At 46.1% G+C, this 43,096-nt stretch carries 32 protein-coding genes and 1 tRNA gene; 21 read left to right on the plus strand and 12 right to left on the minus strand.

Annotated elements, in window-relative coordinates:
- The 8 genes from IE163_RS17175 to IE163_RS17210 all read left to right on the plus strand — a co-directional run.
- On the plus strand, positions 1 to 162 hold a 162-nt coding region (locus tag IE163_RS17175), incomplete at its 5' end, for a transposase (RefSeq protein ID WP_189434265.1).
- Positions 163 to 367: 205 nt separating this feature from the next.
- Positions 368 to 547, plus strand: a complete 180-nt coding sequence (locus tag IE163_RS17180; RefSeq protein WP_189434267.1) for a hypothetical protein — start codon at positions 368 to 370, stop codon at positions 545 to 547.
- Between the two features lie 100 nt (positions 548 to 647).
- Complete coding sequence (locus IE163_RS17185) at positions 648 to 1,079, plus strand: acetyltransferase (protein WP_189434269.1); 432 nt, start codon at positions 648 to 650, stop codon at positions 1,077 to 1,079.
- Between the two features lie 91 nt (positions 1,080 to 1,170).
- On the plus strand, positions 1,171 to 1,701 hold the full coding sequence (locus tag IE163_RS17190) for a hypothetical protein (RefSeq protein ID WP_189434271.1): 531 nt from the start codon (positions 1,171 to 1,173) through the stop codon (positions 1,699 to 1,701).
- Between the two features lie 989 nt (positions 1,702 to 2,690).
- Positions 2,691 to 3,230, plus strand: a complete 540-nt coding sequence (locus IE163_RS17195) for a YqhA family protein (RefSeq protein ID WP_189434273.1) — start codon at positions 2,691 to 2,693, stop codon at positions 3,228 to 3,230.
- Positions 3,231 to 3,288: 58 nt separating this feature from the next.
- The gene (locus IE163_RS17200) at positions 3,289 to 4,251 is read left to right on the plus strand and encodes a calcium/sodium antiporter (protein ID WP_189434280.1); all 963 of its coding nucleotides are present in this window, start codon (positions 3,289 to 3,291) and stop codon (positions 4,249 to 4,251) included.
- A 284-nt stretch (positions 4,252 to 4,535) separates the two neighbouring features.
- Entirely contained in the window at positions 4,536 to 4,913 is a 378-nt protein-coding gene (locus tag IE163_RS17205; protein WP_189434283.1) for a hypothetical protein, read from the plus strand.
- Positions 4,914 to 5,173: 260 nt separating this feature from the next.
- The gene (locus IE163_RS17210; protein WP_229833639.1) at positions 5,174 to 7,216 is read left to right on the plus strand and encodes a spermidine synthase; all 2,043 of its coding nucleotides are present in this window, start codon (positions 5,174 to 5,176) and stop codon (positions 7,214 to 7,216) included.
- An 82-nt stretch (positions 7,217 to 7,298) separates the two neighbouring features.
- On the opposite strand, the gene IE163_RS17215 is transcribed toward IE163_RS17210, so the two are convergent.
- The 6 genes from IE163_RS17215 to gltB form a co-directional block, all read right to left on the minus strand.
- Positions 7,299 to 9,131, minus strand: a complete 1,833-nt coding sequence (locus IE163_RS17215; protein WP_189434286.1) for a cyanophycinase — start codon at positions 9,129 to 9,131, stop codon at positions 7,299 to 7,301.
- A complete protein-coding gene (gene iadA / locus IE163_RS17220; RefSeq protein WP_189434288.1) occupies positions 9,132 to 10,337 on the minus strand; it encodes a beta-aspartyl-peptidase in 1,206 nt (401 codons plus the stop codon).
- A gap of 10 nt (positions 10,338 to 10,347) precedes the next feature.
- A complete protein-coding gene (gene yfcC, locus IE163_RS17225; RefSeq protein ID WP_189434290.1) occupies positions 10,348 to 11,832 on the minus strand; it encodes a putative basic amino acid antiporter YfcC in 1,485 nt (494 codons plus the stop codon).
- A 50-nt stretch (positions 11,833 to 11,882) separates the two neighbouring features.
- Positions 11,883 to 14,855, minus strand: coding sequence for a TonB-dependent receptor domain-containing protein (locus tag IE163_RS17230; protein ID WP_189434293.1), 2,973 nt, complete (start codon positions 14,853 to 14,855; stop codon positions 11,883 to 11,885).
- Between the two features lie 555 nt (positions 14,856 to 15,410).
- Positions 15,411 to 16,823, minus strand: coding sequence for a glutamate synthase small subunit GltD family protein (locus IE163_RS17235; RefSeq protein WP_189434295.1), 1,413 nt, complete (start codon positions 16,821 to 16,823; stop codon positions 15,411 to 15,413).
- A gap of 10 nt (positions 16,824 to 16,833) precedes the next feature.
- Positions 16,834 to 21,297 carry a glutamate synthase large subunit gene (gene gltB, locus IE163_RS17240; protein WP_189434297.1) on the minus strand — a complete coding sequence of 1,488 codons (4,464 nt, stop codon included), beginning with the start codon at positions 21,295 to 21,297 and terminating at the stop codon, positions 16,834 to 16,836.
- A 528-nt stretch (positions 21,298 to 21,825) separates the two neighbouring features.
- On the opposite strand from gltB, the gene IE163_RS17245 reads away from it, so the two are divergent.
- Positions 21,826 to 24,129, plus strand: a complete 2,304-nt coding sequence (locus tag IE163_RS17245; protein WP_189434299.1) for an ATP-binding protein — start codon at positions 21,826 to 21,828, stop codon at positions 24,127 to 24,129.
- Here IE163_RS17245 and arcA read toward each other — a convergent pair whose 3' ends face one another.
- Positions 24,130 to 24,837 carry a two-component system response regulator ArcA gene (gene arcA / locus IE163_RS17250; protein ID WP_189434302.1) on the minus strand — a complete coding sequence of 236 codons (708 nt, stop codon included), beginning with the start codon at positions 24,835 to 24,837 and terminating at the stop codon, positions 24,130 to 24,132. It lies immediately after the preceding gene.
- A gap of 180 nt (positions 24,838 to 25,017) precedes the next feature.
- Positions 25,018 to 26,655 carry a sensor histidine kinase gene (locus IE163_RS17255; RefSeq protein ID WP_229833640.1) on the minus strand — a complete coding sequence of 546 codons (1,638 nt, stop codon included), beginning with the start codon at positions 26,653 to 26,655 and terminating at the stop codon, positions 25,018 to 25,020.
- 141 nt (positions 26,656 to 26,796) lie between these two features.
- Between IE163_RS17255 and IE163_RS17260 the strand changes: the two genes are divergently transcribed.
- On the plus strand, positions 26,797 to 27,195 hold the full coding sequence (locus IE163_RS17260; protein WP_189434304.1) for a DUF3293 domain-containing protein: 399 nt from the start codon (positions 26,797 to 26,799) through the stop codon (positions 27,193 to 27,195).
- Here the strand turns inward: IE163_RS17260 and IE163_RS17265 are convergent.
- Genes IE163_RS17265 through trmB form a run of 3 tightly spaced genes read right to left on the minus strand, consistent with a single transcriptional unit; the run spans position 27,192 to position 29,269 of the window.
- A complete protein-coding gene (locus tag IE163_RS17265; RefSeq protein ID WP_189434306.1) occupies positions 27,192 to 27,509 on the minus strand; it encodes a hypothetical protein in 318 nt (105 codons plus the stop codon). The two genes, IE163_RS17260 and IE163_RS17265, sit on opposite strands and share 4 nt — an antisense overlap.
- A 15-nt stretch (positions 27,510 to 27,524) precedes the next feature.
- Positions 27,525 to 28,532 (minus strand): methyltransferase, encoded by a 1,008-nt coding sequence (locus IE163_RS17270; protein ID WP_189434308.1) that lies wholly within the window; start codon positions 28,530 to 28,532, stop codon positions 27,525 to 27,527.
- Positions 28,532 to 29,269 (minus strand): tRNA (guanosine(46)-N7)-methyltransferase TrmB, encoded by a 738-nt coding sequence (gene trmB / locus IE163_RS17275; protein WP_189434309.1) that lies wholly within the window; start codon positions 29,267 to 29,269, stop codon positions 28,532 to 28,534. Before trmB ends, IE163_RS17270 begins: the two co-directional genes overlap by 1 nt.
- A 141-nt stretch (positions 29,270 to 29,410) precedes the next feature.
- Here trmB and mutY point away from each other — a divergent pair, with 141 nt between their 5' ends.
- From mutY to rlmM, 6 genes are read left to right on the plus strand one after another with little or no spacing between them, the layout of a single operon-like run.
- Positions 29,411 to 30,469, plus strand: a complete 1,059-nt coding sequence (mutY, locus tag IE163_RS17280; protein ID WP_189434311.1) for an A/G-specific adenine glycosylase — start codon at positions 29,411 to 29,413, stop codon at positions 30,467 to 30,469.
- Between the two features lie 11 nt (positions 30,470 to 30,480).
- Positions 30,481 to 30,750 (plus strand): oxidative damage protection protein, encoded by a 270-nt coding sequence (locus tag IE163_RS17285; RefSeq protein ID WP_189434313.1) that lies wholly within the window; start codon positions 30,481 to 30,483, stop codon positions 30,748 to 30,750.
- A gap of 43 nt (positions 30,751 to 30,793) precedes the next feature.
- On the plus strand, positions 30,794 to 31,732 hold the full coding sequence (locus tag IE163_RS17290; protein WP_189434316.1) for a transcriptional regulator GcvA: 939 nt from the start codon (positions 30,794 to 30,796) through the stop codon (positions 31,730 to 31,732).
- Between the two features lie 15 nt (positions 31,733 to 31,747).
- Positions 31,748 to 32,380, plus strand: coding sequence for an alpha/beta family hydrolase (locus tag IE163_RS17295; protein ID WP_189434318.1), 633 nt, complete (start codon positions 31,748 to 31,750; stop codon positions 32,378 to 32,380).
- Positions 32,355 to 32,720: a DUF423 domain-containing protein gene (locus IE163_RS17300; protein ID WP_189434320.1), complete on the plus strand. Its 366-nt coding sequence runs from the start codon at positions 32,355 to 32,357 to the stop codon at positions 32,718 to 32,720. Before IE163_RS17295 ends, IE163_RS17300 begins: the two co-directional genes overlap by 26 nt.
- Before the next feature lies 1 nt (position 32,721).
- Positions 32,722 to 33,804, plus strand: a complete 1,083-nt coding sequence (gene rlmM / locus IE163_RS17305; protein ID WP_189434321.1) for a 23S rRNA (cytidine(2498)-2'-O)-methyltransferase RlmM — start codon at positions 32,722 to 32,724, stop codon at positions 33,802 to 33,804.
- Between the two features lie 109 nt (positions 33,805 to 33,913).
- Here rlmM and IE163_RS17310 read toward each other — a convergent pair whose 3' ends face one another.
- Positions 33,914 to 35,101 carry an endonuclease/exonuclease/phosphatase family protein gene (locus IE163_RS17310; RefSeq protein WP_373297901.1) on the minus strand — a complete coding sequence of 396 codons (1,188 nt, stop codon included), beginning with the start codon at positions 35,099 to 35,101 and terminating at the stop codon, positions 33,914 to 33,916.
- Positions 35,102 to 35,505: 404 nt separating this feature from the next.
- On the opposite strand from IE163_RS17310, the gene IE163_RS17315 reads away from it, so the two are divergent.
- From IE163_RS17315 to IE163_RS17335, 5 genes are all read left to right on the plus strand, one after another.
- Positions 35,506 to 38,616 carry a TonB-dependent receptor gene (locus IE163_RS17315; RefSeq protein WP_189434324.1) on the plus strand — a complete coding sequence of 1,037 codons (3,111 nt, stop codon included), beginning with the start codon at positions 35,506 to 35,508 and terminating at the stop codon, positions 38,614 to 38,616.
- Between the two features lie 117 nt (positions 38,617 to 38,733).
- Entirely contained in the window at positions 38,734 to 39,366 is a 633-nt protein-coding gene (udk, locus tag IE163_RS17320) for a uridine kinase (protein ID WP_189434325.1), read from the plus strand.
- 18 nt (positions 39,367 to 39,384) lie between these two features.
- Positions 39,385 to 40,593: a NupC/NupG family nucleoside CNT transporter gene (locus IE163_RS17325; RefSeq protein WP_189434327.1), complete on the plus strand. Its 1,209-nt coding sequence runs from the start codon at positions 39,385 to 39,387 to the stop codon at positions 40,591 to 40,593.
- 15 nt (positions 40,594 to 40,608) lie between these two features.
- Positions 40,609 to 41,559: an isopenicillin N synthase family dioxygenase gene (locus tag IE163_RS17330; RefSeq protein ID WP_189434329.1), complete on the plus strand. Its 951-nt coding sequence runs from the start codon at positions 40,609 to 40,611 to the stop codon at positions 41,557 to 41,559.
- A gap of 122 nt (positions 41,560 to 41,681) precedes the next feature.
- Positions 41,682 to 41,767: transfer RNA gene (locus IE163_RS17335), tRNA-Leu, on the plus strand.
- The last annotated feature ends 1,329 nt before the right edge of the window (positions 41,768 to 43,096 follow it).

Below are 43,096 nucleotides of genomic sequence, written 5' to 3' on the forward strand. Positions count from 1 at the left end.
CACCGCATGTCGGTAGTAGAGCCGGTGTTTGGCAATATTGGCACCAACAAAGGGCTAAAACGGTTTAGTTTGCGCGGCAAAACCAAGGTGCAAGGCCAATGGCAGTTGTTTTGTATGGTACATAATCTGGAGAAGGTAAGCCGATACGGCAACGTGGGGTAAAGCAAAGTGAAGAGTGGCTTAAACTCCGCTAATAGCGCGGCTATAAAAGCAAATTAACGTCAACATAAATCTTGTCTTGAAATTCCCACCAGAAACATGCAGAGTTGATAACAAATAATAAACAGAATGGCCGAGGTAGAAATGTTGTGCGCGCAACAGGTTTTTCTACAGGCTCGTTAGCCGGCTATTTATAACGGAGATATTTGTGAATCAGAAAAACAAAGAAGAAGTTGTAAATTACACACTTGGAATTACTGGTTTTGCCACATTGATTGCTTTGCTAAAGTCTATGGCTCAATCAAAAACACTAACAGCTATGGTTTTGGTTGGTGTTATTGCTGTAGTGACTTTTTTCTATTTTCTTTTAAATTCAGGTAGTGTTTAAAATCAATGGCTAACAAGGCGCTATTGTCGCCGCTAACGCGGCTTACGCTGCGCTCCAGCCGCCCCAAAGCTTTGCGTTAAATTTTTAATTAAGTTAAGTGATGAACATTGAGATTGTAGAAAAAGCAGATCACCTTCAGCTATTAGCGATCTGGGAAGCATCGGTCAGAGCCACGCATGATTTTTTGGCGGAAGATGATTTACAGGAGTTAAAACCATTAATTCTAGAGCAGTATTTCGACGCAGTTGATTTAACGTGTGCTAAAAATAGCAATGGTGAAATACTAGGGTTTTGTGGCGTACATGATGGCAATATTGAAATGCTGTTTATCTCACCTGATGTGCGTGGAAAAGGTATAGGTGCTTTGTTAGCGGCCCATGCAATCAAAGATCAGGGAGCAACTAAGGTTGACGTTAATGAACAGAATGAGCAGGCGCTAGGTTTTTATCAGCATATTGGTTTTAAAGTGACAGGGCGCTCCCCCGTCGATGGGCAGGGTAAAGCCTATCCGTTGCTGCATATGGCGCTATAAAAATTTAACAAGGCCAAGCACGGCGACGTCTTTTTCGTTGCGGCTTCGCCTTCACTACAAAGCCGCGCTTGCTGGCGGCGTTAGAGGCCAAATGAAATCGATAGCAGAGATCGACATTTTAGAAAGAGCACACAATCTAGGGGCTAAAACTCTTGGCGATGCTGCAGATTCATTGCTGGCAAGATGGCATTCGGGAATGCGTGATAACGAAACTTTCATTCGTCTGGCGTTCTTGTGTTGGTATTCACGTAGCGAACCCAACGGGTACAACGGACTATCAGACACATTGCCGAACGTTGACGAGCTCATTGACGAGTTAGGCGGGCTCTCAAGTGTATCGGCGGAGTCAAAATTTGTTCTTGCAGCATTAGCAACAGGCTTTCCTTGGTGTTTGGGCGAGGAAAAACGTTGGGCTCATTTGGCGTTACAACTTCCCGAAGATGTCCGTATTTTGGAGCCGAAGAGTGTTGTATTTTCAGAATGGCGTTACATCTTTGGCTTCCAAGAAGACAGCAAAGCGTTAAGACATGAATTGTATTCTGAATTCCATGCGCGGTTTGATGGTCGTGGTTACATGGGCATCTACTTACAGTCTGTTTTCGGCCGTCGTGTTGGCTTCTAACACATATGAGCTTTCTCGGCGTCAATAGGTAAAACTGCTCTTCTGGCCGCGTTATCGGCCAGGCACTTGTCCATCAGCAAGATAGACTGCTTCATCTGTCATCAGGGTTGTCAGGCGATAGCCTGCAACAAACACATATTGTGGCTCTCTTATCTCACGCTCAATGAGTGCCTGCTGATTTCAGCATACATGCTGACAGTTGTTTTGCATGGGGCATAACCTAGATAAGGTACGCCGATATGGCAAAGTGGGGTAAAGCTAGGTGAGGAGCGGCCTAAACGTGGCTAATAACGCGACAATAAAAGCAAATTAACATCAGAATAAATCTTGTCTTGAAATTCCCACCAGAAACCTGCAAAGTTGATAACAAATAATAAACAGCATGGCCGAAGCGGAAATGCTGTGTTTTGAACAGGTTTTTCTACAGGCTCGTTATGCGGTACCAGAACAATGACCGAGAGTGAAGTTATAATCGAGTTTGCTAAAAAAGAAAAAAGGTTAACTGTACTTTTTGCAGTATCTTTCGCTATGTTCGGTGTTACGCTTTTATTCAACGTTGTAACGGAAACATACATTAATCCAACGATACCGTTTCTGATAGGTTTCGGATTCATTTTTTATGGCTTATACAATTACAGGTGTCCAAATTGTAACCACTTGCCGGCACCATTAGGTGGATCAGGCATTCAAATTTCGCCAAAAGAGTGCGGTACTTGTGGTGTAAAACTGAGGTGATTGCGCATAACAAGCCAGCACATACGCGCCCTTTGGACGCGCGACTCGCAACAAGTTGCTCATGTGCGCGGCCGACGTTAACAAGAAAAAATGTGTATAGACGGTAATGTAGAGTTGCAGACTGCTTGGAGAGCTGATACTACAACTGAATTGTTAGAAAATTAACCTGTTCAAGTTAGAGTTTGATAGATATTTATATTTGAAACCTGCATATTACAGGGTAATTTACGATAAATAAGTACTGGTAGCACTTAATGAAAAAATTTGAAGCAGTATTTGAACGTTTTCTTTGGAATTCACGGTTTTTGGTGCTCATCGCCGTTATCGCAAGTCTGCTGGGCTCTGTCGTGCTACTGGTCGTAGGTACTGTCGATGTAGTGAGTGTGGCTTACAGAGCCGTTAGTTTTTATCTTGGACGAAGCGAGCAGAACATTCATGAGTTTATTGTTACCGACATTGTTATTGCGATAGACATCTATTTGGTTGCGGTCGTATTGCTTATTTTTGGTGCCGGTTTATACCGGTTATTTATATCGCCGATTGACGAGCTGGATGAAAGTGGTGCTGAACACCCATTTAATATTCAAACCTTTGATGAGCTTAAGGATAAAATTGTCCGAGTCGTCATTCTTGCTGTTATCATTGAGTTCTTCAGAGCGGTGGTTGACATTCGATTCTCTACTCCGTTAGATGCCATCTATTTAGCATTGTCTGTGCTTGCACTTGCCGCTGCGTTGTTCCTGATGAGTATGAGTTATCACAAAGTCCTGCCAAAGAACAGAAAAGACGATTAGTGGCTTAAGGTGTAACCTGAGAAATGTTAGTTCACTTCTAGATTAGAGTATTGGACTTATGGTAGACATATTGTTTGTGGCCCTTGGTGTTTTACTGTTAACCAGTGGTGGCGAGGCTTTAATTAGGGGCTCTCTGGCGGCAGCTAACCGGCTTGGTGTATCGCCATTGCTAAGTGGTTTGCTGATTGTCGGCTTTGGTACGTCGGCACCGGAACTGGTGGTGTCGGTAGATGCCGCGCTAAGCCAGCGCCCAGATATTGCGATTGGTAATGTAGTGGGTAGTAATATCGGTAATATTTTGCTGATTTTAGGGGTGTGTGCGCTGATAACGCCACTTACGGTTAGGCCTCTGGTATTACGCCGTGATGCGGTAACCGTAGTAGCGGCAAGTATTTTGTTTCTGGTCCTGGTCGGTGGCAATGCGCTGGTTAGATGGGACGCTGCTATTTTCCTGCTTGCTTTGCTTGGCTATTTAATTTGGTCCTACTGGACCGAGCGTGCTGGCAAGGCGCCTTCAGCGGAATTACATAAAGCTGAAGGTGAAGAAGTAACGGCACTACCGAAAACCGCGCTTTGGATCATCATGGCGATTGTTTTAGGTTTAGCGCTACTTGTTGCCGGTTCGCAGGTGTTATTAAAAGGCGCCGTAGGCATTGCTGAATCCTTGGGTATGTCAGAAACGGTAATCGGCCTGACATTAGTGGCGGTTGGCACGTCTTTGCCAGAGCTATCCATTTCTGTAATCGCAGCATTTCGGCGCCATGCCGATGTGGCCATAGGTAACATCCTGGGGAGTAACATCTTTAATCTACTGGGAATATTAGGTATTTCAGCTTTGCTGCAACCACTGCCGGTACCCGAGAGAATTCTGCAATTTGATCAGTGGGTAATGTTGGGTACTTCTTTAATACTATTACTTTTTTTATACACAGGTAGTCGGCTTAGCCGGTTAGAAGGTGGGCTACTGCTCTTGGGTTACGGTGCGTATTTAACGCTGAGTTTTACTGTGATGGGTGCTTAGTACAATCTGATGATCATTATGCCCGATAATTCAGTAGTGCAGACCGTGTAGACGACCTCCAGCCTTGCTCAAAAGCTTGTGCATGTTTTGCAGATAGAACGCTCAAGTCTGGAGCAAGAAGCAACGCAGTATTTTGTAGATTTAGTCACAATATGGTTGTGAGAACTCGCTGCTGGAAGTTGAAGCCCTTCAAACTAATAAAAAGTATCGCTATCGTTGACATGTAAATGGGTTTTTATATGCTAAAGGCGTGATGTTGGTATAAAAGGTGTTTGGAGAATTAAATGAAGGAATTATCCGCTAAGCAGTGGTTTTGGGCACTACTTATTGTTATGCCTATTACTTTTTATTTGATCGAACTTTTTACAGGGGAAGCGCAAGCAACCCTATTTTCTTTTATAAGCTATATCTTTTCTTCCGTGCTGGGTGTTTTATTAGGTTATGTGCTTTTTGGCAAAGGCCTTATAAAGGTCAAGCGTTTTGCAGGGTTTCAGTTATTGGCGTTTATCATCATTATGGCGCTAGGTATTTTGCTGTCGCTCCTTATCAACTTCGTGGGTATGCATCATTTCAGTTTCTTTATATCTAAAGTGGTCATTTTATCTTTTAGCTCATCTGCGATTGTGTTGGCTTTTAGCTTTAAACCGGATGAAAATTTATAATACTTTTTCGCCATAGAGCGCTTGCAACTGCTGTAGCGCTCTACTGTCCTTAAAATTAAGCCTTTAAGGTGTTAACGTGGATACTTCTGCTGATGAGCTATTTTGCTGTGGTTATACTAAGTGCGAGTAAAAATGCGAGCCAGAATGATCTGCGGGAGACTAAATAAGCAGAAGATTGTCAGTTGGTCCCGTGTGATGCTGCTTGCTCTGACTGCAGCGATTATATAGGCTTAGCGTTTTTTATGCGCCGGAGCTTGAGTTTGCCGTTATTTCCTATTGTTATTTTGCTAAGTGCCGCCTTGTTATTTCTGGTGCAACCTATGCTGGCACGTTTGTTACTGCCGTATTTTGGCGGTGGCGCCCAGGTATGGGCGGCGTGCTTGCTGTTCTTTCAAAGCCTGCTGCTGGCGGGGTATGCCTATGCCCACGCGTTAACACGCTTCGCCAGCTTGCGCCAGCAGGGGCTAATTCATAGCGTGCTGTTGGTATTGGCACTTTGTGCTTTGCCCTGGTTACTGGAACCGGAGCTGACCACCGAAGGTGCTTCGCCTTTATTGGGTATTTTAAAAGTATTAACCCTTACAATCGGCTTACCTTATTTGCTGTTGTCGGCTACCGGGCCTTTATTGCAGTACTGGTTTGCTGCCAGGTTTCCACTGCGCTCGGCTTATCGCTTATATGCCTTATCTAATCTTGGCTCTTTTGCTGGCCTATTACTGTATCCCTTTGTGTTGGAGCCTTATCTGCCATTGGCGCAGCAGCGATTGTATTGGGCAATAGGCTTTGCAAGCTTTGTGCTCGGTTTACTGCTGTTGTTATGGCAATTACTGGTAAGTAAAACAGCGGTTACCCTTACCAAGGTAGCGGTAGCTCCACTGAGTTTGCAAGGGCAACCCTGGTGGCGCTGGCTAGCCTTGTCAGTGTGTGGTGTGGTGTTATTGCTGGCGGTAACCCAACAGCTTACCCAAAACGTGCCGCCGGTACCGTTTTTATGGATAGTACCGCTGGCGCTTTATCTGCTGAGCTTTACGTTGGTGTTTAATCGCGACAGTTGGTATCAGCGCAGTATCTGGTTGTATTTATTTGCTATTAGCCTGGTGATGGCAGTGCTGCTGTACTATTTAGGGCGGCAGTTCGACTTGTTTTCGCAGTTAGTGCTGTATTTAGTCTTGCTGTTTAGCGGTTGTATGCTCTGTCATGGCGAATTAGCTCGCAGTAAGCCAGCGCATGGTGCGTTAACGGCTTTTTATCTGGTGTTAGCCACCGGCGGCGTGTTGGCGGGGATCCTGGTTAATTTGCTGGCACCACTCGTCTTTAGCAAGTATTGGGAGTTTCCTCTTGTTTTGCTAGCTATTCTCTGGTTGATCACCTTAACGCCGTGGCGAGCAAAAGCGCTGTGGCAAAATACTTTGGCGGCAGTGGGGGGAGTGCTCTTTATTGGCTGTTTTGTGTTAGCCGAGTATTGGCTAGGGCAACATGATGTGGCGAAAAGCCGTAACTTTTACGGTAGCCTAACGGTGCGGGATGTGGCTGTTGCCGGGAACTGGCAGCGGCAACTCATCGATGGCACGACTAGCCATGGTGCCCAATATCTGTTGCCAGAGCTGGCACAAACGCCGCTTAGTTATTATCGGCCTGCTACCGGTGTGGCGCTGGCGATAAAGCACTTTTTGCCGGCCGATCCAACTCGAAGTGCCAGCCAATTACAGCAGCGACAACTGGGGTTTGTCGGCTTAGGTGCCGGGGCCTTGGCAGCTTATGGCCGCGCGGGTGATAGCATCTATTTTTATGAGATTAACCCGGCGGTAATTAATGCCGCAGAGCAGCATTTTAGCTATTTAGCCGACAGTGCTGCCAAAGTAGAGGTTTATGCCGGTGATGCCCGTTTAGTGTTAGCAGAACAATGGCAGCAGCAAGGTAGCAAAGCCTTTGATATTTTGGTGCTGGATGCCTTTAGTAGCGATGCTATCCCTATGCATCTGTTAACCGCAGAAGCGATGCAGCTGTATTGGCAGCATTTATTACCCGATGGGGTCTTGGCGGTGCATATTTCCAATAACTATCTGGATTTAAGCAGTGTGCTGCGTAATCAGGCTACAGCGCTCGGGTTAACGGCGCTATTTATACCGACACCGGCAGATCAGGAAAATCCGGCTGCAACCGAGTGGGTGTTGTTAAGCCGCAATCAACGCTTTTTAACACAGCCAGTAATTAGCGAAGCGGTGCGCCCCTGGCCGCGGGTGTTAAAAACAGAGGTGCATTGGACAGATCAGCACAGCAATTTATTCCGGGTGCTAAAGTAACGCAGGGTATGGTTGTCTTTTAAACAAAAGCCGCAGCGATAACTGCGGCTTGGTTCAGCGTAATAAATTAGCGCTGGCTTTTTTATTGTTCAGTAATAATGCGGAGTCTTTGCTTTGCACTGAGTTTACCGTCTGCAGATTGATAGCAGCTGTCAACTTTGCTTACTCTAATTAAATAAGGCGGTTCACTGACTGTTGCTGCGGTAAAGTTACTGCGGCATAGCGAATGGCTTAAGCTGCGGTAATGATCGCGGCTAAACAGCGGGCTTTTACTTTGTAAAGGTTCTGCACTATTAACCAGTTTGGTTTTATCCTCAGTCGGGAACAGTGTGATCTTGCCCTGTTGCCAAACGGCGGTATCGCCCGCGTTCAGGCTATAGGTGTCGGCGAGTAGCGCTGCAGGGGTAGATTCAGGCAGCAATTCACTGATATACACCTCTGCTGCGCCACTGGCTTTTAGTTGCACTATGCCCTCTGCCTGCAAGCTTAGATCGACTAATAAGGCTGTAGCCTCATCGACACCAAATGCCAGCTTAGTTTGGGTGGCTTGTTGTAGCACCAGTAAGCGGGCCTGGCGGCCACGTTCGGCAAAGTGGGTATCTAAAATGCCTAGCGGAAATAAACCTAAACCACCTGTTGCTGTGAAGGTTAGCTGGCGCTCACTCATCTCATCCGGGCAGCGCTGCTCTTTGCGGCAGCCTGGCCACGGGGCAGCAGCGGCTTTAGCGCCGTATTGCAGAGCATGGTAACTGTCGCCATTACTGATCATTGGCACTGTTGTTGTTGCTGTATCGTCGGCAAAAAATTGGCTGCCACTCATTACCGCGGTGCCGGCACTGGTACCGCCTACCAATAAGCGTTTTTGTTTAACGGCTTCGAGTATGGCGAGCAGCTCTGCACTAGCGCTGCCATCGCTATGCCGTAACGCTTGGTAAGTCAGGCTTTGATCGCCACCATTAAAGAAGATGCCATCGGCATCAGCAATTAGTGCAACAACAGCGCTACTGCCTTTTTCGCACAGCTGCTGTTTGCTGGTAAAGAGATCGGCATAGATCTGTTCGCGGCGATAGCTACCATGAATATTGGCCAGATACTGTGGCAAGGCCGCACAGTTTTGCTCGGTGATGGCGCGTTGCAATGCCGCGGTTAAGGGTAACCATTGTGTGGCGGCACCGGCCTGGCGAAACGCATCTAGATAAAAATCTACCGCGGCAAAAGGATCGCGGGATGAGGCGGTAACTACCAATACCTTCGCCTGCTCGCGCCCTTTAGCCTGAGCTTTTTTTGTGGCCAGTTGTACAAATTGCCGATACAGCTCAGCCGACTCGGCATGAGTTGTTTGTGCCAGATCAACTTGCTCAGTTAAACGGTATTTACCATCGGCGCTAAGAGTGGGCACTTCCAGGTAGTCTAACACTGCATTGAGTTCACGCTCAGACAATGACTGCCAGAGCTCTTCGCCACTAACAGCTAAGGTTTCCGTTGCTTGAAAACTGCGCCATTGTTCAATAAGTTGCGATTCGGTAAGCAGTTTTCCCTGAGCTTGCGGTAGGCTATTAAACAGAGTTGCCAGCTGTTGTTGCAGCGAAGCACGCTCTGCCGTAAAAAGCTCGGCACCGGCGAATAACTGCAGAGTTGTTGGGTGCAATAAGTAGGCATTACTGGTTTTAGCCAGTTTGCTAAATTTTGCCTGGTCGCTACAGCTTCGAGCTGACATAGAACTGCAGGTTGCCAGACCACCACCGACTAACATCAAGTCATAATCTGCTTCGGGTAACAATGTGCTTTGCTCGGCCGGAGCCAGCTCCAAAATTACTGGCGCATCGGGCTCCTGCTCGATAGCTGCTCTGGCCAGTAAGCCTGGTACACTAAGCAGGCTACCGGCAATCAATAATGAAATGCAAGACAAACGCATCTAACCTCCTGTTGCGCACTGCTGCGGCTTTTCAAAGGTGCCATATACTACTGGCTTACCTGCGCTGACCAGGCAGCGACCTTTGGCGATAACAGTATCTATAGTTAAATCTCGGGAATTAAGTAGCAGCATATCAGCATCTTTGCCAACTGCAAGCTGGCCTTTTTGTTTTAAACCAAGAACCTGAGCAGGTGCCGCGGTGACACTGGTTAAGGCATCAGTTAAATCAACTTCCAGCTTGAGTACTGCCGTTTGCAACGCTTGAAGCAAGCTATTTACTTGCCCCACTTCCAAACCCAGTAACTCGCCATCATGACTATATACCGGCAGGCTAGCGTTGCCATCAGAGCTCATGGTAAGTTGCATGGCTGGAATACCCGCTTGTAAGGCCCGGCGCAGCGCCTCGGCTGCAGCAACTTCGCCATGTTTTAAATCATAGTCTGTGGTGCTGGCGGTAAAATCTATTACCCCACCAGCGCGCGCAAATTCCAGGCCTGCGTTAAACAGGGCTTCGTTGCGGTTAATATGGGTAGGGTAAAACTGTTTTAGGCTAAGCTCAGTGCCGTTTACGGCATCGAAGAGCGGTTGTAACAGGCTAGCACCACTGCCCACATGCACACTAACAGTGCCGCCTTTACCTGCCAGCATACCGCCGACCCGCGCTGCTGCCGCAACTTTGCGTAGTTCAGTCGTTGTTGGCTGTGATGAGCGGTGATCGCTAATGGCTATTTCGCCAACACCAATAATTTTATCAATTAAAATTAAGTCATCGGTAATATTGCCTGTTACCGTTCGGCAGGGGATTTCGTAGGAGCCGGTGTGGCAATAAGTACTAATGCCTTCGGTTTCCAGCGCATGGGCTTTGGCTAGTAAGTTGGTTAGGGTGCGCGTTGTGGCATCAGTGCCCAGTACGCCAATTGCTGTAGTCACACCTGCGAGCGTGGCATCGGTGAGTTGCATTTCCGGGGTACGGGTAGCAAAGCCACCTTCACCGCCACCACCGATATAGTGTACTAGCGAGTCGACAAAGCCCGGCACTAAATATTTACCACTACCATCAATGACACTAATAGGCAGTGTGCTGTTGTTTACGGTTAAGTTGTCACCTATTGCCGCAATGCGGTTACCGGCAATAAGGACATCTTTAATACCCAGCGCTGCAGGGGCGAAGACGCTGGCACCTTTAATAAGAAGAATGTGTTCCAAGAGAACCTCGTTATTGATAATTTATGGCCACGGCCAGCAACATAAACAGGCTAGCCAAAGCAAATAAGCAAAGTTGTAATTTCCAGGCAAACTTAAGCCAAACCGTCCAATCTACCCGCACCACACCCAGGCAGCCAATTAAGGCGGCAGAGGTAGGGATAATGCAATTGGTTAAACCATCGCCCAATTGAAAAGCCAGTACAGCAATTTGCCGGGATAAACCGAGCATATCGGATAAGGGGGCTATTAACGGCATGGTAAGCGCCGCTTGCCCTGAGCCTGAAGCGACAAAGAAATTAAACACCGACTGCATCACCAGCATTAGCCAGGCAGAAAGCCAGGCGGGTAAATCGCCCAGAGCCTGACCTGAGTAAAACAGCAAGGTATTGAGCACCGAAGGTGATTCTGGGTTATCGCCACCTAAAATAAGTACTATGCCTTTCGCCATGCCGACAATCAGAGCCGCAGGCAACAGCTCTGCTGCGCCTTGCTTAAAGCCGTCTGCGGCGTCATTTACCTTTAGGCGTTTACCCAATACGGCAATAGCGGCGATAACAACCCCAATGGTGAAAAACTGGCTGGCAATTTCCGGAATATAGTATTCGCGGCTGGTGACGCCCCAGATAATCCAGGCGAGCCCCAAAAAGAACACCGTTAAGATCAGGCTATCCAGGCGGCTATACTCACTGGTAACAGTGGCGTCTTGTTGCTGACGCAGCCGCTGATCGGTTTCATAGCTAAGTGAGCTGCCGGGATCCGCTTTTATTTTAGCGGCATAGCGCATGGTGAAGATAATACCAAAAAGGGTAAAAACCCCCCACATCCAATACCTTAGATTAGCACCGGAGAGAAGGGGGATTTCTGCAATACCCTGGGCTATGGCCACATTAAAGGGGTTCATCCAGGAGGTGGCAAAGCCAATTTGCGTGGCAACGTAAGTGACGAGTACTGTGGTAATGGCATCGTAACCCAATGCCAGCATCAGCGGCAGCAGGATAATGCAAAAGGCGATGGCTTCTTCGCCCATCCCAAAAACGGCACCACCGAGTGAAAATAAACCAAACATTAGGGGAATAAACAAAAATTCCGTACCCTTGGTTTTGTCAATCAGCGCCAGGATGCCGTTATGGATAGCCCCGGTCTTCATAATGATGCCAAAGGCACCACCGGTAAGCAGGATAAAGGCAATTACGCCCACCGCCGAGCCCCATTTCGAACCCGAGACCATGCCTTCAAAGGCATAATTGAAAAAGCCTACACCACCGCCTTCAGCAAACAGCGGCACACCACTGTGGCTATCGTTGGCAAATTGAAAGCTGTCGGGATCCAGCTTGCCTTTGGTTTTTGCTGCGCCCGCTGTTTCAGCTGCCACCTCTGTAAGGCTAAAGCTGCCGGCAGGTACCAGGTGCGAGGCAATAGCTGCCAGTATCATCACAAAAAACAGGATGACAAAGGCATCCGGCATGCTTGCCGGTTGTTTCGTTGAGTTAGTCATAAAATTAACCTGTGCAGTTGGCTGCCGGTGTTAGCCGGCAGCCAGCATTCTTAGAAGAAGTAACTAAAGGATAGGCGATAGTTTCTTCCCAGGGCATTGTGATTAATAGAATCGAAGCCACGGCTGGCACCATACACCTTTGGTGGATCCCGGTCTAACAGATTATCAACGCTAAAGGTGATAGTGGCATTTTCAAAATCGTAACCCAGGTAACCACGTAAGGTAGTCCAGGACGACACATCACGCTCACCGTTCTCATCTAAGGCACCAAGCTCGGCCATCTCGTCCAGATTACGGGCACGTAAACGGCTAATATCATCGGCGTAAGAGGCCGTATAATTGGCGCCTAAGCCTGTGCTAAAGTTATCGGCGCGCCAGGATACCCGCAAATTCGCAATGTTACGTGGGTAGCGGTAAGTCCCTACCAGCGATTCGATTTCATCTGAGCCGGCTTTATTACGTTCAAACGATAGATAGTGTGTCCAATCCAAATCTAAGCCCAGTTTACCTGCGCTCAACTCAAAGGTATGGCTTAAGCGGGTATCAATACCTTTAACCTGCTGGCGACCTACGTTATCCAGTAAAATAACATGGTCACGTTGTAACGGCAGGCTGGTAACGCGGGCAGGGGTGCTGTTTACCCAGTTGCTGAGGATCTCTTGCATATTGGCGTTGGCATTGGTCAGATCGCGGCCCTGACCGTCTAGCACCTGGCAAATATTAAAACGATCACGGCCTACTGCCAAGTTAGGGTTTAACGAAATACCGGTTTGACCATCAGGGACTAAGCCACAATGGCGCTGTGTGACATCGGTAATACTGCGTGCCATGGCAGCAGTTAAATCGGTATCAACCAGTTTTTTATGATCAAACTGCCAGTAGTCGACGGTAATTGTGGTGTTACGTGTTGGGCTATAACCAAAGCCAAGGCTTAGCGATTCAGAGGTTTCCGCCTCAAGCTCTGGATTCCCCAGCTCTAACACGTTGACCGTACCCGTACCGCCTAAACCACCACAGTAGAACTGGTTTACCAGCTCATTGGCCGAACAATCATAACGGGCGGTGGTGGTGCGCAGTTTTACCCCTGCTTGGGTTAACGATGGTGCCCGGAAAGAGCTGGCCCAGGATGCGCGCATGACCAATTCATCGGTTGGGCGGTAGGTAAAGCCAATTTTCGGATTAAAGGTACCGCCAAAATCGTTGTAATGATCGTAACGGCCAGCAGCCAGCATTTCGACTTGTGCTGTTAATGGCACATACACTTCACCAAATACTGCTGCCTGGTTACGGCTGGCTGTGGAGAAGCTGGAACCAAAACCAAAGACATCAACCAGATAGTCATTTTCAAAACGCGCCTGTGCATTTAAAGAAGGCTCATCGGTAATTTTTTCGCGGCGTAGTTCAGCACCAAAGGCGGCACGGACTATTTGATCGTTAAATTCAAACAGATCGCCGGTAATACGGGCGTCCCAGCCGTATAAGGTACTTAAGCCATCACGGGTTGGTACTTCTTGCGCCAGCGCCAATCGGGCTTCGTTGGCGGCATCATTTTGCAGGAATGGATTATAGCTACCGGCCAGGTTAGCACCGCTGTTGCAGCTTAGGCTGTTGCCATCCCGACTGGCGATACTGCCATCAGAGCATAGCTCACCGGCAATAGCGGCATGGTATTTGTAGCGATTATAAATACCGGCCACTGCTTCCTGTGTTGATTTAGAGCGCGAAAGGAGTACCGCACTTTCCCAATCCCATTCACGATAAGTACCCGATAAACCTGAAACTAAACGCAGCGCCTCGGTAGTGATATCTACCGTTCTTGGGGTATTAAAGCGGGCATCAAATTGAAAACCAAACAGGCGGCGACCGGTTGGTGAGAAAAACGGATCCAGATAGATTTCATCGTCGCCAAAATAGATAAAGTTATTGTCGCGGGTGGTGCCAGCGAAAATATCCAGGGCATTTTCCGGTACCCAGGCACCTTCGGCATCATTCAACTGATTAATAGGTGCTGGGCTAGAAACAGCAGTGGATTTAGTGCGGGTATAAAATAAATCGGTTTGCCAGTTGAGATTATGCGATAACTCTTTGTTAAACATTAAGCCGGCGGCAGCACTTTTAATGGGGCTACGCAGTACATCGTCTTCATTAGGGTAGTAAGAACAAATGCGCTCACCAAATTCGGTGGTAACCAACGGCGTGGCGCACCCTGGCGTGGCAATTTCATCGCCACTTACCGTAGAGAAATAATAGATATTTGGGGTGCCTTTTGGCAGATAGGAATAGTTACTTTTTAATAACGGCTCACGGCTAAAATCACGATCGACGGCGCGGAATTCTTTGCGATCATAAAGATCGGCAAATAGCGTTAGGTTGCCGCCTGCTACTTGCTGGCCCCAAATAAGATTCAGGTTGGTTGTACCTTCGTTACTACTGGCAGTGCTATTGCCATAAGATAGATTAACTTCGGCTTTCTCGTAGTCTTTTTTCAAGATGTAGTTAATTACACCGGCGACGGCATCGGCACCATAGATGGCCGAGGCACCGGTGGCGAGAATTTCTACCCGCTCAATGGCCGCTAATGGGATGCTGTTAATGTCCACAAAGTTCTGGGTACCGGCGGCAAAAGACGACGCAGCAACCCGGCGACCGTTAATGAGGGTGAGGGTAGAAGCGGGGCCCAAACCACGCAGTGAGGCTGCTGATTGACCTGCCGGAGTAGCGGTAGAGGTAGCACCACTTTCTGAGGTAGAGAAGGTACCACTGCCACCACGTAACTGGCCCAAATCTTTTAGTAATTCATACAGTGAACTGGCACCTGAGTTTTTAATATCTTCGGCCGATAGCACAACCAGTGGCTGCGCACCTTCTAAATCGACCCCTTTAATGCGCGAGCCTGTAACGGCAATGCGTTCTGGTACGGTTTCATTGGCGTTGTTTTCCTCAGCATTCTGCTGTGCATTGGCTGGAAAATTTAAAGCTAAGGCGGCTGCTACAGCCAGTGAGAGCGTTGTGTAATGTGTCATAATTTTATACCCCTGGGATATACAGCTGCACTGACAACGCCAACAGGTAAACCGTGCAGGCGATAGCATGCCAATGCAGCTGATAGCTTCATTTTTGCTTTTTTAGTTATTAGTGTGGTGTTGCTAACTGGCAACAAGCAGAAAGGCAGGTAACATTGCAATGCAAACGTAAAACGTTAGGCAAAATGCAACCTGTTGCGTTTCTACTCGTTAAACCACTCCGAGAGGTAGTATGACGAGTAGTGATATGAACCGAGCTGGATGGCTTTTTTTAACATATCGCTACTTTAAAATTGAGTTGATAACGTTTAATGCTTTTAAATAACGCAGGCAGTAAACAAACAGAGTTTTCAAATTACTGCCAATAACACCAATAGAAATACTGCGCTTGCCGGAAACTGTCAAGCAGCAAATGACATTTTTCTTAAAATTAATCTTGCGATAGCCGCTGAAAAAATGGGCCATTAGTTGTTAAACATGCTCTAGGTAAAACAGAATTAAGCCCGCAGTGCGGGCTTAACTCTTATTAAAAACATGCGCTTACAACGATTTTGGTTATACTTCTAAATAATCCAAAATGCCTTCTGCGGCTTTGCGGCCCTGGGCGATAGCCGTAACCACCAGATCGGAGCCTAATACCATATCACCACCGGCAAAGATTTTTTGCTGGTTAGTTTGTAGGGCATAGGTGCTTTGCTCACTGGCTAGCACACGGCCTTTGGCATCTAACTCCACACCCATATCAATCAACCATTGTGGCGGACTGGGTTGGAAACCAAAAGCAATCACCACCGCATCGGCGGGTAAAATTTGCTCAGAGCCTGCCACAGGCACTGCACTACGGCGGCCTTTAGCATCGGGTGCACCCAGCTCAGTGGTGACCACTTTCACACCACAGACCTGGCCAGCGCTATTTAACTCAATACCCAGTGGTTGTAGGTTAAATAAAAACTCTATGCCTTCTTCGCGGGCATTTTGCACTTCTTTGCGTGAGCCTGGCATATTGGCTTCATCGCGCCGATAGGCACAGCTTACTTTGGTCGCGCCCTGACGAATCGAGGTACGGACGCAGTCCATGGCGGTATCGCCACCCCCTAGCACCACCACGGTTTTGTCTTTTAAGCTGACAAAAGGATGCTCGGTTTGCCAGCCCATCAGGTTATTGACGTTACCAATTAAGAACGGTAAGGCCTCATACACACCAGGTGCATCCTCGTTGGCTAAACCGCCTTTCATTGGCGTATAGGTACCAAGGGCCAGGAATACTGCATCGTACTCATCAAGCAAGCTATCAAAGCTAACATCAACACCCACAGTGGTATTTAGCTTGAACTCAATGCCCATGTCGGTAAAAATTTGCCGGCGCAGCTGCATCACGCCTTTTTCCAGCTTAAACGGCGGTATGCCAAAGGTCAGCAGGCCACCAATTTCGGGGTAACGATCAAATACTACCGGCGTCACGCCATTACGGACTAATACGTCTGCGCAGGCTAAACCGGCTGGGCCCGCGCCTATAACGGCGACTCTTTTCGTGGTTTTGCTAACGGCAGAGAGATCGGGCCGCCAGCCCATTTCAAAGGCTTTGTCGGTAATATATTTTTCAATACTGCCAATGGTGACGGCACCAAAACCTTCGTTGAGGGTACAGGCGCCTTCGCAGAGACGATCTTGTGGGCAAACCCGGCCACAAACTTCCGGTAAGCTATTGGTTTTATGCGATAATTCAGCCGCCTCAATAATCTTGCCTTCGTTGGCTAATTTTAGCCACTGCGGAATATAGTTATGCACCGGGCATTTCCATTCGCAATAGGGGTTACCACAGTCCAGACAGCGATCAGCCTGGCCTTCCGCCTGAGTTGGCGTGAGCGGCTGATAAATTTCCACAAACTCGATAGTTCTTTCACTATGTGTGCGTTTTGGCGGATCAATCCGTTTTACGTCGATAAATTGGTATACATTCTGTGCCATAACGCCTCCCTTACATCGCTTGTACACGCAGCTCGGCAGACGAGCGGGCGCGGTGACCAAGCAAGGTATTTACATCACTGGTTTTAGGTTTAATTAGCTTAAACTTCGGTAAATATTGGCTAAAATTATTTAGGATCCGCTGCGCTTTTTCACTGCCAGTTTCTTCTAAATGTTGATGTAACAAGCTGCGTAAGTGCTCTTGTAATATCGGCATTTCTACCGTCAATGCCTCTACCAGTTCTGGGTTTAAGCGCAGTGCCAAGTCATCCTGTTCATCCAGTAAGTAGGCAAAGCCACCGGTCATACCGGCACCAAAGTTCACCCCAGTGCAGCCCAGTACCACGACCACACCGCCCGTCATATATTCACAGCAGTTATCGCCCGTGCCTTCTACCACCGCCAGTGCACCAGAGTTACGCACTGCAAAGCGCTCACCGACCTGACCTGCCGCATAAAAACGACCGCCGGTTGCGCCGTATAAACAGGTATTACCGGCAATGGTAAAACCGTTTTTAGCAAAGCTGGCGCCTTTCGCCGGATGAATAGCAATTTGTCCTCCGGTCATGCCTTTACCTACATAGTCATTGGCATCACCTTGCAACGATAAGTGCAGGCCACCGGCATTCCAGACGCCAAAGCTTTGGCCGGCGGTACCGATAAACTTTAAGCGGATGGGATCGGTTGCCATGCCCTGATTGCCATGTTGCTTCGCGATAAAGCCCGATAAGGCAGCACCTACTGAACGGTCGGTATTGCGGATCGGGAAGCTTAACTGACCGCCGGTTTTGCGACTGACCATCTGCTGGCATTTTTCTAGCAATAATTGGTTTAATGCGCCCGGATCAAAGGGGGTATTATTTTGCACACAGTGTAGCGGTTTATCTGAGCGGACACCGCTGGCAGCCAGAATGGGTGACAAATCCAGGCGGCTTTGTTTTTGCGTTTCACTGGCTTTGTAATCCAGTAAATCGGTGCGGCCAATAAGTTGTGTTAGCTCTGTTACGCCAAGCTGCGCCATTAGCTCACGCACTTCACGCGCCAAAAAGGTAAAGTAGTTCATTACCATTTCTGGCAAGCCAGTAAAGTGATCGCGCCGTAAGGTGGCATCCTGCGTCGCTACGCCGGTTGCACAGTTATTTAAATGGCAAATGCGCAGGAATTTACAACCCAGCGCCACCATAGGGCCGGTACCAAAGCCAAAGCTTTCAGCCCCTAAAATAGCGGCTTTAACCACATCTAAGCCGGTTTTTAAGCCGCCATCTACTTGTAAGCGTACTCTGTCACGCAGGCCGTTTTCCACTAAGGCTTGATGCACTTCGGCTAAACCCAGCTCCCAGGGGCTACCGGCATATTTTACTGAAGTCAGTGGGCTGGCGCCGGTGCCACCGTCATAACCTGACACGGTAATAAGATCGGCATAGGCTTTGGCCACGCCAGTGGCAATGGTGCCGATGCCGGGCTCAGATACCAGTTTTACTGAAATGAGTGCCTGTGGATTCACCTGCTTTAAATCGAAAATCAGCTGAGCTAAATCTTCAATCGAGTAGATATCGTGATGCGGTGGCGGCGAAATTAAAGTTACGCCGGGTACCGAATAACGTAAGCGGGCAATTTCTGCTGTGACCTTTTCACCGGGTAGCTGACCACCTTCGCCGGGTTTTGCGCCCTGTGCCACTTTAATCTGAATTACTTCAGCATTAACCAGGTAGTGCGGTGTTACCCCAAAGCGGCCCGAGGCAACTTGCTTAATTTTTGAGTTTTTCTCGGTACCAAAGCGCCGCGGATCTTCACCACCTTCACCGGAGTTAGAACGGCCGCCTAAGCGGTTCATGGCAATAGCCAGCGCTTCATGTGCTTCCGGACTTAAGGCTCCGATAGACATAGCAGCACTGTCAAAGCGTGGATAGAGTAACTCGGCAGCTTCAACTTGCTCCAGTGCCACACTGCTAGTGTTATCTTTTACTTTAAATAAATCGCGGATATGGGCCACCGGCCGTTGATTAACCAGCGCGCTGTATTGCTGATAATCCTCGTAGTTGCCACTACGTACCGCTTTTTGCAGCGTTTGTACCACGTCTGGGTTATAGGCGTGGTATTCACCATCGTGCACGTATTTCAGTAAACCACCATGATTCATCGGCTTGCGCTTTAACCAGGCAATATTGGCCAGTTGTTGTACATCTTGCTCAAAATCAGTAAAACCGGCGCCACTAATGCGTGAGGGGATATCAGCAAAGCATTGCTGCATCACTTCCTGATTAATACCCACCGCTTCAAATAAATTTGAGCAGCGATAGCTGGCCACCGTGGAGATGCCCATCTTCGACATAATTTTATACAGGCCTTTGTTTATGCCTTTGCGATAGTTCAGGACCGCCTGCCGTGCCGTCAAGGGAATATTGCCTTTTTCAACTAACTGCTCAACGGTTTCATAGGCTAAGAACGGATAGATGGCCGTAGCACCTAAGCCAATTAGCACGGCAAAATGATGTGAATCGCGGGCGGCTGCAGTTTCAATAATAATATTGGAATCACAACGTAGCTGAGCATTGACCAGCGCCTGTTGCACTGCACCGACTGCCATTGCCGCCGGGATAGGTAACAGGCCCTGAGCAATACGACGGTCGGTTAAGATCACCAAAACCACTTGTTGTTCGCGCACAGCAGTAATCACATCAGTGCAAAGTGTGCTAACCGCCTCTTTTAAGCTTTGTTTTGCCGGGTCAAAGTTCAGTGAGAAAATCTGGTGTTTATAGTATTTCTCGTCGGCTTGTTTTAGCTGTTTTAAATCCGAGTACATTAATACTGGTGATTCAAACTGAATACGCCGGGCATAGCCTGCGGTTTCTTTAAATACATTGTGCTCACGGCCAATACTGGTAGCCAGTGACATCACATGGGCTTCGCGTAAGGGATCGATTGGTGGGTTAGTCACCTGAGCAAACTGCTGGCGGAAATAATCAAATAAAGTGCGCGGTTTGCGTGACAATACAGCCATAGGGGTGTCATCACCCATCGAGCCAACGGCTTCCTGCGCATCTTTGGCCAGTACGGTAACCACCTGGTCAATTTCTTCATAGCTGTAGTTAAACAGCTTATGCATCACCAGCATTTGATCATCAGTAAAGGCGCGTTTACCGATTAAATCGGTTTCGTATTTTTCGTAAGGGACCAAGCGCTGCACGTTATCATTCAGCCAACTGCGGTAGGTATGACGCTGCATTAAATCTACGTCAATTTCATCCGAGCGCCAGATTTTGCCGGTGGTGGTATCAATTGCCAGCATTTCGCCGGGGCCAACCCGGCCTTTTTCTACTACTTCATCGGGTGTGTAATCCCAAATACCCACTTCAGAGGCTAAGGTAATCAGCTTATCGCGGGTAATGACAAAGCGGGCAGGGCGTAAGCCGTTACGATCCAGGTTACAGGCCACATGCTGGCCGTTGGTTAAGACAATACCTGCCGGGCCATCCCAGGGTTCCATATGCATGGAGTTAAATTCGTAAAAGGCTTTTAGGTTATCGTCCATCACCTTATTGCCTTGCCAGGCAGGTGGAACTAACAAACGCATCGCGCGGAACAAGTCCATACCACCGGCTAACAGCAGCTCTAACTGATTATCGAGCGAGCTTGAATCTGAACCACTTTGGCCAACAAAGGGCGCAGCTTCCTGTAAGTCAGGTAATAACGGTGAGGCAAATTTATACTGGCGGGCGCGAGCCCACTGGCGGTTACCGGTAATAGTATTTATCTCACCATTGTGGGCGAGAAAACGGAAGGGCTGTGCCAATTTCCAGCGCGGCATAGTGTTAGTAGAAAAGCGTTGATGGAACACGCAAATGGCGGTTTCCATGCGAATATCGGCAAGATCGAGATAATACTTCGGCAAATCAGCCGGCATCATCAAGCCTTTAAATACTGTGACTAAAGACGAAAAGCTGGGAATATAGAAATCTTCATCAGCACTTAGCTGCTGCTCAACGCGACGGCGCACCATATAAAGACGGCGTTCCAGATCATGATCACCCCAGCCATGCGGTGCGTTTACAATAACCTGTTCAATTTGCGGCATGGAATCCAGCGCTAAAGGCCCCAGCACAGCGGCATCGATAGGAACTTTTCGCCAGGCCACTAAAGTTAAGGTTTCGCGGGCGATTTCTTTATTAATGATGTCTTTTGCCAGTGCTGCTTTGACCGGATCCTGACTTAAAAAAATCATGCCTACACCGTATTTTTTTGCTAGATTCCAGCTATTCTCTTCAGCCAGTGCCCGGAAAAAACTATCGGGTTTTTGCATTAATAAACCACAACCATCGCCGGTTTTACCATCGGCAGAAATACCGCCGCGATGTTGCATGCGATCTAAGCCGTTAATGGCTGTTCTGACTATGCGGTGACTGGCGACACCCTCTAGGTGCGCAATCAGCCCAAAGCCACAGTTCTCTCTCGCCTGACTATGCTGATACAACGCCATGACACGCCTCCAAACTTATCCTGAAATAAATAATTATTTAACTTTATTGAATTATTATTCTTATTGTTGTTTTTGCTACTGCTGCGAGAAAATACTTTTTGTTCTGGCAGAGGTTAACGTGCTGCGGATGTTAATTCGGTTGTTTTAGCCGTCTATACATACAGAGATTAACAGGTATACCGATATTCTAATAAAATTGCAAGCTAGATTTTTGCTGCTTGATAGCCAGTAAACCCCAAGATGACACGATTTTTGTTGCTGTAAATTGCAACACCTTGAAGCTGTTAGTTAGCATGATGACTTTTAAGTGTACTTACACAATTTTTTGCTATGGCTGTAAATGACTTTTGTTAAGTAAGGCAAATAATTATGCGATGTTGGTGTTTAGAGAAATTATCTGATCTGCGTTTCCCTAAATGGGCAGCAGCATTGGCAAAGTGATTAATAACCGCTAATCTAGCCCCTTATTACTCTTAGGTATTATGGCTGGGTAGCGAGCTGTAAGTTTTCACATTAGGAAAAGTTGTTATGCAAAACCCGGTTCACCCGCAAGTCAAAGCCTTTGCTAGCCGTGTCCGGCAATGGGGTCGTTGGCAACTGGGTACCTTGTTGGTGGTGTTACTGTCTACTTTAGTGTTGCTTAGCTATCTTGCCTATACTGCTGTTTTTGATCGGGAAGTGGTATTGCATGAATTGCAGCTACTTTTAGCTTATATAGTGCCTTTACTTACTGCTGTTACCACCATCGTTTTTTATCTGATACTTCGGCTCGATGCGGCTTTACGCTTTGTTGATGATTCCGCGCTAGCTGAGCGAAAATTAAACCTGACAATGCAAGAAAGTATTCGGCAGTTAAATTTTGAAATTGAAGAGCGTAAGAAAGCTTTTCAAGCGAAACGTCGGGCTATTGAGGAACTACGCCGAGAAATTAGTGAGCGACGTAAAACAGAACAAGAATTAGCGGAGCAGAGCTTATTAATTCGCTCAATAGTCGATAGTTCACCGGATCTATTTTACTATCGGGATGAAAAAGGTTTATTGGCCAGTTGTAATAAAATGTTTGAAGGCATAATGGGTAGACCCATGTCAGAGCTTATAGGACAAAACCTGGCCAAGCTTTATGCTGCAGATAGTCCGCAGGCTGCTATTTTATCGGAGTATGAACAAACTGCACCGGAAACAGAGCTAACATTGGATATTGAATTCAAACAGCATAATGGTGAAATAAGCTGGTTTGAAATGCGGCATCTGCCTTTTTACGACAGGCAAGGCCGTTATATCGGATTATTGGGGTTTGGCCGCGATATCACTTCCAGAAAGTTAGCTGAGCAGGCGCTGGAAAAAGCTTATCAAGACAAAGGGCAGTTTATTGCCACGTTAAGCCATGAGTTGCGCACGCCGTTAAATGGTATCGTTGGCTTGACCCGCCGCTTACTGGGCAGTGCGTTAGATAATGAACAATTTAGCTGGGCTAATACTATCTTTACCAGCGCGGAAACCCTGGGCAATATATTTAATGACATCATAGATCTCGATAAGATTGATCGCTGTGAGCTAGATATTATTTATCAAAGCGTACATTTAGAGCGCTTTTTACAAGACATCGCAAATTTTGCTGAGCTTATTTGTCAGCAAAAAGGTCTAGAATTTGTGATGCCACAAGATAGTATTTTTGATTGTTATTTATTGCTTGATGCCACACGCTTACGTCAGGTGTTATGGAACTTATTAAGCAATGCCGTTAAATTTACCAGCAAGGGCCAGATCACCTTAACGTGTGAGTTGACGCAAGATAAGTTGGTAATCAAAGTGCTGGATACCGGTATCGGTATAGCAGAGCATGAGTTGGCACGAATTTTTGATATGTATTACAAATCTCAAGATGGACAACGCCTGAGTATCGTTGGCTCTGGTATAGGTTTGTCCGTTTCCCGCTCGCTGATCTCTGCCATGTCTGGAGATATTCAGGTAGATAGCCAACTAGGTGCTGGTAGTTGCTTTATGGTAAGTCTGCCTTTAGTAGAGGCAAATGCCCCTGAGCTGGCATCAGCAGTGAACTGTCCTGCTCTTACTATCCTACTGGTAGAAGATATACCCCTTAATGCTGATATTGCTATTGCTCTGCTGGAGCAAAGAGGACACAGCGTTATTCATGCTGAAACTGGAGAGGACGCGCTGGCACTGCTGGACACTGAGGATGATCTGGATTTAGTGTTACTGGATATGCAGTTGCCTGATATGGAAGGCGATGTTATCGCCAGATTTATTCGTGCAGAACCGCGGTTAGCCAATTTACCGATTGTTATGTTAAGTGCAAATGTTCGTAAAGCTCAGGAAGCGCTTATTGATATCCGCCTTGACGGCGTACTGAGCAAACCGCTGAACACCGAGAAGCTGGATCTTTTACTTGCGGAACTATTTTCGCCAAGTGCTCTAAAACGACAGTTACTGTCTACTACAACAGCCGTTGAAGCAGACAGTAAGAACGAGCGCTCAGAGGTATTAGATATTGCAACATTGCAAAATTATTTGCAGTCACTTGGCAAAGAGGGGATGCAGCGCAGTGCCAAGTTATTTGCGCAATTATTGCCAGGCTATATTAATAAATTGCTCGAAGCCGCCGTGCAGCAACATGAGATTGACTTACAAAGCCATGCCCATAAATTAAAAGGCGCAGCAGCAGCAATAGGCTTGCTATGGGTGCAACAACAGGCGAAGAAGCTGGAAGAGGAGCCGATGGAAAAATCGTGTCTGGAGCGGAAGATACTAGAATTACACTTTACAGCAGAGCAGCACCTTGCTGCTCTGCAACAGTATATTGAAAAGTACTAATTACTTCTCAATTTTGCCGACAAAGCGGTAACCCTCACCATGGATGGTGCTGATCAATTCTGGGCTGTCGATATCTGATTCGAAGTGTTTGCGGATACGACGGATAGTCACGTCAACCGTACGATCATTTGGGCGTAAATCGCGGCCAGTCATATGGCGGATTAGCTGTTCACGGGTAAAGATTTTGCCCGGTGTATCTAACATTAAGCGTAACGCGCGGTATTCACCTTTAGGCAGACGGCGTGCAGAGCCACTTGGTGAAGTAAGATTGCGGCTGTTTTCATCTAAGGTCCAGCCGTTAAACTTTAGAATGCTTTTATGCTCTTCAACAACGGGCTGCGCAGAGGTGCGGCTTAGCAAGTTACGGGCACGAATAGTGAGTTCACGCGGGTTAAAAGGTTTGGTTAGGTAGTCATCAGCGCCAATTTCCAAACCCAGGATACGATCTACTTCACTGTCGCGGCCGGTTAAAAAGATTAAACCTATATTTTCTTTCTGGCGCAGTTCTCTTGCTAAAATCAAGCCATTCTTACCAGGTAGGTTAATGTCCATAACGATAAGATTGACTTGATTTTCCTCCAGCTTTTTGTGCATCTCTTCGCCGTTAACGGCTTCGATCACATCATAGCCTTCCCCCTGGAACAGACTCACCAGATTCAATCTGGTAACTTCTTCATCTTCAACGACTAGAATCACAGGTGTTTGCATTAGAGTTAAACCTTATTTAAGAAAAGTAACAGTTGAGTTTAAAAAAAGATGGATTAGTTGGCCATCAGGTATCAAATTATGTGCAATTATAAACTATAGCGGCAATTGTTAACAAGAATTTTGTTAACAATTAGCCTTGTCTAATATTATTTTTTTATTATCTACTGTTATATCAGCGCGTTAGCTGTTTAGCTTAGAGGGGCTGACGCTACCCACCGGGAAATCAACATCAATTTGAATACCTTCACCAAGCTGGCTTTCTAAATTAATTTTGCCGTTAAGTGCTTGAGTTACCAAATTATAGACTAGATGCAGACCTAAGCCACTGCCGCCATCACCCCGGCGGGTAGTAACAAAGGGGTCAAAAATACGTTTACGGATATGCTCAGGTACCCCTTTGCCATTATCGCTATAATGTAGATAACATCTATGCTGCTTTAGTTGCACATCAATGATAATTTCACCAGCTTGCCCTTCGTCAAAAGCATGAATTAGGCTGTTCATGATGAGATTAATTAAAATCTGATTTATTGGCCCAGGTTTACTGGTAATAATTAAGTCTGCCGGACAATTAATTTTTAATTGATGCTGCGTTTTCTTTAAGTTAGGGCGTAATGAGAGTACTACCTCATTGAGCAATTGCTGCATATTGAATTGGCGTAAACTGTCATTAGACTGATCGACTGCTACCTGTTTAAAGCTGCTAATTAAACCTGCTGCCCGTTCTAAATTGCGGTAAATAATACCAAGGTTTTCTTTGCTATCTCCTAAGAAGCGCGCTAATTGATTGGATGAAAGTGTTTTCTTCTCAAAAGCCTGTTCAATTTCATGAACCTTATCTTGCAACAGAGTTGAAGCGGTTACGCCAAGGCCTATTGGGGTATTTACCTCATGTGCGATCCCTGCAACCATCTGACCGAGACTGGCCATTTTCTCGGTCTCAACAATTTGATTTTGATATTTGTGCAGTGTTGCTAAAGTATTCAGCAGCTCTTGGTTGGATTCTTTTAAAGCGGAGGTCCGTTCGCTGATTTTTTGCTCTAAACTTTGGTTCAGTTGCTTAATTTCTTGTTCAGCTTGTTCCATTTTGTAAAGCTGCCCCTCTACGCGGTCCATCATCGTATTGAAAGCACGATTAAGCTGGTTAAATTCGCGGAGTTCTGCAATTGGCGCTCTGACTCGATAGTCTTTATTACGGGCTACCTGATGCACCAGTTCCAGCAAGTCACTAATGGGTTTGGTAAAGCGTTGTTGTAGTTTTAACGCCATAAAATAGCACAGGCTCAGGGCAATAAAAGCGATGAAGACATTGATCATAATTTGCAGACGTTGTGAGCTTTCTAATCCTTCGTTACTGGCTCTGAGGTAAACGTAGCCTAAGAGCTGATTATCAACTGACACCGCTTTCATTTGCTCGATATAATCTTGATTATTCAAAGGTTCTGCCAGCTCGGCTAATCGGGACATCTGTGGTGGCCAGGGCCCTGTATCCCGGCGGTTATAACTGGCAAAAAATTTTAATTGCTGGCTCTCAGGCTCGAGTTGATAAATATGGACATTTTTGATAATCGGAACTGCACTCAGTGAATTGAGGCGTTGTTCTTCACGGAATTTATTATTATTTTGTAGGCTAGTTTGCGCGTTAATAGCCATAATATTGAGTAAACCGGAAAGCTGCTCCTGCAATTGTAGTTGTTGTCGCTGATAATCGAGGTAGTTAGATGATAGCAAGGCTATCGATAAGGCGGTGCTGCAAATTAGCATTACCAACCAGATAAAGGCGCTTTTCATTGAGGTCGTGCGATTTAGGCTTGTCATCTGCGGTTCAGATTCTCTATGCAACGCTATCAATAGTTATTATGATGCTAAACAGATAATAGTCTTTTCGCAAAGGTATAGTGGAAAAATTATCTATCACAGTTCATAGTATTGGCGAGCCAGATGACAAAGGTGTGGTTTATGGAGCTGTGGGAAAGCTATAAGCGTAGTATTTTTTTGTGTCATCAGCGGCTGGCAGAGCATATAAGTTTTGCTATTATCAGCGCGCAAAACCCTGCTGGGCAACTTAGCAGTCCGGTGGCTAATCAACTTTTCGATAAACAGCTGCAGGCTTATCTAGAACAAATTAATACCCCATACCGCTCTATTACCGGCGCCGCGCCTGATTTTAGTTTTCAAGAAAAAAGTTGGATGGTGCTTTGTGACAAAGAGCAGGCTATCGCTATTGGTCGGCAGTTTACTCAAAATGCCATTTATTGGATTGAACAGAACGAACTGTATTTAGTGCCGGTGCTCTTAACTCAACGCGAAGAATATCTCGGCGGATTTAACAGTCGAATGTTTTTATTGCCATCTTAACGCTCGCGTCTTATCACTTGCAGCAAAGGCTCAACATCATGTTGTAATTCCGCTTTAAATTGTTGCTTTAATCTGTGTTGTGCCAGTCGCTGTTCTGCATTTTCAGGTTCACTCAACAGTGGCAAAAAATCAGTGATACAAATACAGCGCAATGCCGGTTTTTCCATATTAGGCAGTTGTACTGCCCGATAAATTTGATGCGGACAAGCACTGGTTCGGCTGGCGGCTTTAATACAAGTAGCATTATCACTGGCAGTAGCAGTGCTGCTGCCAGTGGCGAGCAGCACCATCATCAACAGCAGGTGTTTTTGCATCTTCAGCTTTTCCCGTTAGGACTTTACTGCTTGGTATACCACAAAACCATTGGCTTTTGCCAGAGCCTTCACATTGCCAAAGGCTTGCTCCAGTAATTGCTGATAAGCGAGATGATTATTGGCAACCAAAGTTAGGGTGCCGCCTTTTTGTAATCGACTTACACTTTGGGCAATAAAAGCTTCACTGATAGTGTAATCGGTTTTAATGCCTGTATGAAACGGGGGATTACTGACGATATGCTTAAAGCTTGCCGGTTCGGTTGGTAAACCATCGGCAGCAACAACTTTACCGGATAGCTTATTTGCCGCTAACGTTGCTTGTGTTGCCTCTACTGCCAACATACTGATATCAGAGCAATAAAGTTCTATTGCTGGCACTTGCTGCTTTAATGCTGCGCCAATAATGCCTGCACCGCAGGCAAAGTCGAGCACTCTGCCATCCTGAATATGTGATAGATGTTGTAATAATAACGCTGTACCCACATCTAGTTTTCCATGATTAAAGACGCCAGCTAAAGAGCAGATCGTTAACGACATGTTGTTTAGCGTGAGCGAAAATTCACTTAGTTGTCTGGCTGCTAGGCTGCCAAAATCACCCGTTAGTGAAAACCATAAACAATGTTTGGCGTTGTCTAGCTTGTGTGCATGTAGTCCAAGCTTCTCTGCATGGTTAACTAAGCTTTTAATGCCACCTTTATTATCGCCGACTACATAGATATGCGCGCTGTCGGTTAATGCTGAGCTTAAAAGCTGCAAGCTACCTGCTAATTGCTCTTTGCTTTTTGGATAAAACACCACCGCAGTGTCAAATTGCTCGGTAAACTGTGGTTTGGCAGCAAAGTACACTGTTGATCCGGCTTGTTGCCACTGGTTTTGCACCGCTGCATCGGTGGTATAGCAACTAAAAGCAGTTAAACTATTTAGTTGTCGCGGGAGTTGATCCGCCTCTGGCTCAACAAACAAAACTTTGCCTGTTAAGTCACTCTGATTGCGTAAAATAAGCTGACTGGTGTTAGCGAGCATTAACTTATCCTTTTAAACATAAGATCCCAAACACCATGTCCAAGCTTCTGGCCGCGTTGTTCAAATTTGGTGAGTGGCCGATGTTCCGGGCGCTCTACATAGTCGCCACTAGCAGACAAGTTCTCAAATCCCTCTGCCGCGCGCATAACTTCTAACATATGCTCGGCATAGTTTTCCCAGTCAGTTGCCATATGGAAAACACCGCCGATTTTTAATTTGCTACGCAGTGCTTGCACGAAATCTGGCTGCACGATACGTCTTTTGTGATGACGTTTTTTATGCCAGGGATCCGGGAAAAATAGCTGCACGGTATCTAAGCTTTGCTCGGGAATCATTTGGGCCAACACTTCTACTGCATCGTGTTCAAACACTTTAAGATTACTGAGTGCTTCGGTATGCGCTTCCGATAGACAAGCGCCAACTCCAGGTCTATGTACTTCGATACCGATAAAGTCTTGTTCGGGTGCGGCTTTGGCCATGGCTACCAGGGATTTACCCATACCAAAGCCTATTTCCAGCACTCTCGGCGCACTGCGAGCAAATACCTGATCCAAAGATAATAAAGTATCCTGGTAATCTATACCGTACTTTATCCAGTAATTGTCCAGAGCATGTTGCTGGCCCTTCGTCAGGCGGCCCTCACGCAGCACAAAAGAACGAATTCGCCGCAAATAAGGCGCTGTGGCGTTAGTGTCTTCAGTATTTTCTGGTGATGGCGTCTTGGCCTCTGTGCTCATGCTCTGCTCCGATACGATAAAATAGCGGCGTATTATCCTTGGAATAAGGGCTAAGCTCAACCTAATAAAATAGTAGCTATCTGGTAAACTAGGTTACAACAATAACCTTTGCTTAAATGAACTGGATTTAGGAGTATAATTTTGCAGCACGCAAGCTGGTTTAGCGAACAATTAGTTAAGTGGTACCGGCAGCACGGCCGTAAAACCCTGCCATGGCAAATAGAAAAAAGCCCCTATAAAACCTGGTTATCAGAGGTGATGTTACAGCAAACACAAGTTGCAACGGTGATTCCTTATTTTCAGCGTTTTATGGCGCGCTTTCCCGACGTGAACAGCCTGGCAGAAGCACCGATTGATGAGGTACTGCATTTATGGACGGGGCTTGGTTATTATGCCCGTGCCCGTAACTTACACAATGCGGCCAAAAAAATTGCTACAGACTTCTCTGGTGAGTTTCCAACCGATTTTGCTGATGTTCTGGCTTTGCCAGGGGTGGGGCGCTCTACTGCCGGTGCCATCTTGTCTTTGTCGCAGGGGCAGCATTACCCCATTTTAGATGGGAACTGTAAAAGGGTACTCGCCCGGTTCGCCGCTATTGAAGGTTGGCCTGGCGAAAAAGCCGTAGAGCAAAAGTTATGGCAACTGGCAGAGCAGTTTACCCCGGCTGATACGGTTGCAGAGTTTAATCAGGCCATGATGGATTTGGGGGCCTCACTTTGTAGCCGGAGTAAACCGCGCTGCAGTGAATGCCCATTAAAGTTAAACTGTGTGGCGGCGCTAAGTGGCGAGCAGGCACGTTATCCAGGTAAAAAGCCGAAAAAAACGATTCCCGAGCGGCAAAGCTTCTGGTTGCTGTTACGCTATCAGCAGCAAGTTTGTTTGGTGCAGCGCCCTCAGGCGGGGTTATGGGGCGGTTTATTTGGCTTTTTAGAGTTTGCCAATGCTGCCGAGCGTGAGCATTATCTGCTGGTACAAGGACTCAAGGTAACGCAACAACAAGAGTTGCCCGCTTTTCGCCATACCTTTAGTCATTTCCACTTATGGATCCAGCCACTCGTAGCAGAACTAAACGCATTACCTTTGTCAGTACAGGAGCAATCGGCTGCTAGTTGGTTTACAATATCGGCTATGCCTGAAGTGGGGTTGTCTGCGCCAGCTAAACTTTTGCTAGAGCAACTGGCCACCCATTCATTTGATTAAGGATTTGTATTATGAGCCGTACCGTTTATTGTCAATATTTAAAAAAAGAAGCGCCGGGCTTAGATTTTCAGTTTTACCCGGGAGAGCTGGGTAAAAAGGTTTTTGACAATATCAGTAAAGAAGCCTGGGCCCTGTGGCAAACCAAGCAGGTGATGCTGATTAACGAAAAAAAGCTGAATATGATGAATCTGGAACACCGCAAGTTATTAGAAGAACAGATGGTTGCTTTTTTGTTCGAAGGGCAAGAAGTGGAAATTGAAGGTTACAAGCCGCAAGCTTAAACCGACAATAATCTTGATTATTCAAATTGATTAATGGACTCGTATGGCCCGCCGTCTGCCACCTCTTAATGCACTAAAAGCGTTCGAAACCGCTGCCCGCCACCTTAGTTTTACTAAGGCGGCTGAGGAGATGTACGTTACGCAAGCGGCGATAAGCCATCAGATAAAAGCATTGGAAGACCATCTGGGCTTGAAGCTATTTATGCGCAAAAATCGCGCCTTGCTGCTAACGGAAGAAGGCCAGAGCTACTTTTTAGATATTAAAGAGATTTTCTTGCAGTTGCATGAGGCCACCGAAAAGTTGTTGGCGCGTGGTGCTAAAGGCTCGTTAACGGTAAGTCTGCAGCCAAGTTTTGCTATTCAATGGTTGGTGCCGCGTTTAAACCAGTTTAGTGAACAACATCCGGATATCGATGTGCGGATTAAAGCGGTGGATTTGGATGAGGGCTCGCTAACGGATGATGTGGATGTCGCTATTTATTATGGTCGCGGCAGTTGGCGCAATCTACATGCTGATAAATTGCATACTGAATATTTGTTGCCGGTGTGTTCTCCCTTATTACTTAGCGGAACTAAGCCGTTACAAGAACCTACCGATCTACGTTTTCATAACTTGTTACATGATGGCTCCAGGAGAGCCTGGAAGGCGTGGTTTACCACCCAGGGCTTTAAAAACTTTAATGTAAATCAAGGCCCTATTTTTAGTCACTCGTCAATGGTACTGCAAGCGGCGATTCATGGGCAGGGCGTGGCATTGGCACATAACGTGTTAGCGCGGCCGGATATTAGCTCTGGCCGGTTAATAGTGCCGTTTAACCATGTATTAATTAGCAAAGATTCATACTATTTGGTTTGTCGGGAGAGCCAAACTGAACTCGGTAAAATTACCGCATTCAGACAATGGATGCTGGATATGGTGTTAGCGGAACAAGCCGATTTTGCTGAGCAGCAGTTTACGAATGCTGTTGCCCTGGATGATTAAGGTAAAAAGCCTAGCATGAAAGCGCATCTGCTGCTTACCCATGGTGCGGGAGCTTCCTGTCAAAGTGATTTTATGCAGCAATTGGCGATAGCATTGCGCGCAGAGCAGATTAAGGTGACTTTGTTCAATTTTAGCTACATGCAAGCGCGTTTGGTTAGCCTGACGAAAAGACCACCACCCAAAGCCGTGTTATTAGTGCCAGAGCTAGCGCAGGCCTTGGCTGAGCTAACGACGGGTTTGCCGCTTTTTGTTGGTGGTAAATCGATGGGCAGCAGAGTGGCTTCATTATGGGCGGCACAACAAGCTAAGCCGCTTAGTTCTGTTGATAGCAGTAATGAAAGTCAGGCTCGCGCAGTGTTTGCTTATGGCTATCCGTTTCATCCGCCCAGAAAAGATAGCTGGCGTACTGAGCATTTTGCAGCACTAAAGCTACCATTACACATTATACAAGGCGAGCGAGATCCTTTCGGTGGCAAAGCTGAATTAGCCTCGATGGCTTGGCCGAAGGTGAGTATTGATTGGCTTGCGGCAGCAGATCATGATTTTACCCCGCTAAAAAGCAGTGGTTTAACTCAAGAGACACTGATCAAACAAGCCGCTAATTTAACCAGTAGGTATATTGATGCCATTCTTGCACAAAGCAAATAAAAGCTTAGCGGCGCTATACGGCGCTGTGGTAGTAGGGTTAGCAGCGGCCTTAATGCATTTATGGCAAGCGCAGTTAACTGGCGAGGATACTGGCCGTGTTCTGGCAGCGCTTGGTATGTTGGCATTTCATGCACTCGCCTTGTTACAACTGCCGATGGCGAGCCGTTTACTGTCATTCACGGCCATTTTCTGGCATTTAGGTATCTGGTTATTTTGTTACACCTTAATAGCGGGCGCGTTACAGTTGCCATTTCACTTTTCTGCTTTGGCGCCCTATGGCGGCCAGAGTTTTATTTTAGGTTGGCTGTTACTGGCCATAGCGCTTTGGCGCAGGAATTAATATGAAACAATTACTATTGTACTGTCGTGCCGGTTTTGAAAAAGAATGCGCGGCAGAAATTCAGCATACAGCAGGTTTACATAATGTGTTCGGTTACTGCAAGTTAAGCGCTGATAGCGCCTACGTTATTTTTGAAGCCTATGATGCTGACAGCCTAGCGCAGTTTTACCGCGACTATCCGTTTGAACAGTTTATCTTTATCCGCCAGTGGAGCCTGCTGTTGGCTGAGCTGCTTGAGTTGCCGCCGGCAGATCGAATAGCGCCAGTAATTGCCGCCGCACTTAACGCCGAACTAAGCAGTTGTGGTGAGATAAGAGTGGAATATCCGGAAACAAATGACGGTAAAACCTTATCAACCCTGGCGCGGAAACTAACAGTGCCACTGCGTCAGGCATTACGACAAGCAGGCGTATTATTGCCAAAAGAACAAAAACGGGCACCTGTGCTGCATTTGTTTTTATTAACGGGGCAACAGGGCTATGTCGGATTGTCGTATCCGGAGAACAACAGCCCACTGGAAAATGGCATTATGCGGCTGAAGTTTCCTAACGAAGCACCAAGTCGCAGTACTTTAAAGCTTGAAGAAGCCTTTATTCAGTTTATTCCTAAGCATGAGTGGGATAAACGCCTGTCTGGTGGCATGAATGCGGTAGATCTTGGCGCTAGCCCCGGTGGCTGGACTTATCAGCTGGTAAAACGCAGTATGATGGTCACTGCGATTGATAACGGCCCTATGGCTGAGTCATTAATGGAAACCGGTCAGGTGCGCCATTTAATGGTGGATGGCTTTAAGTATGAGCCACAGAAAAAGAATAACCATTGGCTGGTTTGCGACATGATAGAGCAACCACAAAGGGTGGCAGAGCGTATTGCAGATTGGCTAATCAATGGCTGGTGTCAGGAAACTATTTTTAACCTGAAACTGCCAATGAAAAAGCGCTATGAAACGGTGACAGACATTTTGCAGCAACTTGAGCAGCGCCTGGCCGACGCTGGCATCAAATACCGGCTGCAGGTTAAACATTTATACCATGACAGGGAAGAAGTGACGGTACACATACAAAATCTGGTACAACGTTTCTAATCAGCTGAGCAGCGGGGCTTCACCGCGAAGCGCTGGGCCAGTTGTGCATTAGAACAAATAGGGCAGGAAAACTGGCTTCGGAAAGTCGCTTAGGAAAAGGAGCGCTGCATTAGTCAGCGCTTAATTCTACTGTTACCCACACCAGGCGATGATCCGAACTGGCGCCGCGTGAGCCAACCAGCGGGTAGAGAGGATCGGCTTTTACCGGCCAGAACACACCGCTGTCTTTTAACTGCAAACCCGCTTTTGACGGCAATACATAGTCGGCACGCATCCGCCACTCAGCGGTGTGAAATGCCGCTTTCGGGTTATCCGGAGTATGTTCTGCACCACCTAAGCTAGCGGGCGGCATACTGTTGTTAATTCGCGGATGGTTGTACAGCATGCCAATACCACTGTTTAAGGCATTGCCTTCGTTATCCGCTGAAGCGTTCTGATCGCCCAGCAGTATAAAGCGGGCGTTTTCTGCTAAGCCGCCTTTGTTGCCGTTATCATCGCAAATATAAGCTGCTTTTTGCGGTGTTAAGTAATCGGCCCATAAACGGATTTCGTCATGGTTACGAATGCCATTACGGTTTTCTTCACCGTCAAATACTGGTGGAGTGGGGTGGCTGGCTAACATATGCAGCGTTTTGCCATGAATATTAATTGGGATATCCCAGTGGCTTTTAGATGAAAGTGGAAACTTTGCCCAGGCATCTTTACTGTACCAGGGGCTGCCATCCGCTTTTTTTGTTGGCATAAAACCTGGCATATCCCGCCATTTAAAGTGCTGAAAAGTTCGAACTTTGGCTGTGTCTATTGGATATTTAGACAACAGCACCATTCCGTACTGGCCAGGGTAAAAACCATAGCCCCAGGCATCCGCTCCCACACCGCTTGCGTTACCATCGTTATCTAAATCATAAGGACTGGGCTGGCCGGTATTTACTGTACTGTAGTAGTAAAAGGGATAGTCAATTGCTTCACTGCCCGCCTGCGCTTTGTTTAGATAGTTTTTAATAAAGGCTGCAATACCCAGCTTAGGATCTTCAATATAGTCAAATTCATTCAGTAGCAGAATATCTGGCCGCACCTGCTGAATAATGGCGGCAATATTCTTGACTTGTGGGTGCTCACCGTTGGCGAGAATATCAATTAACACCTGACTACTGCCACGCTCACCGCGCGGCAGATAATTTTCTGCTTCCATGCTGACATTAAAGGTGGCAACTTTGAGTTGAGTTTGCGCCATAGCTGTAGGAACGATCACGATCAATAAAGTAGCAACTAGCGTACTAAGGAATAGTTTTGACATAAAGCATTTAAAACTGTTTTTTATAAGAGGCTAAGCATAACCAGCTAATTTTGATAAATCCAGCTATTAAGCTGATGCGAGTTGTAGGAAAGCCGTTAATGAGCTTCAAGCAAAAGTAAGCTAGCATGGGTTAATGCGCCAAAAGCAATATTAGTGCACTGTTTTAAAGCAAATAGATATTTTTTAACCGATTTTCTGACATGTTGTTCGCATCAGAAAATAGGCATGTTACACTATTATTACGGGACTGCTTTGACAACTATATAACGCATTAGTTCCTGTGATTTGGTGTCTGTAACGAAAATGACATATTTATCGTTTAGTCTTTGTACCAGATTTAAACCAATTCTAGAAAAACTAAATCGGATTTAGCTTAGAAATCACAACTACCAGGTGAAAACGATATGAAAATTAAACATTTAGCAATGGCCGTAGCAATAGGCCTTGGCGCGGTAAGCGCAGCTTACGCTGAAACTTCTTCAGCAATACGCGGCAGTGTGCAGGATGCGCAAGGGCAAGTAACTGCTAATGCCCAAGTGGAGATATTACACGTCCCTTCAAATACCCGTACTGTGGCAACTACAAATCAGTCAGGTTCTTTTGTTAGCAGCGGTTTACGTGTTGGTGGTCCATACACCATTACTATTACAAGCGACCAAGGAACCATTCGTTACGAAAATATCTTTCTTTCACTTGGTGAGCCGTTCCGTTTAAATGCACAATTAGAAACGGCGCAAGCAAGCAATATTGAAAGAATTGCTGTAACAGGTTCTGTTGGTAATTTGCTTAATATGGGCAAAATGGGGGCAGGCTCAGTTTTCAGCTCCGCGGACATTGAAAGTGCGCCGTTGTTTGATCGTGACTTAAAAGATGTTGTTCGTCAGGATCCGTTAGTGGTGGTATTAGGTGATAACGATAGTTCAATGTCGGTAGCGGGTGCTAACCCACGTTATAACAGTCTTACTGTTGATGGTGTTCGTCAGGATGATGACTTTGGTCTGAACGGCAACGGTTACCCAACAAGACGCTCACCGATTCCTATCTCTGCTGTTGATCAAATAGTGGTTAACACCTCTCCGTACAATGCTAAGTTCGGCGGCTTTACTGGCGCCGGCATCAATGCGGTAACTAAGTCTGGTACAAATGAGTTTGCAGGTTCTTTATTTTATGAATACATGGGTGATGAGCTTTCTGGTAAGTCTGGGCGCAGCGGCCAGCCAAAGACAGATCTTGGTGAGTTCGAGCGTAAAGTTTACGGTTTAAGTGCTGGTGGCGCTATCGTTCAGGACACGTTCTTTGCTTTTGTTGCTTATGAAAAACTAGAAGAGCCAAGTACTTTACTATGGGGACCTGCCGGTGTTGCTACACCAAATAATGCTTCGGTAACTGTTGCCGATCTAGACCGGGTGTTAAATATAGCTCGCAGTGTATATGGCGTAGAGCCAGGTACCTGGGAATATAACCCACCTGAGAAAGATGAAAAATTGCTTGTTAAGTTAGACTGGAACATTAACGATGACCACCGTGCTTCGTTAACTTACCAAAATACAAAGAGCAATGGTGTAGCCCCAGGTTTTGCCTCTTCTAACAGTCGTATTACTATGGACTCGACTGCTTATGATAATAAACAAAATCTAGAATCTCTTGCTGCGCACTTGTATTCAAACTGGACTGATAATTTCTCTACAGATATTAAACTGGCTTGGAAAGATGTTAATACCAACCAAGATCCATTAAGAGGGCGTGAAGTAGGTCAGGTAGAAGTTCGTACGCCTTCAGGTTCAGTTGTGTTCGGTGCCGATAGTTTCCGTCATGTAAACGTATTGACCAACGAACTGTTACAGTTCCGTTTCGCAGGTGAATATTTACTCGAAGATCATACTATAACTTTTGGTTGGGATCGCGAGACCTTAGATGTGTTCAATGCTTTCGTTCCTTATACCTTAGGTCAATGGACCTTCAATAGCATCGAGAACTTTGAGAACCGTTTTGTAAACTCACTTCGTTACGAAAACGCCTTTAGCGGTAATTCAGATGATGCGGCAGCTGCCTTTAAGTTCACCACAGACTCTTTGTTCTTACAAAACAGCTGGGAGCTGTTTGAATATGACTTAACGTTAGACTTCGGTTTACGTTATGAGCGTTATAGTTCAAGTGATAAGCCGGTAGTAAATCAAAACTTCTTAGAAAGATATGGCTTTGATAATACCGAGAACTTAGATGGCAAATCACTGCTGATGCCACGTATTGGTTTCAACTGGCGTGCGACGCCGGAAGCCACAGTACGCGGTGGTGTAGGACGTTTTGGTGGTGGTCGTCCAAACGTTTGGGTTGCTAACAGCTTCTCTGTTGATGGCGTAACCAAGGTGCGCGCACCTAATAGTGTTTCAAACAATATTGAAAATGTTGATATTAAAGTAATCCCAACCCAGGTAGCAAACTCTCTGCAACCGGGTAATGGTGATGTTAATGCGATTGATCCAAACTTCAAGCTACCATCAGAGTGGAAAGCTAATTTGGCCGTTGACTATGTGCTTAATCTTGATGGCTTAGGTCGTTGGGATTTAACGGCAGAATATTTGCACTCGTATAAAGATCGCGATGTGATTTGGAAAGATTTGTACAGAGAGCAATTCCCAATTACTGTAGGTCCAGATGGTCGTAACATCTACTCAGTGCCAGATAACCGTCATGATATTTTATTTATTAACGGTAAAGGTGGTCGTAGTAACGTGTATGCACTTGGTGCGTCTACTAAGATAGATAAGTTAAATATGCGTTTTGGTTATGCTCACCAAAATGTGAAGGACGTGTCGTCAGGCACATCCTCACAGGCGGCATCTAACTTCTCTCGATACCCAGCTGTCGACCGCAATATTCCACAAGCAGGTATTGCTGGTTATCAAATCGAACATCGTTTGAATATGACCTTAACCTATTCACACGAGTTCTTCGCTGGTTATAACTCTAGGTTTACTGTTTACGCGGAAAGACGCTCTGGCCGTCCATATAGTTGGACAACTGGCCCAGGTAGTACTTTTGGTGATAATGGTAGCTTAGGTGGTACTGATGATCGCAACGGTTATTTAGTATATGTACCAAGTGGCCCGAATGATCCAGCAGTAAGATATGACGGCAATTTTGGTTGGGATAACTTTGTAGCTGCAGGTCTGGATAAATATGCGGGTACTATAGTTCCTCGAAATACTGAGTCTGGTCGTTGGACTTCAACAGTCGACTTTAAGTTTGAGCAAGAAATCCCAGGTTTTGCTATCGGCCATAAGGGTTCTGTTTATTTTGAAATTAAAAACTTACTTAATCTAATTGATAGTAGCGCAGGACGTGTTTACGAGACAGCTTTCCCAGGCTATCAACGTATTGCCAACGTCGCTTATGATGCCGCTGCTAATCAGTATGTTTACAGCGCACCAACTGCTCGTACCGGCGTGCCAGAAGCATTCCGTAACGTAGAATCAGCTTGGCGCTTAAAAGTTGGCGTAAGTTATAAGTTCTAATAAAGTGTAATAATATGAATGCCCGCAGTTAGCGGGCATTTTTTTTGGATTTTTTATTCCTAATTGTCACGTTATTAGCGATAATTACCAGCTATTTTAAATACGGTAGGCTGTTTTATGGGTAAAAATACCATTATCGCTATTGCGGGTGCTTCGGCCTCCGGTAAAAGTTTATTTGCATCAACTGTTTACCAAGAGCTAGTAGCAGAACTTGGCGGAGAGCGTATTGCCATATTATCCGAAGACGCTTATTACCGGGACCAAAGTCATTTGTCTTTTGAGCAACGCATCCTCACTAATTATGATCATCCTTCTGCTTTTGAACATGAATTATTAGTTGAACATCTCAAAGCGCTGCGTGCAGGGCAAAGTATCGCTATGCCGCAATATAGTTATAAGTTACATACCCGGTTGGATGAAACCATTAAAGTGCAAGCTGCTAAGGTCATATTAGTAGAAGGTATTTTATTATTGACGGATGAGAAGCTTCGTAACCAATTTGATATCACAGTATTTATGGATACACCGCTAGATATTTGTTTGTTACGCCGTATTAAAAGAGACTTAGAAGATCGTGGCCGTAGTCTGGCTTCGGTAACAGAGCAATACGAAAGCACAGTACGTCCGGCGTTCTTTGAGTTTATCGCCCCTTCCAAACAATATGCCGATCTGGTAGTAACCCGCGGTGGTAAAAATCAGATTGCTATCGATATTATAAAAGCAAAAATTCGCCAGCTTCTGGCAGAATAATAACCAGGGAATACACCTATGATGGGATTAGTGGGCATTTTCGCCCTGTTATTGGTCGCTTATGCAGCGTCAGCAAATCGCAGCCGGATTAATTGGCGGACTGTGGGGGGCGCTTTTGCTATTCAAATTGCTATTGGTGCCTTTGTGCTTTATGTGCCCTTTGGCCAGGAGGTGCTTTATAATATTTCGCAGGTGGTGGCGAATGTTATTAGTTACGCCAATGCCGGTATCTTATTCTTATTTGGTGATTTGGGGAGTTTTTCCCAAGGCTTTATCTTCGCCATCCATGTTTTGACTATTATTATTTTCTTCTCTTCGCTTATTGCTGTGTTATACCACATTGGTGTGATGACCTGGGTTATTCGACTTATTGGTGGCGGTTTACAGAAATTATTAGGTACTAGTCGTCCTGAGTCGATGTCTGCTGCAGCTAATATTTTTGTTGGGCAAACAGAGGCCCCACTTATTGTTCGACCTTTTATTCCAACAATGACTCGTTCAGAACTGTTTGCGGTTATGGTTGGTGGCTTAGCCTCTGTGGCTGGTTCAGTATTAGCGGGCTATGCAGGGCTTGGGGTTGAATTAAAATATCTGATCGCCGCCAGTTTTATGGCCGCACCAGGTGGTTTCTTAATGGCGAAAATGATTTTGCCAGAAACTGAAACACCGAAAAACGAACTCGCTGAGATTGGTGGTGAGAAGCCACATACTAATCTAATTGATGCCGCTGCTGCCGGTGCCTCCAGCGGTATGCAATTAGCGTTAAACGTAGGCGCTATGTTGCTTGCTTTTGTTGGCTTAATCGCCTTAGTTAACGGTATCGTTGGTGGAGTAGGCGGCTGGTTTGGTAAAGATGACCTAACACTGCAATTAATCTTTGGTTATGTATTCCAACCTCTGGCCTTTATTTTAGGTGTCTCTTGGGATGAAGCTCGGGCAGCCGGCAGTTTTATTGGTCAAAAACTGGTAATTAATGAATTTGTCGCATACCTCGACTTTGTGCAAGTAAGAGAACAGTTAAGCGCCCACACTCAGGTAATCGTTACTATTGCTTTATGTGGTTTTGCTAACTTTTCTTCTATTGCCATTTTATTAGGTGGTTTGGGCGGTATGGCACCAAGTCGCCGCGCTGATATTGCCGAGTTAGGGTTAAAAGCCTTACTTGCTGCAACATTAGCGAACTTAATGAGCGCTGCAATAGCAGGGTTCTTTTTTTACTTAGGCTAAAAACAGGTCTTTTATATGACACAGCATGTCCCAACGTTAGATATAAGACGGTTTGCCACCGACAAAGATAACTTTGTTGCCGAAATTGGCAAGGCCTACACTGAATTTGGATTTTGTGGCATTAGCGGCCATGGTATTCCAGATGAAGTGGTAGAGAATACTTACAAAGCAATTAAACAGTTTTTTGCATTACCGAATGAGGTAAAAGCAGGCTATGCTAAACCCGGTCAAGGTGGCGCTCGCGGCTATACCGGTTTTGGTGTAGAAAAAGCCAAAGACTCTAATCATCCAGACCTCAAAGAGTTTTGGCATGTTGGCCGTGAACTGGACGGTCCTGCGCCGCATCCAAGTTTGTATCCTAATGTTTGGCCGACAGAGGTGCCGGAGTTTAAAGCGGCAACTTACCAGTTATACACTGAGCTGGAAAAGTTGGGTAATCGTGTGCTTGAGGCATTGGCATTATTTTTAGGCCAGGAGCAATCATACTTCGCGGATAAAGTGAATTATGGCAATTCGATTCTGCGGCCTATTCATTATCCACCAATCAAAGATACTGCTACCCAGTCAATTCGTGCCGGCCAACATGAAGATATCAACCTGATCACTTTATTGGTAGGGTCAAACGAAGCTGGCTTGGAAATACTGCGCCGCGATGGCAGTTGGTTGCCGGTAACTACTATTGAAGGCACTATCGTAGTTAATATCGGCGATATGTTACAGCGGCTGACTAACCACGTCTTACCGTCAACGACTCACCGTGTTGTTAACCCGGCTGGTATGGCTGCGGGTGAACCGCGTTATTCCATTCCGTTCTTTATGCATCCTAATCCAGATTTTGTTATTGAAACGCTGGAAAGCTGTATCAGTAATGAGAGGCCGAATCGTTACCCAGAACCGATTAACTCTAATGATTATTTAATGCAGCGATTAGAAGAGATTGGCTTGCTAAAGAAGGTTAAATATTAAGCTTGCTGCTTGGTAATTAATCGAACGATATACAGCTTGATAAAATGTGCAGTTTGTTAGTTGACGTAATTTAAAAACTCGCTATACTGCACGCCATGTTAAGCGCGTAGCGTAAACATAACGCAGATGTGGTGGAATTGGTAGACACGCAAGCTTCAGGTGTTTGTGCCCACAAGGCGTGAGAGTTCGAGTCTCTCCATCTGCACCAAATTAACCGGCTAAGGCCGGTTTTTTTGTTTTTGCCGTCCATGGCAAAAACCTGCTGCGCAGGCCAGCTGAAGCTGTCTAAAACTGATCCTGTCAGTTTTATGTGCCTGCAATCCATGCAGGCATCCCTCCGGGACCAGCCTAAGGCTTTCCACAAAACGGCAGGACAGCCGTTTTGCACAGCTATGCTGCCGAAGGCGAGCGTCATGGATGATGCGAGTGCAAAATGTTCCCTACATTTTTGTGTTTTGCCGTCCATGGCAAAAACCTGCTTCGCAGGCCAGCTGACGCTGTGCAAAATTGCTCCTGCAATTTTGTGTGCCTGCAATCCATGCAGGCATCCCTTCGGCACCAGCCTTTGGCTGTCCAAAAACGTTAAAATAGCTATTCTTCTTTTATACACCTTGTTTTGAGTTGCTAGAAAACAGGCCTACATTTACTTACATTACCTATCCGTCGTTACAAGAGCCAAAGCTCAGATAGCAGAGCATCTTTAGAGGGCATAACTACAATCGATCTCATCACCTATAGGTTCTTAAGAATCGGAGCATAAAAAGCGATAGCTATATAAAGGTAGCTGTAATTGCTTTGATAAGCTGAGGTCTGGAGTTTCAAGCTTTATAGTAAAGTGCTATATACCCGCCATGATCAAAGTTGCTGCAGTGCTGGCTTGATTCGCTCCCTGAAACGCCAGTCCGAGCCAGTCACATGGACAACTGTACTAAGTGATATCCATTTGCCGCCTACCTGCAGCGTCAATAATTTTGGCTCTATATAAAGAGAGGCGAGTTAAAGGTGGATGTTGTTTAATTCGAGCAAACGGAATACCAACTGCGTATGGTACAAAGTAGGGCTGAAAGCGTCCTATTATGGTGGTGTTGAACCATAAAAATAGCCTTAGTAAAGCGATAAGTATGAGTTTTTGTAGGTAAAATAAGCTTTTTGAGTGGTTTTTGTGCGGTTGGTGCGGTTTTTCAATAAATTCTGATAAAACCTATTGCACCAATTCTAAAACGCCCTATAATGCGCGCCATGCCACGGGGCGCTGCGCTAAACGAGAGTGAAGCCAGTCACCGGGTGAGAAAAACGAGTTGCAAAAATCTTTTAAAAAGACGCTTGACAGCAAGTTTAAAATCACTAAAATGGCCGCCTCGCTTCAGGCTGCTAACGAAAGCCTCGAAAAGCGAAGTGAAGCAAGAAGTGAAGTAAAAAGTAGAGTCGAACGTGACGAGGTGTCTTAAAAAAGAATCTTCCTCACGCTTGACTTAAAATCTGGGAAGTGTAACATACGCCTCCCGCTTTGAAGTTCAAAGCACGCTCTTTAACAATT

It is taken from the genome of Alishewanella longhuensis, from assembly GCF_014653435.1.
Taxonomy (GTDB): Bacteria; Pseudomonadota; Gammaproteobacteria; order Enterobacterales; family Alteromonadaceae; genus Alishewanella; species Alishewanella longhuensis.

What these genes read in the sequence shown, in the direction of transcription:
- IE163_RS17315 (WP_189434324.1), top strand. Translation starts at nt 35,506, where the DNA reads ATGAAAATTAAACATTTAGCAATGGCCGTAGCAATAGGCCTTGGCGCG.
- IE163_RS17325 (WP_189434327.1), top strand. Translation starts at nt 39,385, where the DNA reads ATGATGGGATTAGTGGGCATTTTCGCCCTGTTATTGGTCGCTTATGCA.
- IE163_RS17300 (WP_189434320.1), top strand. Translation starts at nt 32,355, where the DNA reads ATGCCATTCTTGCACAAAGCAAATAAAAGCTTAGCGGCGCTATACGGC.
- IE163_RS17290 (WP_189434316.1), top strand. Translation starts at nt 30,794, where the DNA reads ATGGCCCGCCGTCTGCCACCTCTTAATGCACTAAAAGCGTTCGAAACC.
- IE163_RS17265 (WP_189434306.1), bottom strand. Translation starts at nt 27,509, where the DNA reads ATGCAAAAACACCTGCTGTTGATGATGGTGCTGCTCGCCACTGGCAGC.
- IE163_RS17310 (WP_373297901.1), bottom strand. Translation starts at nt 35,101, where the DNA reads ATGTCAAAACTATTCCTTAGTACGCTAGTTGCTACTTTATTGATCGTG.
- yfcC (WP_189434290.1), bottom strand. Translation starts at nt 11,832, where the DNA reads ATGACTAACTCAACGAAACAACCGGCAAGCATGCCGGATGCCTTTGTC.
- IE163_RS17195 (WP_189434273.1), top strand. Translation starts at nt 2,691, where the DNA reads ATGAAAAAATTTGAAGCAGTATTTGAACGTTTTCTTTGGAATTCACGG.
- IE163_RS17285 (WP_189434313.1), top strand. Translation starts at nt 30,481, where the DNA reads ATGAGCCGTACCGTTTATTGTCAATATTTAAAAAAAGAAGCGCCGGGC.
- IE163_RS17260 (WP_189434304.1), top strand. Translation starts at nt 26,797, where the DNA reads ATGGAGCTGTGGGAAAGCTATAAGCGTAGTATTTTTTTGTGTCATCAG.
- udk (WP_189434325.1), top strand. Translation starts at nt 38,734, where the DNA reads ATGGGTAAAAATACCATTATCGCTATTGCGGGTGCTTCGGCCTCCGGT.
- IE163_RS17185 (WP_189434269.1), top strand. Translation starts at nt 648, where the DNA reads ATGAACATTGAGATTGTAGAAAAAGCAGATCACCTTCAGCTATTAGCG.
- rlmM (WP_189434321.1), top strand. Translation starts at nt 32,722, where the DNA reads ATGAAACAATTACTATTGTACTGTCGTGCCGGTTTTGAAAAAGAATGC.
- arcA (WP_189434302.1), bottom strand. Translation starts at nt 24,837, where the DNA reads ATGCAAACACCTGTGATTCTAGTCGTTGAAGATGAAGAAGTTACCAGA.
- IE163_RS17270 (WP_189434308.1), bottom strand. Translation starts at nt 28,532, where the DNA reads ATGCTCGCTAACACCAGTCAGCTTATTTTACGCAATCAGAGTGACTTA.
- IE163_RS17215 (WP_189434286.1), bottom strand. Translation starts at nt 9,131, where the DNA reads ATGCGTTTGTCTTGCATTTCATTATTGATTGCCGGTAGCCTGCTTAGT.
- IE163_RS17330 (WP_189434329.1), top strand. Translation starts at nt 40,609, where the DNA reads ATGACACAGCATGTCCCAACGTTAGATATAAGACGGTTTGCCACCGAC.
- gltB (WP_189434297.1), bottom strand. Translation starts at nt 21,297, where the DNA reads ATGGCGTTGTATCAGCATAGTCAGGCGAGAGAGAACTGTGGCTTTGGG.
- IE163_RS17245 (WP_189434299.1), top strand. Translation starts at nt 21,826, where the DNA reads ATGCAAAACCCGGTTCACCCGCAAGTCAAAGCCTTTGCTAGCCGTGTC.
- IE163_RS17230 (WP_189434293.1), bottom strand. Translation starts at nt 14,855, where the DNA reads ATGACACATTACACAACGCTCTCACTGGCTGTAGCAGCCGCCTTAGCT.
- IE163_RS17205 (WP_189434283.1), top strand. Translation starts at nt 4,536, where the DNA reads ATGAAGGAATTATCCGCTAAGCAGTGGTTTTGGGCACTACTTATTGTT.
- IE163_RS17235 (WP_189434295.1), bottom strand. Translation starts at nt 16,823, where the DNA reads ATGGCACAGAATGTATACCAATTTATCGACGTAAAACGGATTGATCCG.
- IE163_RS17200 (WP_189434280.1), top strand. Translation starts at nt 3,289, where the DNA reads ATGGTAGACATATTGTTTGTGGCCCTTGGTGTTTTACTGTTAACCAGT.
- IE163_RS17255 (WP_229833640.1), bottom strand. Translation starts at nt 26,655, where the DNA reads ATGACAAGCCTAAATCGCACGACCTCAATGAAAAGCGCCTTTATCTGG.
- IE163_RS17295 (WP_189434318.1), top strand. Translation starts at nt 31,748, where the DNA reads ATGAAAGCGCATCTGCTGCTTACCCATGGTGCGGGAGCTTCCTGTCAA.
- IE163_RS17190 (WP_189434271.1), top strand. Translation starts at nt 1,171, where the DNA reads ATGAAATCGATAGCAGAGATCGACATTTTAGAAAGAGCACACAATCTA.
- trmB (WP_189434309.1), bottom strand. Translation starts at nt 29,269, where the DNA reads ATGAGCACAGAGGCCAAGACGCCATCACCAGAAAATACTGAAGACACT.